At 66.1% G+C, this 57,671-nt stretch carries 42 protein-coding genes, 1 tRNA gene and 1 pseudogene; 37 read left to right on the top strand and 7 right to left on the bottom strand.

The window, feature by feature from the left end; translation table 11 throughout:
- Window positions 1-555 precede the first annotated feature (555 nt).
- The 4 genes from ACFYWM_RS26170 (at window position 556) to ACFYWM_RS26155 (ending at window position 10,388) form a co-directional block, all read left to right on the top strand.
- Window positions 556-879: a transposase gene (locus ACFYWM_RS26170; RefSeq protein WP_389918279.1), complete on the top strand. Its 324-nt coding sequence runs from the start codon at window positions 556-558 to the stop codon at window positions 877-879.
- A gap of 2 nt (window positions 880-881) precedes the next feature.
- On the top strand, window positions 882-1,790 hold the full coding sequence (locus ACFYWM_RS26165; RefSeq protein ID WP_389918277.1) for an IS3 family transposase: 909 nt from the start codon (window positions 882-884) through the stop codon (window positions 1,788-1,790).
- Window positions 1,791-1,919: 129 nt separating this feature from the next.
- Entirely contained in the window at window positions 1,920-9,530 is a 7,611-nt protein-coding gene (locus ACFYWM_RS26160) for a LamG-like jellyroll fold domain-containing protein (protein ID WP_389918275.1), read from the top strand.
- A 114-nt stretch (window positions 9,531-9,644) separates the two neighbouring features.
- Window positions 9,645-10,388: a barstar family protein gene (locus ACFYWM_RS26155; protein WP_389918273.1), complete on the top strand. Its 744-nt coding sequence runs from the start codon at window positions 9,645-9,647 to the stop codon at window positions 10,386-10,388.
- 544 nt (window positions 10,389-10,932) lie between these two features.
- On the opposite strand, the gene ACFYWM_RS26150 is transcribed toward ACFYWM_RS26155, so the two are convergent.
- Window positions 10,933-13,260 (bottom strand): P-loop ATPase, Sll1717 family, encoded by a 2,328-nt coding sequence (locus tag ACFYWM_RS26150; RefSeq protein ID WP_389918272.1) that lies wholly within the window; start codon window positions 13,258-13,260, stop codon window positions 10,933-10,935.
- 22 nt (window positions 13,261-13,282) lie between these two features.
- On the opposite strand from ACFYWM_RS26150, the gene ACFYWM_RS26145 reads away from it, so the two are divergent.
- Together ACFYWM_RS26145 and ACFYWM_RS26140 are read left to right on the top strand one after the other, a co-directional pair.
- Window positions 13,283-13,450 carry a hypothetical protein gene (locus tag ACFYWM_RS26145; protein ID WP_389918271.1) on the top strand — a complete coding sequence of 56 codons (168 nt, stop codon included), beginning with the start codon at window positions 13,283-13,285 and terminating at the stop codon, window positions 13,448-13,450.
- Between the two features lie 156 nt (window positions 13,451-13,606).
- Entirely contained in the window at window positions 13,607-13,942 is a 336-nt protein-coding gene (locus ACFYWM_RS26140; RefSeq protein ID WP_389918269.1) for a hypothetical protein, read from the top strand.
- Between the two features lie 17 nt (window positions 13,943-13,959).
- Here ACFYWM_RS26140 and ACFYWM_RS26135 read toward each other — a convergent pair whose 3' ends face one another.
- Window positions 13,960-14,568 carry a hypothetical protein gene (locus tag ACFYWM_RS26135; protein ID WP_389918268.1) on the bottom strand — a complete coding sequence of 203 codons (609 nt, stop codon included), beginning with the start codon at window positions 14,566-14,568 and terminating at the stop codon, window positions 13,960-13,962.
- A 314-nt stretch (window positions 14,569-14,882) separates the two neighbouring features.
- On the opposite strand from ACFYWM_RS26135, the gene ACFYWM_RS26130 reads away from it, so the two are divergent.
- From ACFYWM_RS26130 to ACFYWM_RS26065, 14 genes and pseudogenes are all read left to right on the top strand, one after another.
- Complete coding sequence (locus ACFYWM_RS26130; RefSeq protein ID WP_389918266.1) at window positions 14,883-15,149, top strand: hypothetical protein; 267 nt, start codon at window positions 14,883-14,885, stop codon at window positions 15,147-15,149.
- A gap of 87 nt (window positions 15,150-15,236) precedes the next feature.
- Window positions 15,237-15,827, top strand: coding sequence for a hypothetical protein (locus ACFYWM_RS26125; RefSeq protein WP_389918264.1), 591 nt, complete (start codon window positions 15,237-15,239; stop codon window positions 15,825-15,827).
- A 345-nt stretch (window positions 15,828-16,172) separates the two neighbouring features.
- The gene (locus tag ACFYWM_RS26120; protein ID WP_389918263.1) at window positions 16,173-16,397 is read left to right on the top strand and encodes a hypothetical protein; all 225 of its coding nucleotides are present in this window, start codon (window positions 16,173-16,175) and stop codon (window positions 16,395-16,397) included.
- Window positions 16,394-17,605: a hypothetical protein gene (locus ACFYWM_RS26115; protein WP_389918261.1), complete on the top strand. Its 1,212-nt coding sequence runs from the start codon at window positions 16,394-16,396 to the stop codon at window positions 17,603-17,605. Before ACFYWM_RS26120 ends, ACFYWM_RS26115 begins: the two co-directional genes overlap by 4 nt.
- A 142-nt stretch (window positions 17,606-17,747) precedes the next feature.
- Window positions 17,748-18,851 (top strand): ParB/RepB/Spo0J family partition protein, encoded by a 1,104-nt coding sequence (locus ACFYWM_RS26110; protein WP_389918259.1) that lies wholly within the window; start codon window positions 17,748-17,750, stop codon window positions 18,849-18,851.
- A 145-nt stretch (window positions 18,852-18,996) separates the two neighbouring features.
- Window positions 18,997-19,455, top strand: coding sequence for a hypothetical protein (locus ACFYWM_RS26105; protein WP_389918257.1), 459 nt, complete (start codon window positions 18,997-18,999; stop codon window positions 19,453-19,455).
- Between the two features lie 13 nt (window positions 19,456-19,468).
- Window positions 19,469-19,558: transfer RNA gene (locus tag ACFYWM_RS26100), tRNA-OTHER, on the top strand.
- 24 nt (window positions 19,559-19,582) lie between these two features.
- A complete protein-coding gene (locus ACFYWM_RS26095) occupies window positions 19,583-21,817 on the top strand; it encodes a Hint domain-containing protein (protein ID WP_389918256.1) in 2,235 nt (744 codons plus the stop codon).
- Window positions 21,784-22,563, top strand: coding sequence for a ParB N-terminal domain-containing protein (locus ACFYWM_RS26090; RefSeq protein ID WP_389918254.1), 780 nt, complete (start codon window positions 21,784-21,786; stop codon window positions 22,561-22,563). Before ACFYWM_RS26095 ends, ACFYWM_RS26090 begins: the two co-directional genes overlap by 34 nt.
- Window positions 22,564-22,682: 119 nt before the next feature.
- Window positions 22,683-23,261: a hypothetical protein gene (locus ACFYWM_RS26085; RefSeq protein ID WP_389918252.1), complete on the top strand. Its 579-nt coding sequence runs from the start codon at window positions 22,683-22,685 to the stop codon at window positions 23,259-23,261.
- A gap of 386 nt (window positions 23,262-23,647) precedes the next feature.
- Window positions 23,648-25,213, top strand: a pseudogene (locus ACFYWM_RS26080) (hypothetical protein); the annotation flags it as partial.
- A gap of 81 nt (window positions 25,214-25,294) precedes the next feature.
- Entirely contained in the window at window positions 25,295-26,314 is a 1,020-nt protein-coding gene (locus ACFYWM_RS26075) for a hypothetical protein (protein WP_389918358.1), read from the top strand.
- Window positions 26,315-26,514: 200 nt separating this feature from the next.
- Window positions 26,515-26,643, top strand: coding sequence for a hypothetical protein (locus ACFYWM_RS26070; RefSeq protein ID WP_389918250.1), 129 nt, complete (start codon window positions 26,515-26,517; stop codon window positions 26,641-26,643).
- 63 nt (window positions 26,644-26,706) lie between these two features.
- Window positions 26,707-26,904, top strand: coding sequence for a hypothetical protein (locus ACFYWM_RS26065; RefSeq protein ID WP_389918248.1), 198 nt, complete (start codon window positions 26,707-26,709; stop codon window positions 26,902-26,904).
- Between the two features lie 78 nt (window positions 26,905-26,982).
- Here the strand turns inward: ACFYWM_RS26065 and ACFYWM_RS26060 are convergent, their stop codons facing one another.
- Window positions 26,983-27,465, bottom strand: coding sequence for a hypothetical protein (locus ACFYWM_RS26060; RefSeq protein WP_389918246.1), 483 nt, complete (start codon window positions 27,463-27,465; stop codon window positions 26,983-26,985).
- 377 nt (window positions 27,466-27,842) lie between these two features.
- Window positions 27,843-29,747: a cellulase family glycosylhydrolase gene (locus tag ACFYWM_RS26055; RefSeq protein ID WP_389918244.1), complete on the bottom strand. Its 1,905-nt coding sequence runs from the start codon at window positions 29,745-29,747 to the stop codon at window positions 27,843-27,845.
- Between the two features lie 976 nt (window positions 29,748-30,723).
- On the opposite strand from ACFYWM_RS26055, the gene ACFYWM_RS26050 reads away from it, so the two are divergent.
- The 15 genes from ACFYWM_RS26050 to ACFYWM_RS25980 all read left to right on the top strand — a co-directional run bounded on the left by ACFYWM_RS26050 (window position 30,724) and on the right by ACFYWM_RS25980 (window position 51,061).
- Complete coding sequence (locus tag ACFYWM_RS26050) at window positions 30,724-32,082, top strand: cellulose binding domain-containing protein (RefSeq protein ID WP_389918242.1); 1,359 nt, start codon at window positions 30,724-30,726, stop codon at window positions 32,080-32,082.
- Window positions 32,083-32,587: 505 nt separating this feature from the next.
- On the top strand, window positions 32,588-34,105 hold the full coding sequence (locus tag ACFYWM_RS26045) for a condensation domain-containing protein (RefSeq protein WP_389918240.1): 1,518 nt from the start codon (window positions 32,588-32,590) through the stop codon (window positions 34,103-34,105).
- Window positions 34,106-34,479: 374 nt separating this feature from the next.
- Complete coding sequence (locus ACFYWM_RS26040) at window positions 34,480-35,559, top strand: LacI family DNA-binding transcriptional regulator (protein ID WP_389918239.1); 1,080 nt, start codon at window positions 34,480-34,482, stop codon at window positions 35,557-35,559.
- Between the two features lie 138 nt (window positions 35,560-35,697).
- Entirely contained in the window at window positions 35,698-37,029 is a 1,332-nt protein-coding gene (locus ACFYWM_RS26035; RefSeq protein ID WP_389918237.1) for an extracellular solute-binding protein, read from the top strand.
- A 103-nt stretch (window positions 37,030-37,132) separates the two neighbouring features.
- A complete protein-coding gene (locus ACFYWM_RS26030; protein ID WP_389918235.1) occupies window positions 37,133-38,068 on the top strand; it encodes a carbohydrate ABC transporter permease in 936 nt (311 codons plus the stop codon).
- A 14-nt stretch (window positions 38,069-38,082) separates the two neighbouring features.
- On the top strand, window positions 38,083-38,952 hold the full coding sequence (locus ACFYWM_RS26025) for a carbohydrate ABC transporter permease (protein WP_389918234.1): 870 nt from the start codon (window positions 38,083-38,085) through the stop codon (window positions 38,950-38,952).
- A 121-nt stretch (window positions 38,953-39,073) separates the two neighbouring features.
- On the top strand, window positions 39,074-40,120 hold the full coding sequence (locus ACFYWM_RS26020) for a LacI family DNA-binding transcriptional regulator (RefSeq protein WP_389918232.1): 1,047 nt from the start codon (window positions 39,074-39,076) through the stop codon (window positions 40,118-40,120).
- A gap of 69 nt (window positions 40,121-40,189) precedes the next feature.
- The gene (locus tag ACFYWM_RS26015) at window positions 40,190-41,212 is read left to right on the top strand and encodes a LacI family DNA-binding transcriptional regulator (RefSeq protein WP_389918230.1); all 1,023 of its coding nucleotides are present in this window, start codon (window positions 40,190-40,192) and stop codon (window positions 41,210-41,212) included.
- A 344-nt stretch (window positions 41,213-41,556) separates the two neighbouring features.
- Complete coding sequence (locus tag ACFYWM_RS26010) at window positions 41,557-43,947, top strand: glycoside hydrolase family 2 protein (RefSeq protein WP_389918229.1); 2,391 nt, start codon at window positions 41,557-41,559, stop codon at window positions 43,945-43,947.
- On the top strand, window positions 43,944-44,894 hold the full coding sequence (locus ACFYWM_RS26005; protein ID WP_389918227.1) for an ROK family protein: 951 nt from the start codon (window positions 43,944-43,946) through the stop codon (window positions 44,892-44,894). The genes ACFYWM_RS26010 and ACFYWM_RS26005 overlap by 4 nt, the downstream gene beginning before the upstream one ends.
- Entirely contained in the window at window positions 44,891-46,852 is a 1,962-nt protein-coding gene (locus ACFYWM_RS26000) for a cellulase family glycosylhydrolase (protein ID WP_389918225.1), read from the top strand. Before ACFYWM_RS26005 ends, ACFYWM_RS26000 begins: the two co-directional genes overlap by 4 nt.
- A 319-nt stretch (window positions 46,853-47,171) precedes the next feature.
- Complete coding sequence (manA, locus tag ACFYWM_RS25995) at window positions 47,172-48,317, top strand: mannose-6-phosphate isomerase, class I (RefSeq protein ID WP_389918223.1); 1,146 nt, start codon at window positions 47,172-47,174, stop codon at window positions 48,315-48,317.
- A gap of 259 nt (window positions 48,318-48,576) precedes the next feature.
- Window positions 48,577-49,050 (top strand): MarR family winged helix-turn-helix transcriptional regulator, encoded by a 474-nt coding sequence (locus ACFYWM_RS25990; protein WP_389918221.1) that lies wholly within the window; start codon window positions 48,577-48,579, stop codon window positions 49,048-49,050.
- Window positions 49,051-49,242: 192 nt separating this feature from the next.
- Entirely contained in the window at window positions 49,243-50,475 is a 1,233-nt protein-coding gene (locus tag ACFYWM_RS25985; RefSeq protein WP_389918219.1) for an amidohydrolase family protein, read from the top strand.
- A gap of 307 nt (window positions 50,476-50,782) precedes the next feature.
- Window positions 50,783-51,061 carry a hypothetical protein gene (locus ACFYWM_RS25980; RefSeq protein WP_389918218.1) on the top strand — a complete coding sequence of 93 codons (279 nt, stop codon included), beginning with the start codon at window positions 50,783-50,785 and terminating at the stop codon, window positions 51,059-51,061.
- A 328-nt stretch (window positions 51,062-51,389) separates the two neighbouring features.
- On the opposite strand, the gene ACFYWM_RS25975 is transcribed toward ACFYWM_RS25980, so the two are convergent.
- Both ACFYWM_RS25975 and ACFYWM_RS25970 read right to left on the bottom strand, forming a co-directional pair.
- Window positions 51,390-52,304: a CPBP family intramembrane glutamic endopeptidase gene (locus tag ACFYWM_RS25975; RefSeq protein ID WP_389918216.1), complete on the bottom strand. Its 915-nt coding sequence runs from the start codon at window positions 52,302-52,304 to the stop codon at window positions 51,390-51,392.
- A gap of 653 nt (window positions 52,305-52,957) precedes the next feature.
- Window positions 52,958-54,172, bottom strand: coding sequence for a serine hydrolase domain-containing protein (locus ACFYWM_RS25970; protein WP_389918214.1), 1,215 nt, complete (start codon window positions 54,170-54,172; stop codon window positions 52,958-52,960).
- A gap of 143 nt (window positions 54,173-54,315) precedes the next feature.
- Here ACFYWM_RS25970 and ACFYWM_RS25965 point away from each other — a divergent pair, with 143 nt between their 5' ends.
- Window positions 54,316-55,464 carry a sensor histidine kinase gene (locus tag ACFYWM_RS25965; protein ID WP_389918357.1) on the top strand — a complete coding sequence of 383 codons (1,149 nt, stop codon included), beginning with the start codon at window positions 54,316-54,318 and terminating at the stop codon, window positions 55,462-55,464.
- Window positions 55,461-56,162 carry a response regulator gene (locus ACFYWM_RS25960; protein WP_389918213.1) on the top strand — a complete coding sequence of 234 codons (702 nt, stop codon included), beginning with the start codon at window positions 55,461-55,463 and terminating at the stop codon, window positions 56,160-56,162. Before ACFYWM_RS25965 ends, ACFYWM_RS25960 begins: the two co-directional genes overlap by 4 nt.
- A 993-nt stretch (window positions 56,163-57,155) precedes the next feature.
- Here ACFYWM_RS25960 and ACFYWM_RS25955 read toward each other — a convergent pair.
- Window positions 57,156-57,671, bottom strand: a 516-nt coding sequence (locus ACFYWM_RS25955) for a hypothetical protein (protein ID WP_389918211.1), incomplete at its 5' end; no start/stop codon positions are given.

Below are 57,671 nucleotides of genomic sequence, written 5' to 3'. Positions count from 1 at the left end.
ATCACCTATGCGCGAGCGCAAAGATCTTCTTTTCAAACCTGCCCGATGAGCGCTTTATTTGTACCTTATGTAGATCTTGCGCACATAGATCCCTTATAGGTAATTTCTGATCGTTTGCTTGTTGCGCTCCGAACCGTCGACCCCGGCCTATGGCTGGATCTGTCGTGGGCTGGGGTAACGCGGGAGCGTGTGCTCTCGCGCTGACTGTTCGGAGGGTGACGGCGTATGCGCCGGAAACTGTCATCGTTGCGTTCAGCCCGCTGGGCGCGCTTGGCGTTACTTGCAGTTGTTCCAGGGTTGCTGCAGATTACGGCGCTGCCTACCCGGGCCGTCGCTGATGTAACGCCTTCCTTCCTGGGGCTGCCGCTGGTGATACCCCAGCAATTAACCGGGTCAGCCACTGGACTGCCAAGCCTGGTCGGCACTGAGGCGACCACCGAGGACTCGGCGGCAGTAGTCGATGGGCAGTGGCGATCCGATATCGAACCTCCCCCCGACGCGGTTCTGGGCTTCCCCTTCTAGCGTGGAGACCTGACCTAAGGAGAAGGTTAGGTCGTGGGAGAGACCAGACGCAGGTTCGATCCGGAGTTTCGCGCGGGCGCGGTGCGTATCGTGCGGGAGACAGGAAAGCCGATCGCGCAGGTCGCCAAGGACCTGGGCATCAATGCGGGCACGCTGGCCAACTGGGTGCAGATGGACCGGCTGGCCCGCGAGCAGGACACCAACGGCGGTGAGCTGGCCGAGTCCGAGCGGGAGGAACTTGCCCGGCTGCGCAGGCAGCGCACCGAGTGGGCCAAGGAACGCGCCGAGCTGGAGATGGAGCGCGATGTCCTCAAACGCTCGGTGGTCTTGTGGGTTCGAGAGGCGATGGGCCGGTAGACGTGGCGGCCTTCATCAGCTCCCAGAAGACCGACTACGGCGTGCCCCACGCGTTGACCTGCCGGGCCTTGAGCGTCTCGCAGTCCTGGTACTACAAGTGGCGCGACCGGGCGCCGACGGCCCGTCAGCAGCGCCGCGCAGACTTGGACGCGGCGATCGAGGCCAGGTTCACCGCCTCGGGCGGCACCTACGGCAGCCCGCGCATCACCCGCGACCTGCACGAGGCCGGATGGCGAGTATCGGACAACACCGTGGCCGGACGCATGGCCGAGCTTGGGTTGGCCGGCCGAGCACCGAAGAGACGCCGGTCGCTGACCCGTCAGGGCAAACGGCCCGCCGCCACCGACCTGGTCCGGCGCACGTTCACCGCGGTCGCGCCGGACGTGTTGTGGTGCGGCGACGTCACCGAGATCGTCACTGATGAGGGCAAGCTCTACCTGGCCACCGTCGAAGATCTGTTCTCCCGCCGGTTGCTCGGCTACGCCATGTCCGAGCATCACGACGCGGCGCTGACCATCGCCTCGCTGCAGATGGCCGCGGTCACCCGTGGCGGGATCGTCGACGGGGTGATTTTCCACACCGACCGCGGCAGCGAATACAGCGCCGCCCGTTTCCAGGCGGCCTGCCGGCACTGGGGCGTTGTGCAGTCGATGGGTCGGGTCGGCTGCGCGCTGGACAACGCCGCAGCCGAATCGTTCAACTCCACCCTCAAGGTCGAATACGTCCACCGACATCGCTTCACAACGCGGGCCGAAGCCCGCCTGAAGATCGCCACCTGGATCGCCGATTTCTACAACACCCGCCGCAGACACAGCGCCGCCGACGGGCTACCCCCGATCGTCTACGAGCAGCAGATCATGACCGCGCGAACAGCCACTAAGGCGAGGTCTCAAAGGACCATCGCCGCATAACCGAGTCTCCACACTTTCAGGGGATGGACAGTTCCGGTCGAGGAACGGTTCGTTGACCAGCGAGAGACAGGTACACAAGCCGAGCCGCTGTCAAAGAAGCCAGCCGCCTCGGCGCAGCAGGACGCGTTGTTGGCGGATGAGCCGTTGTTGCTGGACGCCTTCCCCCGCAGCGGGATGTTGATGGATTCATTGACCCCCACGTTGCGGGCCCAAGGGCGCAGCACCGTGGGTGGTTCGCTGCGGTATGCGTTCAAGATCTGCGACAAAGACACGATGACCGGGACCGGGTGCACCTCTTCGGGCACCCTGGCCGCCGGCGTGCACATCTGGAAGGTCCCGGCGAGCAAGCTGGCGTGGGGCAAGCAGTACTGGTGGACGGTCACCGTCACCGACACCTCCAACTCGCTCAGCACTTTGTCGGAGGTACGGACCTTCGTCACCGGAGTGCGCCAGCCTGTGATGACCTCTCAGCTGTCCACTTCCGGAGTCGGCGGGCAGGAGTTTCATCAGCAGAGCGGCAACTACGCCACCAGCACCACCGATCTGTCGATTCCCACCGCCGGGCCGCCGTTGTCGGTGGAGCGTTCCTACAACAGCATGGACCCGCGTACCGATGGCATTTTCGGGGCGGGGTGGTCGACCCGTTGGGACATGAAGATCGTCAAAGAGGTGCGGGGGGCGGCCGTTGCGGCATTGGTGACCTACCCCGACGGGCGGCAGGTGCGGTTCATGGGTTCGGGCAACGGAGCTTTCCAACCTCCGCCGGGTATGCACGCCACTTTGGCCGAGGACAGCGGAGGCACCTGGCGGCTGATGGACAAGTCGGCCACCACCTACACCTTCGATGCCCAGGGCCGGTTGACTAAGGTCACCGATTCACGAAATCGCAGCGTGGAACTGACCTATGGCGCCGGTGGGAAGCTGGCGACGGTGACGGCTACGAGCGGGCGGTCGCTGACGTTCACCTGGACTGGCGCGCACGTCACCTCGGTCTCCAGTGACCCGGTGAACGGTGCGCCGCTGACGTGGACCTACCACTACGACGGGGATCGATTGACCGGGGTGTGCGCGCCGGTGGCGGCCCCCAACTGCACCCACTACAGCTACGCCACTGGCTCGCAATATCGCAGCGGCGTGCTGGATGCCGACCCGTACGCTTACTGGCGGCTGGGCGAGGCATCGGGGACGGTGGCAGCCGACCAGGGCGCAGGCCAAAGTGATGCGACTTATCAGGGGGTTGGTTATGCCAAGCCCGGCGCGCTGGCTGGCAGCACCGACACCGCGGTGGAGTTCACCACTGGCTCGGCACTGAAATTGCCCGCCAATACGGTGCCGCACCTGGGTGATCAGATCTCGGTGGAGGCGTGGTTCAAGACCAGCCAGTCCGGGGTGTTGATGGCCGCCGGCACCCAGGAAACCTCCGGGATCCCGTGGGGGCCGATGTTGTACGTCGGCACCGACGGTAAGCTGCGCGGCTCGCTGGCCGCGGTCGCCGCGCCGATCACCTCCACGAGCGTGGTCAACGACAACACCTGGCACCATGTGGTATTGACCGTCTCCGGCCAGAACCAGACGTTGTTCCTCGACGGCGCACCGGTCGGTACCTTGAGTGCGGCGGTGAGCGCCTGGCGGCAAAGCGCGACGGTGGGCAACGGCGTGGCTGACCCGGCCACCTCCCCGGCAGTGCCGACCCCGCGGGCGGCGTTCCCGTTCAAGGGGTTCATCGACGAGGTCGCGATCTATGACAAGCCGCTGACCGCGGCCGAAGTGAGCGCCCACCACATCGCTCGAGCCGAGGCGGCGCACAAGCTCACCGGCGTCACCCTGCCCTCGGGACGGGTGTGGGCGGCCAACACCTACGACGCCGCTACCGACCGGCTCAAAACCCATGTCGACCGCAACGGCGGTACCTGGCAGATCGGCGCGCAGAGCTACGACCCGCAAAACGGCGCCGCCCGCGTCACCGTGGTCGACCCGCGCAACGAGGAGCTGAAATACCTCTACGACGCCTGGCGCGGATATCGCATCATTGGCGAGACCGATCAGCTGGGGCACACCTCCTGGCATGAGTACAACTTGTCCGGGTCGCTGGCCAAGCTGATCGACCGCAACAACATCGTCAACGACGTCTACTTCGACGAGCGCGACAACCTCATCGCCCGCAAGTACTGCCGCGCCCCGGGGCAATGCGCGATCGAGACATGGAAGTACTACCTCAACACCAGCAACGCCTTCGATCCGCGTAACGACCAGGTGACCGTGCACCGCGACGGACGTTCGGCCTCTGACACCGACACCACCTACGCCACCACCACCGAATACACCACGCACGGCGAGGTGACGAAGACGACCAGCCCGGCCACCCCGGACTTCCCGGCCGGCCGATCGGTGATCTCCATCTACACCGACGGTACCGAGCCCGCGATCGGCGGCGGCACCACCCCCGCTGGATTGCTGAAGGTGGCCAAGGACCCCAGACTCAACGAGACGACCTACCACTACACCGCCGCCGGGCAGCTGGCCGAGCAGATCAGCCCCTTGGGTGTGAAGAGCACCTTCGCCTATGACGCGGTGGGCCGGTTGACCTCCCGTACCGAGATCTCCCAAGCCCATCCGGCCGGGGTCACTACAACCTTCACCTACGACGGCCTCGGTCGCCTGCTCACCCGGACTGACCCGGGGATAGAAAACGAGGTCACCCAGGTGACCCACACCGCCAAGACCACGCTGACCTACGACGCCGACAATAACCCGCTCACCGTCACGATGACTGACCTGACCGGCGGCGATGCGGCGCGCACCACCACCTACACCTATGACCCGCTTGGACGGGTCGCGACGGTCACCGACCCTGAGGGCGGAGTGACCGCCTCCACCTGGAACGTTATTGGCGCTGCGGCGTCGCAGACCGACGCAGCGGGCACGGTTGTCACCTTCGCCTACACCAAACGCGGTGAGCCGGCCTCTGCCACGTTGAAGAACTGGACCGGCAGCCCGGTCAGCCCTCAGCCCGCTCAAGACGTGGTACTGGATTCCTCCTCCTACGACCCCGGCGGCCGATTGGCGGGCCAGATCGACGCGATGGGCCGCAAGAAGGCTTACACCTACTGGATGGACAACCGGCCAGCGACGGTGGTCGGCGATGATGTCCGGCTCAACAGCCCTACCGCCACCCCAACTGATGTGATCTTGCAAGAAAGCGAGTATGACCCGGCCGGCAACATAACCCGGCAGGTCAGCGGCGGCGGCAAAACCACCGTGGAGTCCGTCTACGACGCCGCCAGCCGGGTGACCTCCACCATGTTCGATCCCGCCGTTCTCAAGCGCAAAACCGCTTTCGAGTACGACGCGGCCAGCAACGTCACTAAGAAGACTTCTACCGGTCCGGGCACCACCCGCACCGAGTCGACCACCTACATCTATAACGCGTTGAACCTGGTGACTCGGCAGACTGTGGAAAATGGCGCCGATGACCTGGTCGCCACCAGCGTCTATGACGACCGCGGACTGGTAATCGCCACCACCGACCCGCGTGGAAACGCCTCCGGCGCTACCGCCGCCGACTTCACCACCACCATGCGCTACGACCTGGCAAACCGGCTGGTGGAGACCAAATCCGCGCAGGTGACGATCGAAAAGAACGGCACCACCACCACTGGGCGTCCCACCCAGAGATACGGCTACAACAGCGCGGGACTACAAACCCACACCGTCGGCGCCGAAGGACGTACCAGCACCTCCGTTTTCGACAAGGTCGGGCGCCTGACCTCGGCCACCGGTGCCTCGTACACCCCGCCCGGCGGCAGCACAATCACCCCTACGGTCAGTTTCGGCTACGACGCGGCCGGCCGTCAGATCACGGCCACCGACCCACGCAACAACGTCACCTCCACCGTCTATGACGCGCTGGGACGCCCGGTCAAGGTCACCGACCCTGGCCCATCTGGACCGGGCGGCATCTGGGTGGCCGAATACGACTTGCTGGGAGAGCAGCGCGCGGTCATCGACCCCACCGGGGCACGCAGTGAGGCCACCTACGACGATCTGGGCCGCACCATCACCACCACGCAGATCGAGCGCACTCCCACCACCGTCGCGCACACCACCGCGCTGACCTACGACACCGCGGGCAACCTCATCAAAACCGTCGCTCCCGGCAACAAGACCACCCACTACACGGTCAACGCCGCCGGAGAAGTCACTGCCACCCTTGACCCGCTCAACCACTCTTCCAGCTTCAGCTACGACCTGCTGGGCCGCACCACCAAGGTGACCGACGCGCTCAACAACTCCACCGAAGCCGAATACGACCTGGCCGGACGCAAGATCGCGTCCAAGGACCTCAGCAGCACCAACGCAGTGGTGCGCACGTTCGGCTTCGGCTATGACCCGGCCGGCAACCCGACCAGCACCACCTCCGGCGAAGGCTACGTCACCCAGCGCACCTTCGACGTGCTAGGTCGTATGACCTCTCTCACCGAGCCGGTCACCGCTAGCACCTCGATCACCTCAACATTCGGCTACGACGCCAACGGTGCCCGCACGCGCACCACCGACGGCCGCGGCAACCCCGTCTGGACCACCTACAACAGCCTGGGCCTAGTCGAATCCATCATCGAACCATCCACCACCGCCTACCCGAACGCCGCCGATCGGACCTGGACCAGCGTCTACGACGCCGCGGGGAACACCGTCTCCACCCTGCAACCGGGCGGGGTGCGCATCGACCGCACCTTCGACCACCTGAACCGGATGACCACAGAGACCGGCAGCGGCGCATCAGTGACCACCCCTGCGCGCACCGTCACCTACGACACCGCGGGCCGGATGACCGCGGTCGGTGACTACACCCTGGAATACAACGACCGCAGCTTGTTGACCAAGGTTTCCAAAGCCACCAACCAGGTCGCCGCCTACACCTACGACGCGCTGGGCAACCCCACCCAGCGCATCGACCCAACCGGCACGGCGACCTACACCTGGGATGACGCTAACCGGCTCAAGACCGCCTCCGACCCAGTGACCGGCCGGACCTGGACCTACGGCTACGACAACGGCGACCGGCTCACCAGCAAGACCTCCGCCTCCCCGGTCGGCACCCAGACCTACGGCTACGACGCTGTGGACCGGCTCACCTCCCAAGCGGTGAAGAACAGCTCCGGCACCGAACTGTCGAAGATCACCTACGGGTGGGACAAGGACGACAACCTCACCACCAAAACCACCAGCGGCACCGCCGGAGCCGGCACCAACACCTACGGCTACGACCGTGCCGGACGGCTGACCTCCTGGACCGCCCCCGGCGGCGCCATCACCGCCTATGAGTGGGACGCTTCCGGCAACCGCACCAAAGCCGGAACCAACACCTTCGTCTACGACCAGCGCAACCGGCTGACCTCCGGCGCTGGAACCGACTACGCCCACACCCCACGCGGCACCACCGCTACCGAAACCAAGGCCGGCATCACCCGCAACCTGACCTTCGACGCCTTCGACCGCATGGTTTCCGATGGAGAGGCCACCTACGGCTACGACGCGCTGGGGCGGATGACCTCCCGCACCGCAGGCAGTACTCAGCAGCGCTTCACCTACTCCGGGCTGAGCAACGACCTCGTCACCATCGCCGACGGCGCCAACACCACTACGGCGAAGTACGGGCGCGACCCGTTCGGCGGCCTGCTCAGCTTGCAAGAGGGCGCAAGCCCCGCGCTCGCCACCATGAGCGACCTGCACGGGGACATGGTCGCCACCTTCTCCGCCACCGCACTGGTCGACTCGGTCGCCTACGACCCCTTCGGCAAGGTCACCCACCGCTCCGGCACCCAGCGCACCCTCGGCTACCAGGGTGAATACACCGACCCCGACACCGGCAAAGTCAACATGCACGCCCGCTGGTACCAGCCCGACACCGGCGCCTTCACCTCCCGAGACACCGCCACCCTCAGCCCCGACCCGTCGGTGCAAGCCAACCGCTCCACCTACGCCAACGCCAGCCCTCTCACCCACACCGACCCCACCGGGCACAGCAGTATGCCCATTTCCGTCGTAGCCGGCAGCATTACTATCCAGGGCGGTGGCTCCCAAGGCGGCGCGAGCGGCGGTTCCGGCTGGCAGTCCTACGACACGAGCAGCTACTGGAACGATTACTTCGACAGGCAATCCTCCTCTGGATGGGACTGGACAGCGCCAGAGGTCATCCCCGGTAAGCCCTACTATGCGTGGCCCGATCAGCAGCCATCGGCCCTGTATCCCCAGTTCACCAATGAAGACGAGATGCTGCAATGGGAAGAGAACTGGGGCGATCTCCACTGGGCGCCGCAGTTCACCGAAGAAGAGGCCAGAAAATGGAAGATTCTTCCCAACGGCAGGCCGATGCCGACAACGCCGGGCTTCGAAGAGGGCTTCTGGGCTGCAGACGAGAAACTGCAAAAGAAATTTCTGCTGCTGTATAACGTCCGGCAGATGTACAGCACGGACTACGACGACACGAGAATGACCTATTCTTGGCTAGAGATAGGCGGAGGCCTGGTGCTAGAGGCGCAGGCCGGCGCCCCGCCAATGGACCGCACTGGAGAAGTGGGGCCATGCAATCGTGACCCTAATTCAAGGGCATGCATAGAGCTACAAACCTCCAACGATCTCATAAACGTCGTTTGTCACAAAATGGGGTGCGCCAACAAGAAGAAGGTGCCGAATTTAACAAAAGCCCAAGAAGAGGCCATTCTCAATTGGATTTCCGATACCGGGTGCGACGTAGTAAACATGCCACTATGTAGCGTCGCCTTCCAGGTTCTGGCGTACGGTGGAAGCATTAGGTCGGCAAACGAGATCCGCAAAAATCCTTGCACGTACCTCGTCTGCCATGATGGAGACCCGGTAGGGGCTGTCCTTTGCAACTGCCTAGTCGAGAAGCCCTGGCCTGACGTCACCGTCTCCGACATGATAGCGGCCGCTTACGGTGCCGGAACCGTAAGATCCGTGAGAAGCGCCGTTAGAGGATGCAGCAGTTTTGTTCCTGGTACTGAAGTCCTCATGGCCGATGGGACACGCAAACCCATCGAAGAAGTCGAGGTCGGGGACTATGTAATCGCGACCGATCCCGAAACAGGCAAAAGCGAGCCTCGGGCTGTCACCGCGCTGATCACAAGCTTTGGCATCAAGCGCCTTGTTCGACTCCGCGTTGATGTCGATGGCGGCAGTGGCCCCAAGGTTGGCACGATCATCGCGACAACCACGCACCCCATCTGGTCAGTTGACAAAGGACGCTGGATCGACGCAGGCAAGTTGACCGCAGGAGCGGATTTACTCTCCGCCAAGGGTTCTAGCTTGGAATTGCTTTCTACCCGCCGATACACCCAAAAAAGCCAACGGGTACACAACCTGACAGTAGAGGGTATTCACACCTACCACGTGTCCGTAGGTAATACCAACGTGCTCGTTCATAATAGCGGCAGCGGCCCCCCCTGTCCGGGCCGCCTATCTGATCCCTTGCCTCCTCAAATGAACAGGCAGATTGCTTTGGCGTACGATGACGTCAAAGCGGGAAGAATTCAATCGCATAATACTTACCAGGGGCACGAACACGCGTGGTGGAAGGGAGCTAAAGAATATGCGGTTCCTGGCCGGCCGCAAAGTGATAGAATTCTGGTAAAAACGCTGCCCAACGGGACCCAGGTATACGGGTGGACAACAACTCACTACCAAAAAATTCAAAAATTTGGCGCACCACATTTTCCCTGATTAGAGCAGCGGTAATAGCCTTGCTCGCCAAGCTGGTGTAACGGTACCTCCGCGGTACCGTTACACCAGTTCTCAAACAGGAACGAATATAGTTGATTGGCGAACTTTCCCATGATGCTTGAGGCAAACTTCCCTCTGTACAGAATCATCGAAGATGAAACTCGGAACGTGCTGGTTGCGGCAGAAGATGTGCAGGGCTTCTTTGTTGAGCAAGAAAATGGCTCATCGGAAGCCACCTTCTTAAGGGTGCATCAGGTCGATAGAAATAGGCGGAGAGCCGAGGATGCAATCTTAGAAGTGATGAATTATCGGCAAGAGAAAATTGGCGAGTATTATATCGGTCGAGTCGCACGTAGAGAGATTGATGTCGAACGTATGGAGGGCGAGCTTCCGAACGTCTCATACCAATTCTTTAGTGGCGTATGTGAATATCCAAGAGCTGGGGAAGTGTGGCGACGCTGGGCATCGGGGGTCCATCTTAAGCAAGATGAGTGGTTTCAGTGGCCGTCGAAATATCACGAAACCTGGCTGCATGTTGTCCAAAATTCTTGGTTCGCTTCTTTCCGCCGAGCTGCTCGCTATGAGACCGGCGAGGTCGTATATCTCGATGGCTCGAAAGTAACTACGAAGTCAGGGTTCTACTGTGCATTGGGGGAGGCAATAAATGGTCCAGGAGGATACTTTGGGTCGAACCTTGACGCCCTTGCGGACTGCCTCTCTTCAGAGAGTGGGGAGGCGCTTCCGCTCAAGATTGTATGGCACAACTTTCAGGCCTCTCGTAATTCGTTAGGAGACAACTTTATGAATTCGATTATAGCTCTTATACGTGAGTTTCATATCGAGGTAGCTACTGACTGAAGTGATCTAAGCAGCAGATGATTCTTCCGTGCAGGCAGGCGGTGCCGCTACGCATGGTGATTCGATGACCACTCGGCTACTGGTGGGAGATCCTGGCGAAGGCCGCCGAACACGGGGTGAAGCTGTGGTCACGCGACGATTTCAAAGAGAAGGGCAACTTCGTGATCACCCGATGGGGGACGGTAGTCGAGGTGATGCGGGCCAACCCCAAGAGCGTGACGATCCCGTGGTCGAACTGCTGGATCACGGGCGGCCCGAGCCCGTGGTTGGTCGCTGACTGCGAGCAGGCGAAGCGGGACAGTGGCTGCCCGCACACCGACACGGTCCTGACAACGAAGTGCGAGGGAAGACGACCCGCGCCGAGCTGGAAGGGCTCGATCCAAGGCAGGTGCAAGAGCTGATCGCCCGGAAGATGCGTGCGGCGCGGGGCGACGCCGCCGACAAGTAGCCAGTCCTCTGGGGCGGCGGGTAAAACTCCTACCCGGGAGTTAAATTCTACCTTAATTCTGTAAGAAAAATTGCATCGGCAAACCTTGTCTGAGGATCAGGCATAGTCCCAGCAGCGGGAGTAAAGCTGCGGAATCCGGAACATTGACCTGGTTTGCGTGCCGTGCTGCTCTACTACACGTTCAAGGAAGCCCAGTCGCTCCAGAAGGCGGACCTGTTCGCCGATCTTGCCCTCCGCGCCGCCGAATAGTTGTTCCACTTCGGACAGCGTGAAGCTGGTGAGCTTACCAGCCCGACAGTTCAGTACGAACGTCGGTGCGACCTTGAAGTCGTTGACCACCTCCGAGAAGCTCAACTCAGACAGTTTCGTCATGGCCCGCCGCACCGCATCAGCGGAAAACAACGGGACAGCGGCGACGACGGCATCGGGTTGTGCCGCGTGCTCCCGGGTCAAGTGCAGCAGTAGTACGGCCAGGCGCGGGGAGATGCCGCCGTTGCCATTCCGTAGCGAGTCGACGAGCCAGCGGTCGATGGGTTGGCCCTCGATCTCGGTCGGGAATAGCACCTCCAGTGCGGCGCGTACCTCGATCTCTTCGTCGGTAACATGCAGTCGGCGGGCGAGCCGGTCGAATGGTTCGTTGGCGAACACCCTGCGGACCAGCACCTGCAGCCAGTCCTCTTCCGACCAGTCGAGTGTGAGGGATCGGGAGACCAGCTTGTTTTTCTCCTGGATGTCGTACAGCTCAAATAGGTCCGTCCGCAGGAACACCACCAACTCGATACTGTCCAGCCGGGATACGCGGGCCTCGGCCTGCAGTAGTGCCTGGACCAGGGTCTCCTGCCGGCCCCGGTCATACTTAAACGTCTCATCGATGCGGTCAAGCAGTACCACGACGCGCCGCCCCGTTTGGTTGAGCAGGTTGTCTGTCTCTTGCAACAGTGACTCGACATCAAGGAATGACCCACCGGTCCGGGTGCCAGTGGGAAGCGTCGCCTCGAAGTTGACCGGCCCCACCCCCAACTTCAGCGTCGTACCGCCCAGAAGTCGGGCAGCCGCGCGCATTGCGCGCTCGATGCGGCCTGGTGGCTCGGTGGGCAGCCCGAGCACGGCCCGCAGATCTTTGGCGTTGCGCCGTAACGCCTTGGGCGCCTCGCCGGGGACGGTCGGGGCCACCACGGCGGCGATGACCACAAGCCACGCCGCGCGCAGCGCGTCAGCGTCAAGCCAGGCGTCCTTGTCGACGATGCGGTGCAGCAGGTCGCCGGTGTTGGCGACCGGGAGGGTCTCGACGGACGCTTCTTCCGCAAGTTTGCGGAAGATAGCGCTCTTGCCTGAGCCGCGGTCGCCGATGACGATGGACCGCTGCCGGCAGAGGATCCGGTCCAGACTGTGCCGCCCTACGAAACTCGCGTCAAGCAGGTCGTCCAGTTCTGCCTCCTCCGCACCGAACTTGAGCTCGGCTAGCCGGAATGGCCGCACGAAGACCCGCTGGGACAGCAGGGTCGCCTGGATGAAGGGATGAGTGAACGCCACAGTCCCGGCCTGATGGTCGATGGTGAGCAAGCTGAGCACCGGTAGGTAACTTAGTAGCCTCCGGACCTGGTCTTCTGTGCCTCGCAGCTTCCCAGCCAGCGCCGAAATGCGGTCCTGGCCACCGGCAAGCGCGAGCTCCTCCAAAAACAGACCTAGCAGGACAGGATCCGGGGAAGCGCTGAGGGCATCATCGACCAGTGATTCAATCACGTCTTTCAGGTGCTCCCCGAACACCAACCCGGATGCCATGCGGTATTGCGGGGAGGAGGCCGCCAAGCGAGCAAAGAGTGGACTTCCATGCGCTAACGTGGCGATAAAACGGATGGCGTCCTCCGCGAGGTTCGGATAAGTTTCCCGCAGCATGGCGACCATGTCCGTCTCGGTAAAGGGCCCGAGCTCAAGCACGTCGAACTGGTCGAACCGGCGGACCTCGATACCGGAGGTGGGGCGCGACGCCACGACGAGCTTCCAGCCGTTCAGGACGTAGCTCAGCTCCTCGACAGCGGCGGCCATCCGCCGTGAATAGGGCGACTCGTCGAGGCCGTCGAGCAGCAGCACGGGTGCCTGCAGCTGCTCGGCAACCCGGTTCAATACTGTTGCGCTCTGCCGGAGAGAGCCGCCCCCCGATGCGCGGATCGTCCGCTTGTCCTCGAAGACGCCCGCCACTCGCATGATTTTGTCCATGATCAAGGCCGGGAGCTCATCCACATCGATGAGCCGCAGGCTGATGAGGAAGGCAGCCCGGCCCTGCCGCTGCAGTTCAGCTTCGAGCTGCTGAAGCAGCACAGTCTTGCCGATCGCCGGGCCGCCAAGAACGAAGACTCCCCGGCGGTCCGGGTTGTCGAGGCGGTGCAAGAAGTCGACGAGTTCAGAGCGCTGGAATGCCTCCACACTATTCACGGTAGCGGTCAGAATGTCCGTGCGGTGGGATACGGATCTGATCAACCAGGCCGAGACGAAGGCCGACGGCGCCAACAGGTTCTGCGGCGACGTGGACGCGGAAAAGTTTGCCGCCTGCACTTACGCGGTCATCGGGGTGGTCACCGCACACTGCACGTTCGTTGCTGTATTAATCAGCTGATTGGGATACACCCCCATGCCTAATCCGCAAAAAGGCTCAGCTGCAGCCTGCGCGTGCTCGCCTTGATGAACGACCTGATGCTGGCGGCCGGCCCTGGCCGCCGACTACCGGCAGGCGGAGATCGAGCTGGGCCAGCGCTTCACCGACCGCCTGTCCATGGAGGAGATCCTCGCCGCCCTCGACATCGCCCGCCTGGAGGTTGCCGGCGACGCCGCGGCGGCGGACGCCACCCTCGCCCTGTACGAGCTGGTCCGCGCCTACCTCGCCACCACGGCGACCGCCAACGGCGAGGGCCTGACCGCATCGGGCCGGCCACGCCAGCCGTGGACCGAGCGGCAGCTGACCGACCGGGCGACCGCCCGCACCGGCGAACTCCTCACCTCCGCACGCCGCGCGGTCGCCCTGGCCGCACAGGCCGACACGACCGTCCTGCTCCTGAACCCGCTCGACGACGCGGCCGAGGCGGTCTTGGCCGGAGCGGCAATCCGATGACCTCCTGCCACGGGCCGCTACTGAAGAGCTTGGTCCTGCACCAGCCGATGTACCTGCACAGGTGTCCGGACTTCGACGGCGTGCGGAGAAACCCCGGCTCTCTGCAGCACCCGCGCGTGAACGGGGTACCCGCCGTCGCCGGGCAGCAACACCCTCGGATGAGAGCCAGCCACCACGTGGATGTTCCAGACGCTGACGCGCAGGCAGATCGAGTCCACCAGCCACAACTCGTAGTCGTCGCGGTTTTCGGCCAGATGCTTCACATACCGGTCGAGCACAGCCCGGACGACCGTCTCCGGGGTGTCGGCCGACAGGTCGATGCCCAGTGCCGCACCGCCGGGAGCCTCATGCCACTTCGCGGTGTGCTCGTCGGTGTACTCCACGACGTAGGCGTAACGGTGTCTGATGCCGCTGAAATCGAGGTGGGAAAGCGTCTCAGCCGCCTGCGCGGAGAGCAGCGCCCACTCGGCGATCTTTCGATACAGGGTCGCCTGCTGCCGCGCCTCCGGTACGCCGTCGTCAAGCCCACCCTCGCCCACGTCCGGCATGTTCAGCAGGGCCACCACCTGGAGGAGCCTCTCCGGGGGGACCAGGCGGTTGCGCGCATCGATCAGGAAGTCCGTCATGGCATCAGTGTGAGACGCGTCAAATGCGCGGTCAGGCGGACGGCGAAATCAGTCCCATCCGTACTGGTCGATTGGCGACCACGGCCGCACAGGCCATGTGAACTCGCGGGGGAGACGTTCCTTCGGCTGGGTCTGCTCGACATCGCGGAGCTGGGCGGCCTGCCGGCCGCTTGAGCCTGTACGTGCGGCCTGGGCGGCACCGCCATGCGGTGACATTTTCCCAGCTCAACCAGCCAAACACTGTTATATCGAAAGTATATATTGCTATGCTATTGATATAAGAACAGGTAGTTGACACCACCAAGGAGCGCCTCATGCCCGTCCTCGCCGAAGAGCTCGCCGAACTGATCGCCGACCGCCTGAAGTGCTACCTGCGCGACACGCAGATCCCGCAGGAGATCGCGGCGGTATCGGACATGGCCGCCCTGCGCCTGCTCCTGGACAAGGTCGGCGAGCTGTACGAGGTCGACGAGGAAATCGCCCAGGAAGTCGTCTCGGCCATCAAGTGCCGGGTCCTTCAGCTGGTCGTCGACGGACACCCCGAGGTCGGCGAGATGGCCGCAGCCCTCCTGGCCTACTGAGCCCGCACCGGCCCCCGAGCCGCCAGGCCCGAGGGCTGCACCACCTCCCGCTCCCGGCTCTACGCCACCCGGAAGGAGAACCCTGAGATGGAGTTCGCATACCGCTACACCGACCTCATCTACGGCACCACCCACACCGTCCGCGCCACCGACGGTCCCGGCATCCTGGCCTGGGCGCAGGCCCAACTGCAGCGGACGATCACCGAGTGGAGCGGCCGCGACATCGGCGGCCGCATCGTCTACCGCGACCAGCCCGGCACCCCGTGGAAGCCGATCACCGCCACGCCCGCCCCGGGCGGCTGCCGCTGGTGCGGCGTCGACAAGCAGCAGCACGTGAGGCGCTACCACTCCGACATGCTCGACGATGACGGCAACCCGGTCGCCGGGCACTTCTGGACGGCCCCGCCCCAGGACGTGATCAAGCAGCGGATGCTGGCCCGCCGCGCCGCCCGCGCCAGCTCGGCCCCGCGCTGGTACCGGGCTGATGTGTGGATGTTCTCCGGAGGCGTCTGGACCCTGTACTGCTTCCCCGTCGCCGCCACCTGCGACGCCACCGCCTACGCCGCCGCGGTCGACCACGTCAACGGCGCCTACCCGGGCTGTTTCCGCTACGTCACCCGCCTCGGCCTGCACGGCTCCCACCTCCCCGCCGAGCCGACCGCGAAGGCCGAGCGGTGACCGGCACCGCGTGCGCGCCCGCCTCCCGGCCGGGAGGCGGTGCCGCATGACCCAGCTCAACCTCTTCGGCGACCCGCCCGAGTCTCATCCGCACCAGAACCAAACGGTGATCGGCATGTCCGGTCTGAACCCGGCAGATAGAACTACGTTCTCTGGCGAATGCCGGAAGGGCAGGAGTCAGCCCATCCCCTTCACCTGCAAGGCAGGGGCGGGCCATCTCGGACGATGCAGTCCCTACACGCTGCGGCCGACGCCGCCAGCCGACGCCGCCGCTCGTGCCGCCCTGATCGCTATGAGCCGGGGATGGCGGACGCTCGCTGTCAACACGGCCGGGGGAGACGTCCCATGACCCAGCTCGCAATTTTCGGCGGCCCGTCCGCACCCCGCCCCCACCAGGGCCGGCCCGTGATCCGCCGCGCCCACGGCCGGGTCCTGATCCTGTGCCCCGCCGGGCATCTCGTCTTCTCCGTCAAGGACACCGACTGGGCCGGTTCCCAGCCAGAGGCCAACGTGCGCACCCCCGGCTACACCGTCACCTGCCACGGCGCCCTGTCCGAGGACCTCCGATGACGGTGGCGGCTCCGGCGGCCACCGGTAGCCGGGTCCGCCGCTGGGTCATCCTCTCCTACGGCCTGGGCGTCGACTCCACCGCCGTCCTGCTGCGCTGGATCCTCGACCCCTCCAGCCGCGACTTCGACCTGCGCGACCTCGTCGTGCTCATCGCCCAGACCGGCAATGAGTGGCCGCAGACCGCCCGCCTGGTCGAACAGTTCGTGTTCCCGCTCCTGCGCCGGTACGGCATCCGCACCGTGCAGGTCGCCCGGGCCGGCCAGTCCGACACCGCGGGCATCGTCGTCCTCGACGACACCCGCCAGCCGTACGTGTGCCACCTCGCCGGCGCGTACACCCTCGGGGAGAAGATGATCGCCGTCGGCACCGTCCCGCAGGTCGGCGGCCCCCGCGACTGCAGCATCCGTTTCAAAGGCTGGGTTCTCGACCGGTGGGTGCTCGACAACGTCGGCGGCCTGCCCTACGAGCACGCGATCGGTTTCGAGCTCGGCGAGCTGAGCCGGATGCGGACCGACCTGAAGGCGTCGAAGATGCCCGGCCGGCTGCCGTTCTACCCGCTGATCGACTGGGGGTGGCACCGCGAGCACGCGCAGGCGTACATCCGCGAGCACCTCGACGTCGAATGGATCAAGAGCGCGTGTACGTTCTGCCCGTTCGCGCTCACGAGCGAGGGCGGCCGTGAGCGCACCATCCCGCGCTACATCGCCGACCCCGACCAGGCGATGCTGCCGCTCCTCATGGAGCACCTGGCCGTCGCGCTCAACCCGCGCCAGGGCCTGGCCGGTGGCGAGCAGCTCGTCGGCATGCTCGCCGCCGAACCCGGCGCCCGCCCGCTGCTGCGCCAGTTCGCCCGCCACCTCGCCGACCAGGAATGGGCGCTGTACGAGGTGAAACGTGCGTTTCGGAAGAAGGATGGTGAGGCCATGAAGATGTCGAACGCCGTCCGCTCCCTCGTCCGTGTCGGCGTGGGCGGCCGCGCCGAGATGCTCGACGAACTCGCCGCCCGCGCTCGCGCGCTGAACAAGCCGGTCGAACGTGACGGCGCGCACCGCCGGATCTGGGCCCACCGCAAGAACATGTACTTCCCGTGCGTGGAGGAGATGCTGACGGTCGCGCCCGCCTTGGCCCCCGACAAGATCGGCCCCGGCTTCGACGATGCGTGGGAGAAAGGGCTGCGAGGGCCGAGGCAGCTGCAACTCGTTGCGTGAGGTGGGCTCGCGCACGGGTTTCGCCGTGCCGGGGTGGGGATTTTTCTCGCTCCAATTCCCGCCCCAGTTAGATATCAAAAGCATAGTGTCATATGATTTAGATATAAGCGAGGCAGTCACCACCACCCCCAAGGAGGGCCAGATGGCCACCAGCACCGCGACCACCACGGCAGCCGAGAAGCCGGCCGACGGCGTCAAGCTCAGCCAGAAGAGCATCCCGATCGACCGGATCGACCGCGACCCCGACCAGCCGCGTCAGCACTTCGACCAGGACTCCCTGAACGAGCTGGCCGCGTCCATGCGGAAGGTCGGCCAGCTCCAGCCGATCAGCGTCCGCTACATTCCCGCGACCAGGCGCTACACCATCGTGATGGGAGAGCGCCGCTGGAGGGCCGCCCAGATCGCCGAACTCACCGAGATGCACTGCCTCGTCATGCACGGCGTCAAGGACAACGACCCCAGCACCTTCGCCCGGGCAGTCGCCGAGAACGTCGGCCGCGTCGACATGACCCCGCTGGAGGAAGGCAAGGCGTTCCGCAGGCTGATGGACCTCGGCTACACCATGGAGGACGTCGCCACCGTCTGCGGCAAGTCCCTCAACTTCGTCGAGCTGCGCCTGGACCTGCTGAAGCTGTCCCCCTCCGCGCAGGAGGCCCTGCTCAAGGGGCACATTCCGGTGGGTCTCGCCTGGTACGTCGCCTGCATCTCCCAGGACAACCAGGACCGGTTCCTGGCCCGCTTCGCCCGCGGCGAGTTCGCCACCATCCGTGACGCCGAGGCGTTCACCCAGGCGTGCCGACGGGCCGAAGAGGCGCAGGCCAGCCAGGGCAGCTTCTTCGTCCTGGCCAAGGACGCCGTCGAAGCGGCCCAAGCCGCGGCCGGTGGCCACCAGGGGGACCTGCTCGGCGAGCTCGACCTGCCGCAGGGCGAGCGCGAGCGGCTCGCCGCCGACCGGCGCCAGCTCCTCGGGAAGATCGAGCGGCTCGGCGCGGCCGGCGCCATCCTGGCCGAGATCGCCACCATGGACCCCGCGGAGCTGGCGATGCTGCTGGCCGGCGCCCCTGGCGGCCTGCCCGCCCAGCGGATGCGCATCGACCACCTCAAGGACCAGGCCGCCAAGGCCGTCACGACGCTGCGGCAGGCCAGCGCGGCGGCCGCCGTACGGGCGGGCGCCCTGCGGATCGCCCCCGACGCCACGGCCGACACCGCAGCCGCCGCCACGGCCGACGCCGTGGCCGTCGCCTGAGACGCGGCCGGGAGCGGGCCCCTCGGCGCCCGCTCCCGGCCGGATCCCCGCCACCGGCGAAAGGACAATAGCCACAGCAAAAACAATTGCCGCAAACTCAGTAAAGAGAATTAATGTCAGTTAAGTGGCAGCTAGAATGGATTTCATGATTGAAGTAGACGGCCAATCAATGCGGTTGGCGACTGGCCGGTGGAAGGACTTCGACCCGGAAACCGGCGTCCCCATCCGCATCACCGTCGGCCACCCACGATTTATCCGCTACCCGTACGAAAGGGCAATGTCTCTCGCCCCCCACGAACTGTTCGCACCCCCCTATAAGGACATCAACGACATCCCCACCGAACGGTGGGTCTACACCAAGCGGCTCGTCGCCCACCAGGCCGACATCCTGAGGGAACTCACCGCAATCGCCGCCAAGCACCCCGGCAAGACCGGCGTTCTCCTCTGCTACGAAAACGTCAACGCAGGGGAGACGTGCCACCGCCGCTGGGCCGCTGAATGGTTCCGCGACAACTACGGCTGGGACGTACCGGAAATCCAATCACGGCCCGATTCAACGAAACCGCGGGAGCCGTCAGGGCCAGCACAACTGCTAGCATTCTGACGCTGCAACTGCACCGCAGATAGCTCAGTGGATAGAGCACCGCCCTTCGGCGTAAGCCGGAGATCTAAGGCGAAGGTCGAAGGTTCGAATCCTTCTCTGCGGTCTACGCACAACGGGAGGAAATCTCATGCCAGGATTCGCCGCCCCCGGAGTGCTCTTCGCGGGTAACTCCGCCGCCCCCGACAGGGCGTTCTACCGGTGCGTGTTCAACGCCCTCCCCAAGGACCACTACACCCGCTACGTCGAGGTCGGCGTCGGCTCGTTCGCCGCGACGCTCGTCGCCGCCAACGCCGGCATCTCCCCGCACGCCATGGAAAGCAGCGACGTCACCCTCTACTCCTCCATCGTCGGCACCCTCCTGTCCGGAGGCGACCTGGAGACGCTCCGCATCACCCTGGACGGCGAACCCGTCGAACTGCCCGACGCCGACCCCGTCGCCCAGGCCGCGCACCTGCTGTACGTCCACTGGCTGGCCCGCATGCAGGCCAAACCCGAGGTCGACTACTGGCAGAGCCTCGTCATCGACCTCGTCGACCGCGCCGACGAACACCGCGCCCACCTGAGCCACTCACTGCAGGGCCTCGTCGACCGCCTGCCCGGCATCACGTTCCGCCCCCAGTGCATGTGGGACCACATCGCGCAGGTCGCCGACGACCCGGCAACGATCATCGTGGCTGCGCCCCCGACCTATAAGTGCTTGGAGCGCTCCGAGCGCATCCTGACGGCCGATCTCCAATGGGTTGCCTGCGGGGAGCTGAAGGTCGGTGACCGCATCCTTGCGTTCGACGAGGAGGCGGCTGGCCCGCGGCGGAACTGGCAATTCGCGACCATCACCCACTCCCAGCCAGCCATGAAGGAGTGCGTGCGGGTCACTCTCGGCAACGGCGATTCGGTGGTCTGCACAACCGATCACCCGTGGCTGGCGTCCACCGGCCCAGGCGCTACACGGCAGTGGATCCGCGCGGATGAGCTGCTGAAGGACAACGGGCGCGGCCCAGCCCGCAACGCCCGGTACGTGCTGCGAGCCATGGACACCTGGGAGCCGCAGCGGTCCTACGAAGCGGGCTGGCTGGCCGGCATGTTCGACGGCGAAGGGAGCCTCCGGCTCGGCAACGCCAACAAGCTCTCCATCACACAGGCCGACGGCCCGATCGCGGAGCTGATCCAGTCCCGGCTCACCGAATGCGGATTCAAGCCCGCCTCCTCCTCGATGCGCACCCTCGGCCCGCTCAGCCGCAAGCCGCTAGCCAACTACTACGTGACCGGCGGATTCGCCGAGATCTGCCGTGTCCTCGGCGAGCTACGCCCCGAGCGACTGATCGTCAAGTTCGGGCAGCAGGCCCTCAAGGAACGAGCCGTCCGCGTCCTGGAGCACGTCGAGGTCGTCTCCATCGAGCCGGTCGGACCCACGCCGGTGCAGTCCATCTCCACCAGCGCTCGCACGTACATCGGCCAGGGCTACCTGATGCACAACAGCGGCTTCGAGAAGTTCTTCGACACCGGCGGCCGCATCGAATGGGCCGAACCGCCGTACAGCATCTTCGACCCCGAGACCGACATGCAGCGCCTGGCCGACGACATGGAAGGCAAGGCCGCGCTGCTGATGTTCCTGCAGGAAGACCGCACCGGCCAGGCCGCCCACCCGCGCCCGGTGTTCGCCCACCCGCTTGGCCCCGGCTCCTGCGCCTACGTCATCTCCAACCGGCCCGACGAGATCTTCACCTACACCGGCGGCCCCAAGGTGGCGCTCGGCGCACCCCGCAGCTACCAGCCCGCCCCGCTGCCGATCATCCCGCCGGACCACGAGGTCACCGACACCTCAACGATCCAGCTGATCTCCGTCAAGGGCAGCGAATGCGACTACTACCGCAGCCTGTGGATGCACCGCCTGTCGGCCACCCCCGGCTCCTACAACCTGCTCGTCGCCCTCGACGGCTACGCCGCCGGCGTCATCGGCTACGGCGCCGAAACCATGACCCGGCCCTTCCCGCACGGCAAGAGCCGCTGGCAGTCCCACCTGCTGCTGCGGTTCGCGTTCGGCGCGCCCACCCTCAACTACCGGCTGACCCGCCTGATCACCATGCTCGCGCTACGCCGCGACACCGCCAAGCAGGTGTTCACCGGCCAGTCCAGCATTCTGCTCGCCGCCTCCCACGGCCTGGTCACCGTCGAGATGACCCGCCACCCCGAGGTCAAAGGACTGCGCGGCCTCATGACCCTGGAAAAGCGCGACAGCCACCCCGACGGATACAAGCTGTCCTACCGCGCCGACTGGACCAACGACAGCATCGACGACATCCGTACCCGCTTCCTCACCAAGGAGAAGACATGGCGAAAGGCACGCCGTCAGCCGACAGCCTGAAAATCGGCGAGGACCTGTGGGTCATGCACGTCGAGATCACCTCTCTGCGCGAGCAGGACATCAACGCGCAGGTGATGCAGCCCCGCCACTTCGAGCGGCTCACCGAGAACATCCGTCACCGCGGAGCGCTGGAAAGCCTGCCGTACTGCCACCAGCCCCGCGGCGAAGGCCCCATCGAGATCATCAGCGGACACCACCGCTGCCGCGCCGCCCGCGCCGCAGGCCACTCCCACATCTGGGCGCTGGTCGACCAGCGCCCCATGCGCCGCTCAGAGATCATCGCCAAGCAGATCGCCCACAACGAACTCCACGGCGAACCCGACCGCGACATCCTCGCCCACCTCATCGCAATGATCGACAACGTGGACGATCTGCTCGCCACCGGCCTCCCCGAAGACGCCCTGCCCACCGTCAACCCCGACGACACGAAGCTGTCCATCCCCCACGGCGAGTTCGACTGGCGCGTCGCCACCCTCATGTTCCTGCCCCACCAGATGACCGAGTTCAAGGACGCCGTCAAGGTCATCGACAACGCCACCGACCTCATCGGCGTCGCCGGCGCCGACCAGTTCGAAGCGTTCTCCGCCGCCGTCTATGAGTTCGGCCGCTGCCGCGACATCCGCAACTTCACCACCATGGTCGCCCTGCTGACCGACCTCGCCCGCCGCGAAGTCGAACTGGCCCGCCTCGAAAGTGAGGAAAGCGCCGACAGCGACACCGGCAGCGAACCCGTCCCCGCCGGCTGAACCCCCACCCCCACCCCCGGCACCACCCCCCGTTCAGACCGCCCCCAGCGCCGCCCAGCACCCCCCGGGGATACGCATCCGAACCGCTCGACCGGAGCCCACTGTTCCCGAGGAGGCACATGACCACGTTCCAGCTCGACCCCACCGTGCAGCCTTGGGACCGGCAGCCCGGCGAAACCGCGAAAAAACACGGACAGTTCATCACCTACCGTGACCTCGGGATCGTTCGCACGCTGACGAAAGCTGCGGAAAAACTGACACTGTCGTACGGCCACACCCGCAACCTCGCCACCACCTACCTGTGGCAGCAACGGGTCGCCGCCTGGGACGCGCACAACACGCAGCAGTACCAGGCCATGCTCGAACAGGAGCGGCGCCGAGCCGCCGAATCCGACGCGACGATCCTGCGCGCCATGACGGGTCTCGTCGGCCAGGCGCTGCCGAACATGCGGCCCGACACCATGACGTGGACCGAGTTCACCCGCCTGGCCGAGACCACCATGCGGCTGCGCCGCCAGCTGTTCGGCGACCCGACCAGCACGATCGCGATCACTGGGCCGGGTGGCGTCGACCCGATGGCTGCGCTGGTCACCCGTTTCTCCGAGCTGACACCTGAGCAGCGGCGGGTTGAGCTCGCAGCTCTGGCTGAACAGGTGGCGCGGCGCGTCGAGGCGGTCAGCGATTTCGACGACGAGTGACCGCCCTGGGGGTGGCGGCGGCTCCAGTACCATGTGCCGCATGCCGCTGGTCGTGGGCCGGGCCCTTCCACAGAGGGGCTACTTGTGTTCACGGTTGGTGCTGGCCTTGCCGACGAGGTAGTTGCGGTGCTGTGCCGACGGCCGCCCTATTTGATCGCACGCTGGCCGATGCCCCGTAGCGGCCATGATCGGCCTGCACGCTGCGCGCGGCCTGAAGTACCCGAGGGCAGCGTTCGCGCTTGAGCGGCCAAGATCTCACCGACCAGCTGGGTCACCTGGACGATATCGACCTGTACCGGCGGCTGGCCGCTGCGTCCCGCGCCACCAGCGGCGACCTGCTGCGTAACCCGGTCGCTCTGGCTCGTGGCCTGGACGCGCATTTCCGGATGCGGCCGCACCTGCGTGTGATCGGCGACGCGATCGCCGGCGTCGAGCGGGGAGACTACGACCGGTTGCTCATTGTGACCCCGCCGCAGGTGGGAAAATCCACGTCTGTTGCAGAATGGGGTCCTTTTTGGTGGTTGTGCCTGCACCCGAAAGACCGGATCGCCGTGGCGTCCTACAGCGACGACCTAGCGATCCGCCGAGGCAAAATCATTCGGGACCTGGTCGAGGCACACGGCACCGAATACGACCTGGTCCTCAAAGCTGGTTCAGGTGCTGCGAAGGACTGGGACCTTGCCACCGGCGGGGGAGTCCGCTCCGTAGGTGTGGGGGCCGGACTTACCGGATTCTCAGTTAACTGTGTGGCCGGTGATGTACACATAAAGACGCGAGAGGGTTCCATGCCCGTCGGCGTCTACGTGGAGTCCGGCTGCACCGACCAGGTGCTCGCCTACGACCACGCCCAAGGCCGGCCAGTGTGGGCCCCTGTCGTTGCCACCAACAGCAGCGAGGGGGAGATCCTTGAGGTTGTCACCCGAAGTGGCCGTGTCGTCCGATGCACCCCCGAGCACCGCTTTTACGTCCCCGGCCGCGGCTACGTCGAGGCGGCCGAACTCCGCCCCGGCGACCCGCTTCTCACAGCCGACTGGCATGATCTCGTTGACCTGCGAGCAGTGCGGGACCACCTTCGAACGGCACTCGGCGGAGATCGCTCGCGCCCAGCGGCAGGGACGATCGGGGACCTTCTGCAGTCGCGGCTGCAGCAACCAAGCGCGCAGAGCCCAGCGGGCTTGCCTCACCTGCAAGGGGCCGGGCGTCGCCAAGGGGGCTACCTACTGTTCGCAGGACTGTCGGCGCGCCGCCTTCCTGGTGACACTGACCTGCGAGCAGTGCGGCAAGCCGTACCGCATCCCGCGCTGCGACCACGACAAGCGGCTCCGCAACGGGCAGAAAAACTGGACCTGTTCCCGGGCCTGCTGGGCGGAGATGCGCGCCTCGTTCCACCGCAAGCCGTGCCGGCAGTGCGGCAAGCCGCTGCACCGCTCGCAGTGGATGCGCTACTGCTCCGCCGAGTGCAAGAAGGCGTACGGCAAGCCGGGGAAGCGGAAGCTGACGGAGACCGGCTGCCAGGAGTGCGGCGTGGTGTTCCGTCCCAGGAGCAGCCGCACGAAGTACTGTTCGCGGGCCTGCGCGAACGGGGCCCACGCCAGCCGGATGATCGGCGCGGGCAACTCCCGATACAAGGACGGCACCTCGTACGCGACCTGCTTCCGAGCGATGCGGCCACTGGTCCTCGAACGGGATCAGCGCTGCTGCGTGGCGTGCAAGACGCCCGAGACGTTCTACAGCTTCATCCGCAGAGGGAAGACCGAGCAGCGAAGCACGTTCCACGTCCACCACATCAACGAGGATCCAGCGGACAACCGGCCGGAGAACCTGGTCAGCCTCTGCAAGACGTGCCACGCCGTGCACCACAAGTCGAATATGACGCCGTGGCCGTGGTTCGCCACGTACGCGGCGAACGCGTCAGCGTCTATGACCTTCAGGTGGAAGGCACGAGCAACTTCTTTGCTGGCTCGGTACTCGTCCACAACTGCCTGATTGTCGATGACCCGCACAAAGACCGTGCGGACGCCGAGTCCACACGCATGCGGCAGGCCGTCCACGACTGGTACTCCAGCACCGCGCTCAAGCGGCTGCAGCCCGACCGCAACGCCGTAGTGATCATCCTGACGAGGTGGCATCCGGACGACCTGGCTGGCCGGCGCCTCGCCGAGGAGGGGCGTCTGGAGGAAGGCGGCCGGTGGAAGGTCGTGCACCTGCCGGCGATCGCCGACCCGAAGTTCGGTATCGACCCGCTCGGCAGGCAGCCCGGAGACCCGCTGCCCCACCCGAAGATCCGCACCCGGGACCGGGCGGCACTGCTGGCCTGGTGGCACGACATGAAACGCACGTCGATCGTGCGGGACTGGCACGCGCTCGGCCAAGGCGACCCGCAGCCATCGGAGGGCGCCCTGGTGTCGGCGGAGCTGCTGCGGCAGCTTCGCGACCGGGGGGAAGGTGCCGAACCGCAGAAGATCGCCGTCGCGGTCGACCCGTCCGGCGGCGGCCGCGACACCGCCGGCGTCGTCGGAGGGTTCCTCGGCGACGACAACCGGGTGTGGATCACCCACGACTGGTCGGGGGTCATGTCGTCGGCGGAGTGGTCGACGGCGGCGTGCCGGCTGGCGCACGAGACGAACGCGGCGATCATCTACGTGGAGACCAACTACGGCGGCGACATGTGCGAGCTGGCCATCAACACCTCCTGGGAAACGTTGCAGCGCGACGGCGAGATCCCGCTGAAGAAGCTGAAGCCGATGGTGCAGACGGTCCGCGCCAAGCAGGGCAAGCTGCTGCGGGCCGAACCGATCGCCCAGCAGATGATTCAGGACCGGGTGCGGCTGCGTGGCGTATTCCCTGACCTCGAACACGAGTGGTCGCACTGGATGCCCACCGACCCGATGTCGCCGGGCCGTATCGACGCGTCGGTGTACCTGGTGTACGGCCTGCTGCCCGAAGCGGGTGGCGCCGCCGTCGTTCACGCGCCGCTCGCCCAGCGCCCCAACCCGGCCGGGCCGGGGGCGGCGATCAGTTACACGCGGAGCTTCGGGTCCGGCGGCCGGTGAACGACCGGGACGGCGCGGCGGGTGAGGCGCTGGCCCGCGGGGGTGAGGCCGTGGCCGGGCGGTGAGCCTGTCGGTGGGCGGGTGCGAGGCGGTGAAAATTCGGGCACTTTCTTACCTAACCCCTCTACTATCTGAATCATAGTATTATATGATAAAGATATAAGAAAAAGCCTTTCCGCCACCTCCGAAAGGACGTCGCCATGACCGCCACCACCACCTTCGAGATCATCGCCGAGGGCTCCACGGTCACCGTCGACATCCCCACCGCCGAGGCGGGCGGCCTCGCCGCGATCCTCCTCACCAACGGCGTCGCCTTCCAGGTGGCCTAACCGGCAGCCAGGGCCGGCTCTCAAGCACAGACCAGAAAATCACCGACACCACCGGAGGCCACCATGGGCGAGATCAGCGACTGCACCAATGTCATGGCCCGCGTCGACCAGCTCTCGACGAGACCGGTACCACCCCCCGACGAGCAGGAGTTCATCGAAAGCCTCGTGCTCGGAGGCCGCGGCGAGCCCGAGATCCTCCTGTCCCTGCTCGCCAAGGCCCGTCAGTCGGGAGAGATCACCGAAGCCCGCAGCGCCTGGTAGGCGCCGACCCGGAAGCCCTGCCCCCGAGGCGGGGCTTCCGCGTGCCGACGCCTACCGGTGTCCAGCTCAGGGGAGCGGCTACGTCCACACGAAGGTCAGGCACTCTTGATCGATCAGACCGTCCTCTTGGCCCGCCGCCGGGGTGACGCACACTCGATCGAGCAGCGTGCCGATCATCGCCTGCCGGTCAGGGAAGGAAGCCGACTCCCACCAGCTCGCTAGCGTACCCGGCGTCACCTGCGCCAGGTCCGCGACGCCCAGCTCGCCCGCCCGCTCCAGTACGCACGGCGTAGCCAGCATGGCCAGCGCCTGGCAGGCGACGTGCGTCTCGAACGGACCAGCCGCGACCCGAACAGCCCCGCAGCCGCCACGCGACGCATCGCACACGTAGTGGCGAGCCCCGGCCCGGGCCTCGCCCGTCAGCGTCGTCCCGCACGCCCCGCACATCGAAAAGCCCGAGTCGAGCACGAAAAACGGGGCGCCGACCGCCGACGGCTCCGCGCTCACCTCGGCGTCGACCAGGCGAAGACGCGGCACCTGGCCGCTCCGCGCATGACCCATCGTGATCACCTCTCTACCGGGGGATTCGTCGCATTCAGCGTAGGCAGCGCCAATCCCAGGCGACGGACGATCTGCAGAGCGGCACGACCGGTTGCGGCCACATGCAGAAGACCTGAGCACGGCGCCGAGTGTCAACAATCGTCAAAGCACGGCGCCGGGTGAACCGCACCGGGTTTCATGGAGACTCTGGCCTGCCCTGGGTTCGGTGGAGTCGCGTTTTTGGATTGTCATGCCACGATGGTCGTGTTTTCGTACTCTGTGGTGCTGCGGCGGGCAGGGAAACCCGGTGATGGCCTTCCTCGACCGGACCTGCGCGAGACATACGACTCCTCCGGCAGACCGGCTCTTCATGGCCGGCCTGCCGGAGGAGTACGTTCTCAGGACGTGGAGCAGGTGTAGGCGCCCGGGACGGAGGTGTCGCCGTCGGGGCGGCTGACCTGGAAGCCGAAGCTGGTCGTGGCGCCCGCGGCGAGGGTGCCGTTGTAGCTCGCGTTCTTGGCGGTCACGGTCTGGCCGCTGGTGGTCAGCGTGGCGTTCCACGAGCCGGTGACGGAGTGCCCGCTGGGCAGGGTGAAGGTGACCGTCCAGCCGCTGATGGACGAGGATCCGCCGTTGGTGACGGTGACCGGCTGGACGACGTATCCGTTGTGCCACTGGTTCTGCGCGGTGCCGGTGGCCGAGCACCCTCCGCCGGTACCGCCGGTGGTGGTGAAGGTGACGCTGGAGGAGGCGCTGGAGAGGTTGCCGGCGCCGTCCCTGGCGCGGACGTAGACCTCGTACTGGGTGGAGGCGCTGAGTCCGGTGAGGGTGGCGGAGTTGGTGGTGGTCTGGGTGAGGAGGGTGTCGGTGCTGCCCTGTTCGCGGTAGACGTTGTATCCGGCCAGGCCGGAGCCGCCGGAGTCGGTGGAGGCCGACCAGTTCAGCGTGGCGCCGCTGGAGGAGACGCTCGACGCGGTGGGCGTCCCCGGCGTCGTGGGCGCCGTGGTGTCACTCGTTCCGCCGGTGGTGGTGAAGGTGACGCTGGAGGAGGCGCTGGAGAGGTTGCCGGCGCCGTCCCTGGCGCGGACGTAGACCTCGTACTGGGTGGAGGCGCTGAGTCCGGTGAGGGTGGCGGAGTTGGTGGTGGTCTGGGTGAGGAGGGTGTCGGTGCTGCCCTGTTCGCGGTAGACGTTGTATCCGGCCAGGCCGGAGCCGCCGGAGTCGGTGGAGGCCGACCAGTTCAGCGTGGCGCCGCTGGAGGAGACGCTCGACGCGGTGGGCGTCCCCGGCGTTGTGGGCGCCGTGGTGTCGTTGCTCGTCCCGCCGAAGTACGTCGCCTCGCGGGAGGTCTGCACCACACCGTTGGAGCCGTTGAAGAAGCGCTGGCCCCAGTTCGTCAGGCTGCTCGCGCTGAAGTTGTTCACCATGTCGAGGTACTCGACCCCGCCGCCGTTGCCGCTCCACGACCAGCCGATGTAGCCGATGCCGCGCGACTGCGCCTGCGCCATGATCGTGTCCTCGTCGGGGTTGCCGTCGGAGTGGTCGTACCCGAACTCCCCGATCACCAGCGGCAGGCCGGCGGACTGGAACGCGCTCAGGTAGCTGTTGATCTCCGAGGAGGTGTCGAAGACGCCGTACATGTGGACGGAGAACACCGTGTTGCGCTGCGAGTCGGCGGCGAAGACGGAGGCCGCGTTGTCGCGCATGGTGAAGCTCCAGTCCTGCCCCCAGTTGGGCGCGTCCACCATGAGCAGGTGCTGGAAGCCCAGCCCGCGCATCCGGCTGATCGCGCTCTTGGTCGCGCTCGTCCAGCCGGAGACGGAGTTGTTGCCGTAGGGCTCGTTGCCGATGTTGATGACGATGTAGTCCTCGTGGCCGACGAGCGCGCTCTTGACGCTGCTCCAGTAGTCCACGGCCTGGTCGAGGGAGTAGGCGCCGCTCTGCTCGCCGTATCCGGTGGTGTCGTGGTTCTCCAGGACGCAGACCAGCTTGTTCGTCTTGCAGAGCGAGACGATGTTGGCCACGTCGGAGGTTCCGTTCGCCGTCCACCTGCCGCCGCTCAGGACCACTCGGACCGTGTTGCCCTTCAGGGATTTGATGCCGGCGAAGGAGCTCGTCTGGCTGGTGTACCAGGTGTGCGCGTGGCTGGCGCCTCGCATCACGAACGTGTTCCCGTTGGCTTCGACGATCTTGGTGCCGCTCACCCGGAGCCCGACCGCGGCGTGCGCGGGGGAGGCGGCGACCAACATCGAGACGAGGAGTGACAGAATCGCCACTCCCACGAGCCCGAGTCGCTTGCTCATGGGTTTCCTTTCTCACAGATTAAAATCAAATACAGGTGGCGTACGGTGCCCAGCCTCATGGAGCGCGGCTCGGGGGTTTTCTCTGGACGGTTCTGACGGTGGGAGGAGGCGCGCTGTCAGGCGGTGTCACCGTCGGCCCACCTCGAAAGCAGGCCTTCCGCTTACGTCCAGGAGCAGGGCCGTGGAGGCTGAAGCGGTGCGTCTCACACGCAACCTCCTTCGAAGGGGATCCGGTTGATCTGACAATCGTGGGCATGGCGAAGCCAGGAACGGTGCTGAATTTCATCGAGAATCGATCAGCGGGTGACTCAATCGCCAAGTCGCTTGAGCGGCCTCGCGGTCGACGTGGGCTTCGTCAACGAAGAACAAGGCGCCGGGCCATCGGCTAAGGGCATGCGGGTGAGTGTTGTGCCTGTTCGACGGCGCGCGAATAGAAGCCTTGCGATACCTGAACTTCTCCGATCGGCCGTCGACCATCAATAGGTTGGATGCTGGGCCCCTCCCCTCTCATTGGGATGACGTCTTCGGGCCGAGAATCCTCATGACAGCACTTAAGCGTTTAAGTGTCAACGACGCTTCGTGTACGTTTCGCACGTGTTGCCCGTGGCTCGTTCCGCACCATTTGTCCACGTTCTGGACTAATTGGCGACACGCGTATGTCCGGGGTGAAAGTTTCCTCGTCCTTGCGTGCGTCGGTGGGCTCGAAGGTTAACCACAGGAGACCTCGACCACCGCCTTGAGTATCCCAGCTGGAGATAACTTCCCCCTTTCACCAGCCAGGAGGCGCCGATAACAGGCGCCGTGAACCTGCGATCGGGGTGTGGCACCTCCCGGTGTCACGGCGGGCGATCTAATTCGGCTGGTCGACTACCTTGACTTAAACGGTTAAGTAAACTTGGCTCATCGAAACCACGCGAATGACCTGCGGTTTCAGGGTGCTCGGCTTCGCTCCGGTGCCCAAGAAGGAGACAAGAGCATGACTTTGCGACAACGACGCCTGGCGATCCTCGGGAGTGCGGTAGGGGTCCTCTGCCTGGCGGCGGGCCTCGTCACGGCACCGGCCTCCGCGGCGGCGGGCTGCCAGGTCACCTACTCGGTGACCTCCCAGTGGAACGACGGGTTCGGCGCGAACATCGCGATCACCAATTTGGGCGATCCGCTCACCGGCTGGCAGCTTAAATGGTCATTTCCGGCGGGACAGGCCGTGACGCAGGGCTGGAACGCGACCTTCTCCCAGAGCAGCGGCGCGGTGACCGCCGCGAACGCCCCCTACAACGGCGACCTGGCGACCGGTGCCACCACCACGATCGGCTTCAACGGGAGCTGGAGCGGATCCAACCCCGCGCCCACCTCCTTCACCCTGAACGGGGTCGCGTGCACAGGCTCGGTCACCGGCTCGCCGTCACCGAGCCCGACCTCCACCCCAACCCCCACTCCGACCCCGACGCCCACTCCGACCACCTCACCTCCGCCGCCCGACACCACCGGCCTCGTCGGCTGGGCGACCCAGGGAGGCGGCACGACCGGCGGCGGCAACGCGGCCACCACCACGGTGACGAACTCCTCGGCCCTGACCAGTGCGGCCTCAGGGACGGGCGCGGCCGTGATCCGGGTGTCGGGCACGATCTCCTGCTCGGGCATGCTGAGGATCGGCTCCAACAAGACGATCATCGGTAATTCCGGCGCGGCGATCGTCGGCTGCGGCCTGAACGTCTCCGGCGCCTCCAACGTGATCATCCGGAACCTGACCTTCAGGAACTGGGACGACGACGCGATCAACGTCCAGTACTCGACCCGGGTCTGGATCGACCACAACACGCTGTCCAACGGCTACGACGGCGCCATCGACATCAAGCGCGCCAGCGACTACGTCACCGTGTCGTGGAACCACCTGTATGACCACGACAAGGCCATGCTGCTCGGGCACAGCGACGACAACGGCTCCGAGGACAGTGGTCACCTGCGCGTGACCTACCACCACAACCGGCTCGACGGCATCACCCAGCGCGGCCCCCGGGTGCGCTTCGGCAATCCGGTGCACGTCTACAACAACTACTACCTTGATGTCAGCGGATACGGCGTCGCCTCCACCGAAGGCGCCGGCGTGCTGGTCGAGGGCAACTACTTCGAGAACGTCGACGACCCTTACCACCTGGGCGAGGCCTCGTCCGGTCCCGGCACCCTGGTGGCCCGCAACAACTACCTGACCGGCTCCGGCAGCGGGCAGCAGGGCGGTTCGGTGGCCTCCATCCCGTATTCCTACAGCCTTGACGGAGCGTCCTCCGTCAAGTCCATCGTCATCTCCGGCGCGGGAGCGGGAAAGATCAGTCTCTGAACGGCCATGGAGCCGATTCTCAGGGTCGTCATGCCCGCCCCGACCGGTTTCCTTACTCCAAGAGGTTGAATCGAAGAAGTGCCTGCCCGAGGACGAAAAAAGAAGAAACTGAACATCGCTCAATGTCTTGACGCCCTCAATGGCACTCCTTAGCCTTCTCCCACCGATATCGGGAGAGGGCCGGTCGCCGACGAATACCAATATGGCACTCGACCGAATATTTTAGTCGAGTGCCATATTGGCGTGCGCCTCGACGGCGATGTGGTGGCGCAAAGGAGTGGGTTTGAACAGGCCATTCGGCTGCGGTGGACGTCGCCGGCATGGCGGTCGGCTCACCAAGCCCATCACCCCGGTGAACCGCACGCCGGTGACCCCCGGGAAATACGAGAAGTACGCGCCGGGTTTTGTGTGGCGCCCATGCGAGGCGAACTGTGATGACCGGTGGTGGTCGGAGGTGAATGACCTGAAGGTCCGCTTCTCGGGTCTCCGGTCGGGGCGGTGGCCCATGACGGTCAGTCAGAAGAACGTGCTGGAGTGGATCAGCCCGGACCTGCCGGGCCCGGCCGACATCCTGTCGACGATGGTGCGCGTGCCCCGGGGAAGCACCATGGACGCGGTCGGTACGGCCCTGGGCGCGCTGATCGGCCGCCAGGAGGCGCTGCGGACCCTTGTGCGGGACGGCGAGCAGTTCGTGCACGCGTCGGGAACGCTCGTCGCCGAGGTGGTCGAGGCCGAGTCCGCGGGCGCCGGCCAGGGCTGGTTCCCGCCCGGCCGGGCCTTCGATCCCGCCGCCGACCTCCCGATCAGGGCGAGGGTGATGACCCGGTCGGGGTCTCCATGCTTAGTCGTCCTGCACGTGTCGCACGTGGCGGCCGACTTGTCGGCGATGACGATCCTGCGCGCCGAACTCGCCGCCCTGCTGGCGGGCCGGCCGCTTCCCGTCGCCGCGTACCATCCCGCCGACCAGGCCACCTACGAACGTACCCCGGCCGGGCGGCGCCGGCTGGAGGGCTCGGTCAGGTACTGGGCCCGCCAGGTGGCCGAGAAGCCGCTGTGCGCGCTCGGCCTGCCCACCCGGTTTCCCGGCGCCCGCGGCCATCATCACGTCCTGCTGGGCTCCCGGCCCGCCGCGGAGGCACTGGCCCACATCGTGGCGAACACGGGCGCGCGGCCGGCGGCGGTCGTGATGGCCGCGTTCGCGGCGCTTTTGACGAACTGGACCGGAGACCCGGAGTGCCAGCTGCACTGCCTGTGCAACAACCGCTTCTCCCCGGAGCTGCGCGACTACGTCGGCACGGTGGCGCAGGAGACGATCATCCCGTTCACCGCGTCGTCCTCGTTCCTGCGGTCGGTCTCCCAGACGAACGCCGCGGCCCTGGCGGCCTACAGGTACGGCCGCTATGACTCGGTACGGCTGTTCGAGGCGAAGGATTCGGTGGAGCGGGCCCGCGGCATGCGCTGTCACCGGGACGTGGTCGTCAACAACACGACCGGCCACGCGCGGGTGATCCTGCCGAGGGCCGGTGTGGAACCCGGCGCGGGCGACCGCGCATTCGACGCTCCCGCGGAGCTCGACATCTACCGGCTGGACGGCACGCTCGGCTGCGGGCTCGGCCTCGACGCCCGCCTGGCCACCGCCGACGAGACCGCCGCCCTCCTCGGCGGGGTCGAGCGGCTCATCGTCGCAGCAGCAGCAGCAGCGGCAGCCGACGGCGGTGACGGCGACGTCGATCCGGCTGGCTTCGGCATCCCCCCGGCGCAGCGAGGGCCGGGCTGGGTGCGTATCCGCTCGTGCTGGGTCGATCTCGCCGGTGTCCAGGCCGCGGCGGACCTCGCCCTCGGCCCCGGCGCCGCGCGGATCGAGGTCGCCGGCGACGAGCTCGTCGCCCGGGTCGGGCACGACACCGACGTCTCCGCGGCCGCCGGGGCGGTGGTCGACACGGTCCTGCGCGAAGGACGCCACGGCGTGGTCGCACCCAGCCATTACGTGCGCGCCGCCGACTGGGAACGATCGGCACGCTGACCTGAGCCTCCCGGTTGGGAGCTCTTCGAGAGCGGGGCACGCTGTGTGGTGGCTGTCACGGGCAGGTGGCCGAGCGTTCACCGAGGGGGCGAACCCGGTGCTTTCCGTCCTCGGGCACGATACGCATGCCCGGCTTTCACCCGCCGAAGCGCATCCGCTCACTAAACGGTGTCAACCCTAGCAAAACCGAGTAAGTTGGCGTTAGCTTGGGACTCGCGTCACCTCGGTGTAACGAGCGTGAAACGCGGATAGCTGATCTACCTGCATGTTTTGGGTAGTTCCGTGGCGAAGTGTGTCGATTCGTTGCGATGAGTGATAAAAACTATGACGGTGAGTAATGGCAGAAGATCGATAGGTGACAGCTCTCCGCTTCCATGGAGATCGTTACTGAACCGAGAAAGTACGCCGAACCGGAGGTGCACGTGAAGCGACCCACGATCTCCGACATCGCCACAGAGGCGGGTGTCTCCAAGGGGGCCGTCTCGTACGCGCTGAACGGCCGGTCGGGCGTGTCCGAGGAGACTCGGCAGCGGATACTCGCGATCGCGGAACAGCTGGGATACCAGGCCAGTGTGGCCGCCAGGGCGTTGGCCGGAGCGCGCGCGAGGGTCATCGGCATGGCGTTGCCGCGTCCGCCCACCACGTTGGGCATCGAACCGTTCTATATGGAGCTGATCAGCGGACTGGAAGCCGAACTCTCCTTGCACGGATACGGCCTGCTTCTTCAGATGGTGGCAGACGAGTCCGAGGAGATCACCTGCTACCGGAGCTGGTGGCGAGAGAGTCGCGTAGGCGGCGTTCTGGTGTGTGACCTGCGAGTACGCGACCGCCGGGTCAAGGCCCTGAGTGAAGTGGGACTTCCCGCCGTCGCGATCGGACCGCCAAGTGCGGCGGGATCGCTCGCGAGCATATGGTCCGACGACGGTGTCTCCATGGTCGAAGCCGTGGAATACCTGGCCGCGTTAGGGCACCGGCGGATAGCCCGCATCGGGGGGATACCTCAGCTCGCGCACACTGCTATTCGAAGCGACACGTTTCTGGCGGTCGGCCGCCGTCTGGGCCTGACCGCCACCATCGCTTCCACGGACTACTCGGCCGAGGACGGAGCGCGGGCGACGATCCGTCTCATGGGACTGGCCGCACCGCCCACCGCACTGATCTACGACAACGACATCATGGCGATCGCCGGTCTTACGGCCATTCAGGAGGCCGGCCTGTCGGTTCCCGGCGATGTGTCGATCGTCGCGTGGGACGACTCGCCCATCTGCCCGCTGCTCGACCCGCCGCTGACCGCACTGACCCGCGACATCGGCGCGTACGGCATGCACGCGGCCCGGCTGCTGCTGACCGCGGTACGGGGCGCCGGAGTCCAGGACGTGCACGATGAGCCCGCGCTCCTGACGCCGCGCGGCAGTACCGCGCCACCGCGGGTGAGCGGCGAAACAACCGTGTAACGGTTCGACATCGTCCGCCCCTCGGACTTTACTTACCGTATTTTAGTGAGCACCATTTCGCTCACTTGGGCTAAAGCGCTTTATAAACGGCGCCAGTCGGCACACCCGAGTGCCCGTTGATCCCCCAAGGACGGAGTCATGGATATGCGCAGTAAGGTCTTGAGCGGCGTTGCGCTGGCCTCGATGCTGCTCGCCGCGGCCTGCGGCGGCGGCACGCCCGCGCCATCAGGTGCTTCAGCACCCCCCGCGTCCGCGGCGTCGGCCGACCCCGCCAAGGTCACCGGCGCCGTCACGGTCCTCACGAACCGGACGGACCTCGTGACCGACGGCACGATGAAGAAGTACGCCGCCGAATTCAATAAGACGTACCCCGATGTAACGGTGAAGTTCGAAGGCGTCACCGACTACGAAGGCGAAGTCAAGATCCGCATGAACACCGAGAACTACGGTGACGTGCTCTTGATTCCCAATACGATCGGTAAGGACGATTACCCCAAGTTCTTCGAACCGCTCGGAAGCGTGACCGATCTGGAAGACAAGTACGTCTACACCAGCAAGAGCCACGTCGGGGGTAACGTCTACGGCATCCCCGCCTTCTCGTCCGTCAACGGCTTCGTCTACAACAAGGACGTCTGGAAGAAGGCCGGGATCACCGACTGGCCCACCACGCCGGATGAGTTCCTCGCCGATCTGCAGGCGGTCAAGGACAAGGGCGGCGCCATCCCCTACTACACCAACTACAAGGACGGATGGCCGCTGACGGCGTGGACCAGCGTTCTCGGTTCACCCTCATGCGACGCCAAGGCGACCGACAAGCTCGCCACCTCGCTGGAGCCGTGGAAGGCGGGCGGTGACCTCAACATCGCTGACACGCTGCTCTACAACATCGTGAATCGGAAACTGTCGGAGCCCGACCCCACGACCACCAACTGGGAGGACTCCAAGAGCCAGCTCGCCACCGGCAAGATCGCGAGTATGTGGCTGGGCTCGTGGGCCATCGTGCAGATGCAGAAAGCCGCCAAGGACGCGGGCCTCGACTCCTCGGTGATCGGGTACATGCCCTTCCCGGCTCAGAGCGGCGGCAAGTTCTGCACCATGGTGACGCCCGACTACCTCTACGCCGTCAACGTCCACTCCCAGAACAAGCCCGCCGCGCGGGCCTGGCTCGAGTGGATGGTGCAGAAGTCCGGTTTCTCCGAGACCAACCAGGCGATATCCAGTGTCGCCGGAGCTCCGCTCCCCAGCGCGCTGCAGCCTTACAAGGACGCCGGTGTCGAGTTCGTCGAGCTCTCGCAGGCCGAGACCGGCAAGTTCAACAAGATCGACAACGAGTCGGAGGTCGGCCTGAACAAGCAGGACTACCGGCAGAAACTGATCGACATCGCGCGCGGCGCCGGATCCGGTGACCTGAACGGGCTGTTCTCCGAGCTGACGACCAAGTGGGCCGACACCGTCAAGCTGAGTGGCTGAGCGGCTCCTCTCCCGTCATTTCGCATCGAACCAACAGCGCCATCATCTCGGACGGGCGTACTCGCCCTACGCCCGTCCGAGATGCGCACCCAAAGGACACTCGATGGCCATCACCTCGTCGACCGCCCGGACCGGGAAGTCGTTCGAGCCACAATACGCGGCTCCGCCTCGGCGAAAGTGGCGGCGTCTCACCCCGTGGCTCTACCTGCTCGTTCCGCTGGCCTTCCTCGTGACCTTCACCTACGTGCCGGTCGCGAACATGATCTCCTACAGTTTCACCGACTGGGACGGATTCAGTCCTGACCAGCAGTACGTGGGGCTGGACAACTACGCCCAGTTGTTCACCAGGCCCGAGCTGTTCCAGGTCTTCTACGTCAGCCTCTTCTACCTTGTGGCCTCGCTGCTGCAGATCGCCCTGGCGCTCTACTTCGCCACGGTGCTGAGTTTCAACATGCGCTTCCGGAACTTCTTCAAGGGAGTGCTGTTCTTCCCCTACCTGCTCAACGGCGTCGCGGTGGCGTTCGTCTTCCTGTACCTCCTGCAGCCCGGCGGAACGCTTGACAGCGTGCTGGCGCTGTTCGGCATCGACAACAAGCTCCTCTGGCTCGGCGACCCGGACATGGTCAACATCTCCCTGTCGGGGGTGTCGGTATGGCGCTTCCTCGGACTGAACTTCGTTCTGTTCCTGGGGGCGATCCAGTCCGTGCCCACCGAGATCCACGAGGCTGCCGAACTGGACGGGGCCACGCGTCCGCAAGTCTTCTGGCACATCATCCTGCCCTCCATCCGCCCCATCATCAGCTTGAGTGTGATCTTGGGAATCACCGGCTCGCTGTCGGTGTTCGAGATCCCCTGGATCATGACGGGGGGCTCGGGGGAGAGCAAGACATTCGTGATCCAGACGATCAAGCTGGCGTTCCAGTTCAACAAGGTGGGCCTGGCGTCGGCGGCGGCGGTCGTGCTGCTCGTCGCGATCCTGCTGGTCACCTGGATTCAGCGCAGGCTGGTTCCCGACGAGGCGCCGGCTGATGCCCGGTGAAAGGACGTTCTGAGATGGCCGTGCCGGCGGTCCGCGCGAACCTGTGGTACCGAACCCCGGCGGCTCGCATGATCGCGACCGCGCTCAAATACCTTTCGCTGGTCGGGGCCTCGGTGGCGGTGGTGCTGCCGCTCCTGACCATGCTCACCACCTCGTTGAAGACGCGGCGGGAGGTGGCGGAGGGGGGAATCCTGTCACTGCCGGGAAACTGGCTCAACTTCGACAACTACGTGACCGCGTTCAACAACGGGAACATGTTGCTGGCCTTCGGCAACACCGCTTTCCTCCTGGCTTTTTCGATCGTCGGAGCCATTCTCATCGGGACGATGGCCGCGTACGCGATCGACCGGTTCGCCTTCCGGCTGCGCGGGCTGGTCATCGCCCTGTTCCTGATCGCGACGCTGGTGCCCGGTGTGACGACTCAGGTCGCCACCTTCAAGGTGATCAACGCGTTCGGGCTGTTCGACACCCGGTGGGGGCCGATCCTGCTGTACATGGGGACGGACATCGTCTCGATCTACATCTTCCTGCAGTTCATCAGGAACATCCCGGTCTCGCTCGACGAGGCGGCCAAGATAGACGGGGCCTCGTCGTTCCGGATCTACCGCACCGTGATCCTGCCGCTGCTCAAGCCGGCGATCGCGACCGTGGTGATCATCAAAGGGATCATGATCTACAACGAGTTCTACATCCCCTTCCTCTACATGCCGTCGGAGGAACTGGGGGTGATCTCGACATCCCTGTTCCGGTTCAAGGGCCCCTTCGGCGCGCAATGGGAGGTCATCTCGGCGGGCGCGGTCCTCGTCATCCTGCCAACACTGATCATCTTCTTGGTCCTGCAACGCTTCATCTACAACGGCTTCACCTCCGGAGCGGTCAAATGACCTAGAACCGGACGCGTGCCGGGCGGCGTTGGCAGGCCCGGGTAATCTCCTCACCAAGCAGTTGTGGCGTACGCGACGATCACGTCGTGGATCGCCGGCATCGGACGAAGGAATCTGGCGCGTGAAGCGACCGACGATCAGCGACATTGCCAAACGCGCGGGTGTTTCGATCGGAGCCGTTTCCTTCGCCCTGAACGGACGCCCCGGCGTGTCATCGGAGACCCGCAGGCGGATCATCGCCATCGCCGACGAGATGGGCTGGCGCCCGAACGCCGCGGCGCGCGGACTGTCGGAGGCGAGGGCGCACACCGTCGGGCTGGTTCTCGCGCGCCCCGCCGACACCTTGGGCATCGAACCGTTCTTCATGAAATTCATCTCCGGCCTGGAGAGTCAGTTGACGCTCTCCAAGACGGCGTTGCTACTCCAGGTCGTCCCCGACCACGCCAGGGCGATCGAAGCCGTGGAGGTCTGGTGGGCCGAGCGGCGCGTCGACGGCCTCATCGTCATGGACCTGTGGTCGGAGGACCGCAGGGTGGCCACGCTGGAGACCATGAAGATCCCAGCGGTACTGGTGGGGCGGCCGCGACCGGATTCGTCCATGCCCGCCGTCTGGAGCGATGACGCCGCCGCCGTAGCCGAGACCGTCGACTACCTGGTCAGTCTGGGCCATACGCGAATCGCGCGCGTCGCCGGGCTGCCCGCCCTGGAGCACACGCGGGTGCGTGGCGAGGCGTTCCGGGCGGCGCTGGCACGTCACGGACTCGAGCCGTCCGCCATCATCGACACCGATTACACATGGAAGGCCGGTGCCGAGGCGACCACGTCCCTCCTGACGAACGGGCGGCGGTGGCCCACGGCCGTCACCTTCGACAACGATGTGATGGCCACCGCCGGGCTGAGCGTGGCGCGCAAGCTCGGTGTGAGCGTGCCGGCGGAGCTGTCGATCGTCGCGGGAGACGACTCGCAACTTTGCGAGATGGTCTATCCGCCGCTGACGGCCCTGTCGCGAGACGTCCAGGCGTACGGCATGAACACCGCCCGCACGCTCCTGGCTCTGCTCGACGGCAGGCAACCGCAGTCCTACCAGGACGCGACGGCCCGGCTACGGATTCGCGGCAGCTCGGCACCCGTCTTCGCGGGGCAGGGCGAAGAACATCCAGTGGCGTGATGATCCGGATCCGATCATCCGGTCTAGCATGGTGATTCCGAGCCGGGATCGATGTCCGCTGGAGGGCCGATGGGGGACCAGGTGACGATGAGCGACATCGCTCGTCGCGCCGGCGTCTCCCGTGCGACGGTGTCCTACGCGCTCAACGGCCGGCCGGGCGTGTCCGAGGAGGTCAGGGAGCGCATCCTGCGCATCGCCACCGAGGTCGATTTCCGGTCCAGCGTCCCGGCCAGAGCCCTGCGCGGAGCCGGTACGCACGCGATCGGCATGACGCTGCGACGGCGCGGAGCCAGGGGCGTCATCGAAGCGGTTCGACGACGCCTGATCAGTGGAATCCAGGGCGAGCTCGCCACTCACGGCTTCGGACTGGTGCTCCAGTTCGTCGACGAAGGCGCACAGGAGATGGAGGTCTACCGCCTGTGGCGCGCCGAGGGGCGCGTGGACGGTGTGATCGTGTGCGATCCGCAGATCGGCGACCCGCGGCCGGACGCGCTCACCGAGATGGAGATGCCGGCCGTGGTGCTCGGGCAACCCGAACACCACGAAGGGCCCCCTCACGTGTGGACCGACCCTGTGCGAGCGAGCGAGGCGGTGATCTCGCATCTCGCGGCGCTCGGGCATCGGCACATCGCCCGGATCGGCGGTCCTGAGACGCGCTCGGACCCCTTCTACGCCATCGAGGCCTTCTCCGCCGCGTGCGACCGCAACGGAATCACGGCATCGATCGTCATGGCCGCGCGGACGGCCCGTGAGGGGGCCCACCCCACCCGCCGCCTGCTCATCACGCGCCCGCGGCCCACGGCCATCGTGTACGACAACGACATCATGGCGGTCGCCGGGCTTGGCGTGGCCAAGGAACTCGGCCTGCGGGTTCCGGCCGATCTGTCGATCCTCGCCTGGGACGACTCGGTTCTCTGCGGGCTCGTCCGGCCGGCCATCACCGCGCTGAGCCGGGATGCCGTTCTCGATGGAGGACGCGCGGTGCAACTCCTTTTGCGCGCCATAGCGGGCGAACGGCCCGCGCATGTCGAGGTGCCGGTACCGCGGCTGGTGGTCCGAGACAGTACGGGCCATCTGGACGAGGTTTCCTGAGCCGTCTCGCGACACCTGGACGACCACCTGACATGGTGGGGAACAGCTCATTGACACCACCATGATTCAAGCCGTACTTTCAAGATGCTTACTCGGTTAAGCGCTGGAGTGTGGAAGGGATCGGGCGAGAGCGGGCGCTCTTCGTGGAAGTCCCCCTACGTGCCTGGGCGAGAGCACGTGAACGCACTCATATGGCCAGTTCGGCCGGGACGGATTCCGTCCACGGCATCCCTTGTCGTGCGCGACACGCATGACCGCCAACGGCGGTACCGGTTCAGTCCACCCTGTCCCGGGGGCGAATCTCGGTGCCCCGGACGGCGCGACCTAATCTTTGAGGAGTCTTCGTGACCACCACCCATCTGCTGAACACTGGCTGGACGCTCACAGCGGTGTCGGACGAGGTCGCCATCGCCGACGTGCCGGCGGTCGTGCCCGGGTGCGTTCATACCGATCTCTTGGCCGCCGGCCTCATCCCCGACCCCTACCTGGACGACAACGAGGTCAGGCTCGCCTGGATCGGTCGCACCACCTGGGCCTACGAGACGATCTTTCAGTGGTCGGCTGACGAGCACGCCAACACCGACCTTGTCTGCGAGGGTCTCGACACGGTGGCCACGCTGCTCCTCAACGGGGTGGAGGTCGCGCGAACCGCCAACCAGCACCGCTCGTACCGGTTCCCGGTGCGTCACCTCCTCGAAGAGGGGGACAACCGCCTCACTGTGATCTTCGATTCCGCCTACGAGTACGCCGAGCGTCTCAGGGAGGCGCTGGGCGACCGGCCGGGAGCGTACAAGGAGCCGTATCAGTTCATCCGCAAGATGGCGAGCAACTTCGGGTGGGACTGGGGCCCGACACTGGTCACCGCGGGAATCTGGAAGCCCATCGCCCTGGAGAGCTGGACGGGGGCGCGCCTCGCGCAGGTGCGGCCGTTGATCACCACGCGGCCGGCCCTGGGCGGCGTGGACGGGCGGGTCGAGGTGCACGTCACGATCGACGGTTGCGTCGACGAGCCGACGACCGTCACCGCCGAGATCGACGGCGTGTCCGCTCACATCGTCCTGGCCGCCGGAGAGCAGGAGGGAGTGCTGTCGCTCGACGTGCCCTCACCCGCCCTGTGGTGGCCTCGTGGCCACGGCCCCCAGGCCCGCTACACGCTGGAGGTGCGGCTGGGCGACCAGGTCTGGACCCGCATGGTCGGCTTCCGGTCCGTCGAGCTGGACGGCGACGCCTTCACCATCGCGGTGAATCAGGCGCCGGTCTTCGTCCGGGGCGTCAACTGGATTCCGGCCGACTGTTTTCCCACGCGGGTGACCCGCGAGCTCCTGGCCGATCGGTTCGGGCAGGCGATCGACGCGAACGTCAACTTGCTGCGCGTGTGGGGGGGAGGCCTCTACGAGAGCGAGGACTTCTACGACTTGGCCGACGAACTGGGCCTGATGGTCTGGCAGGACTTCCCGTTCGCCTGCGCCGCATACCCGGAGGAGGAGCCCATCAGGAGCGAGGTGGAGGCCGAGGCCCGGCAGAACATCGTCCGCCTGAGCCCGCACCCCAGCCTCGTGCTCTGGTGCGGCAACAACGAGAACATCGAGGGCCACGCCGACTGGGGATGGCAGGACGCCCTGGCCGGCCGGTCCTGGGGCGGCGGCTTCTACTTCGACCTGCTCCCGGGTCTCGTCGCCGAACTCGATCCGTCACGTCCGTACTGGCCGGGGTCGCCGTACTCGGGAGCACCGGACCTGCCGCCCAACGACCCGGCCAGGGGCACCATCCACATCTGGGACGTGTGGAACCGCGAGGACTACCTTCACTACGGCACGTTCCGGCCGCGCTTCGTCGCCGAGTTCGGCTTTCAGGGGCCGCCCTCCTACGCCGTCATGCGCCAGGCGATCAGCGGCGAACTCAGCGCGGACGCGTCACTCGTCCTTCACCACCAGAAGGCCGAGGACGGCAACGCCAAGCTGCTGCGAGGCCTGCGCCCGCACCTGCCCGAACCTCGGACGTTCGACGACTGGCACTATCTGACGCAGCTCAACCAGGCGCGCGCCATCACCTACGGCATCGAACACTTCCGAGCGCAGATGCCCGACTGCATGGGCACGATCCTGTGGCAGCTCAACGACTGCTGGCCGGTGACGTCGTGGGCGGTCATCGACAGCGCAGGGCACCGCAAGCCCCTGTGGCATGCCCTGCGGCGGATATACGCCGACCGCCTGCTGACCGTTCGCGACGGTGTCGTGACAGTGATCAACGACAGCCCCGATCCATGGCAGGGCGAGATCACCGCGATCCGCTCCAGGCTGGACGGCGACCTCCTCGCCAAGGAGATCCTGACGCTTTCCGCGGACGCCAGAAGTGTTCAGCGCATCCCCCTTCCCGAAACGGTCTCCGTACCGGACGATCCGGCGACAGAACTGATCACCGCCTCCGTCAGGGAACACCGTGCCTTCGGCTTCTTCGCCGAGGACATCGGGATCGACTGGCCGGCCGCGCGGTACGACACCCGCGTGGACCGGGTCGCCGACGGCTACAGAATTTCCGTGAGCGCCCACACCATCCTCCGCGACCTGGCGATCTTCCCCGACCGCCTCGACCCGCACGCGACGGTGGACGACATGCTGCTGACCCTGCTCCCCGGTGAGGTCGCGCAGATCACCGTCAACACCGACCGAGACCTGGACGTCGCGGCACTGGTCCGCTCGCCCGTGCTGCGCGTCCTGAACGAGGGCCTTCGATGAGCGTGCTGGCCATCGACATCGGTGGCACGAAGTTCGCCGCGGCCGCGGTGGACCCGGCCGGCAGGATCCTCGTGCGCTACGAAGTGCCGCTGGCGGTGGCCGGATCGCCTGACCACGCCCTCCGCGCGGTCATCGACGCGGTCCTCGCCCATGTCCCGGCGAGCGAACTGCACGGCATCGGCATCGGGAGCGCGGGCCCCATCGACATCGACAGCGGAACGGTCAGCCCGGTCAACATCCCCGGATGGCGTGATCACCCCGTGGTCGACGCCGTGACCGCCGTACTGCCCGATCGGCCGGTGCGCCTGGCCGGAGACGCCCAGTGCATGGCCTTGGGAGAGTGGTGGCGCGGAGCCGGCCTGGGCCGACGCTCGGAGACCCTGCTCGGCGTCGTGGTGTCGACCGGCATCGGCGGTGGCTGGGTGTTGAACGGCGTCCCCTACCTCGGGTCCACCGGAAACGCCGGTCACATCGGTCACATCGTCGTCGATCCAGACGGTAATCAATGTCCTTGCGGTTCGTTCGGCTGCGTCGAGACGATCGCGAGCGGCCCGAGCATGACGGCGTGGGCGCGGCGCCGGGGCTGGGACGGGCATGACGCGCATGCCCTTGCCCTGGCCGCGGCGAACGAGCATCCCATCGCGGAGGCCGCCTTCCACCGGGCGGCAGACGCGCTCGCCACCGCGCTCCTCACCTCGGCGGTTCTCATGGACCTTGACCGCGTCGTCATCGGCGGCGGCGTCGCCGCCGCCGGATCGGTTCTGTTCGGCCCTCTCGGCCAGGCGGTCACGGATCGCTCCTGCCTTCCCTACACCCGCCGGCTGCGCATCGGTCCCACCACCTTGGGGCGCGACGCAGGCCTCCTGGGAGCCGCGGCCCTGGTCCTGGCCCCCTCCAGCCCAGCCCCGGTCACCCACCCCCCAACCCCCCAAGGAGCACCCTTATGAGATGGACCCGGTGGCTCGTCGCCGCGATGGTCGTCGCTTCCGGCTTGACGGTGACGGCGCCCACCCCGGCCGCCGCATCCCCGTCGGACTTCGTCGCTCGCCACGGATCGCAGTTCACGCTCAAGGGTGAACCTTTCCGCTATGCGGGCACCAACAACTACTACCTGATGTACCGCTCACCGGCGGAAGTCGACGACGTCTTCGCCAGGGCGAAGGCGGCCAAGCTCTCGGTGATCCGCACCTGGGGTTCGCTCGACATCGGCAACCAGGATGGAAGCGACTCGATCCACCACAAGGAGGACGGCGTCTACTTCCAATACTGGGACGGCGCCAAGCCCGCCTACAACGATGGCGCCGACGGCCTGGAGCACCTGGACTACGTCCTATGGAAAGCGCGCCAGTCGGGAATCAAGCTGATCATCCCCTTCGTCAACAACTGGAGCGCGTTCGGCGGCATCGACCAGTACGTTCGCTGGGCCAAGGGCACCTACCACGACGACTTCTACACCAATCCCACCATCAAGAAGTGGTACGCCGACTGGATCAGCCACCTGCTGAACCGCGTCAACACCATCACCGGGATCAAGTACAAGGACGATCCCACCGTCATGGCCTGGGAACTCGCCAACGAGCCGCGCTGCAAAGGTTCGGGCAACTACCCCACGTCCCCCGCCTGCTCCACCACCACGCTCAACACATGGGTGGCGCAGATGTCCAAGCACGTGAAATCGATCGATCGGCGCCACCTGGTGAGCGTCGGCGACGAGGGCTTCTACTGCAGCGCCTCGGGAACCGACTTCACGGACGACTGCTCCGAAGGCGTGGACACCCTCGCCTTCGCCTCGCTTCCCAGTATCGACTTCATGTCGCTTCACCTGTACCCCGACCACTGGACCAAGGACGCGGCCTGGGGCACCAAGTGGATCACGCGGCACACAACGGATGCGCGCAGGCTGGGCAAACCCGTCGTCCTCGGCGAGTTCGGCCTCCTCGACAAGGCCACCCGCAACCCGGCGTACCGCGCCTGGCTGGATGCCTTCATCCTCGGCGGTGGTGATGGCTTCAACTACTGGATGATCGCCGGAACGCAGGATGACGGCACTCTGTACCCGGACTACGACGGTTTCACCGTCTACTGCCCCAGCCCGGTGTGCCAGACCATCACCAACGCCGGTGCCATGATGGGCGGCAAGCCGCCGATCTTCCAGCCGGTGGCGGACAACGACACCGGCGTCACCACCTTCGACACGCCGGTCACCGTCGGCGTCACGGCGAACGACATCGCCTACCTGGCCAAGATCCGCGACGACAGCATCGATCTCGATCCGGGCCGGCCGGGGCGGCAGAGTTCGCGAGTCACCCCATCGGGCACCTTCTCGGCGGCACCAGGAAAGATCACTTTCACCCCGGCCGCCGGTTTCAGTGGAAAGGCCGACGCGAACTACACGGTCCGTGACACGCTGCTGCGCCTTTCCAACACGGCCATCGTGTCGATCGTCGTGAAACCCGACCCCGGCGCCGCCGTGGTCATCGCCTCGTTCGAGGACGGTGTCCAGGGGTGGGCGTCCGCGAACTGGCAGACCGACGCCGGAACGGTCGCGGCGTCGGACCAGCACGCGACCGACGGCACGGGCAGCCTGCGCATCGACGCCACCGGAGGTGGCTGGTTCGGCGTCACGCTGCCCGAACCGCTGGACCTGTCGGCCAAGGGCAGTGTGAAGTTCGACCTGCGCAGCACGACGACGGGGACCTCGACCAGCGTCGCCTTCCAGACCGGGCCGGACTTCACCTGGTGCCAGTCGACGTGGGGTTACCAGAATCCGGACACCGCCGGCACGGTGGAGGCCGACCTGCTTTCCGGGTTGTCGTGCTCCGCCCAGGATCTGGCCGATATCCGCGGCATCTACCTCTGGGCCGGTTCGGGCACGTTCTACATCGACAACGTACGCGCTGAATGACAACCCCTCGTGCGGACGCCTGAAGCCGGCGTCCGCACGAGGCCTCAAACGACCGGTGACGACGGCACCGGCTTTTGGGGGACCAGAACCGCACCATCGACGAGACGTCTCGACCTCCGAAAGTGCGCCCGCACCGGCGGCGTCTCGTACCCACTCCGTCCACATCACATTCGGTGGCGGATGTGCCACCAGAGATGTTCTCGCATCTCCCGTGGGCCTGCCCAAGCCGCGCTCGGCAGGCACACCTGGGGTGCTTGGCATCGGAGCTCTACGCCACTCACTCGGCCTCCCCTCACGAACACAGGGACATAAGACGATCATGAACGACTCCCGTACCCCCGCCGCCCGCGCGACGGTCGGCACGATCGGCCGTCTGCGTAACCCCGTGAAGAACTACGACTGGGGCTCGCACACGGCCATCGCCACGCTGACCGGACGCCACTCCTCCGCGAAGCTGCCCGAGGCGGAGATGTGGTTCGGCACCCACCCGTCGGGGTCCTCGTCGGTGCTGCGGGGCGGGACCTGGCACTCCCTCGCCGAAACGGTCGCCGCCGACCCGGTGGCCGAGCTGGGCCCGGAGACCGTCGAGCGATTCGGCTCGCGGCTGCCGTACCTGCTGAAGCTGATCGCGGTGGACCTGCCGCTCTCGCTGCAGGTGCACCCCTCGCGCGAGCAGGCCGAAGAGGGCTTCGTCCGGGGCACCTACGTCGATCCGTTCCCCAAGCCCGAGCTGATCTGCGCGCTGACCCCCTTCACCGCGCTGGCCGGGTTCCGGCCGGCCGAGGAGGCCGCCGCGCTCATCGACGGGCTGGGCCTGCCGGCGCTGGAGCCGATCGTCGCCCCGCTGGCGGCCGGTGACCCCTCCGCCGCGCTGCGCGCACTGGTGGAGTGGCCCAAGGAGGGCAGGGCCGAGCTGCTGGACGCGATCGCGCGGGCCGCCTCGGCCGCCGGCGGCCCAGACAACGAGCTGGTCGTCCGCCTGGCGGAGATCCACCCCGAAGACCCCGCGTGCCTGGCCCCGCTGTTCCTGCGGCGCCACGAGCTGCGGCCCGGCGAGGCGCTCTTCCTGGGCGCCGGGGTCCTGCACTGCTACCTGAGCGGGTTCGGCGTGGAGATCATGGGCGGCTCCGACAACGTGCTGCGCGCCGGGCTGACCGGCAAGCCGATGGACGTGGAGGAACTGCTGCGGGTCACCGACCCCTCGGTCCCGGCCCTGCGGATCGAGCCGTCCGGCAACCTCTACCGGACCCCGGCACCCGAGTTCCGCCTCGGTACGGCCGTCCTCGGTCCCGGCCTCACCCTCCAGGGCGGGGTGCCGCGCATCCTGCTGTGCACCGAGGGGGAGATCGCGACCGGCGGGCACACCCTGCGCCCCGGCGAGTCCGCCTTCGTCCCCGGCGCCCATGGGCCCGTCGAGGTGCGCGGCTCGGGAACGGTCTTCTGGGCCGAGCCGGGCACCGACTGACAGATGATGTTCATAGTGACGCTGCGGCGGGTCTGCCCCACCGGCTGGCTGACGTCTCGGCTGTCCTGCCGGCGATTTGTCGACACCCACGGTCTGACGCACCACGCGGCGGTATCGATCCCACTCACTCCGCCCGTGTCACACTCGATGACAGATATGCAGCCAGAGATGTTCTCGCACTCCCCGTAAGCCTGCCCAAGTGGCGCTCAGCAGGCGAACCTCACCGAAACACTCCGTACATCGGGACTAGGCTGAGACCGTGGTAGATGGATCTCGGTCGGCTGACGACGAACTGCTTGACTCGGTCGGTGCGGCGTTCGCACGACTTCGACGGCGTACGCATCTGGTGAAGACCAGGGAACAACAGTTCGACCGCAAGGATCTGTCCCGAAACCTGATCATCAACGTCATCGATGAGGCGGCTGGTGAGATGACGGTCGGCGGTATCGCCGAGCAGCTCGGCTTCGACGCGTCGGTCGCCAGCCGGATCGTCTCGGACATGATCTCCAATGGCTACCTGGAGCGGGCGGCTTCCCAGCACGACGGCCGGCGGACCGTCTTGCGCCTCACCGAGGAGGGTGTCGTCCTGCGCGATCGCTATCGCAGCCAGCACCGGCAGGCGTTTGAGCACATCACCAAGGACTGGCCGACCGGGGAAAGGCTGGAGTTCGCCCGCCTGCTGCTCAAGTACGCCGATGCGACCAGTGCCCTGAGCAGGGACGATGCATCGTGATCGTCGGTTTCGCCCCCGTTCTCAGCATGTTCTCAGCTCGAGTATCTATGCTGTAGGTCATACATGTGCAGTACATCATGCATATGGCCGCGCGGGACTCGCCCGCGCGGCTCGCCTTAGGGGGACCTCATGGCTACCGCCATCACGAATGCGCGGATCTTCGACGGTGAACGCGTGCTGGGCACGGGGACCGTGGTCATCGACGGGACGACGATCCTGGCTGTCGACGCCTCACGCGATCACGGCGCCGGTCCGTCGCGGCCGCTTCCGGAGTGTTCCGAGACCGTCGACGCGCGCGGCATGACGCTACTGCCGGGTTTGTTCGACGCGCATGTGCACACCTCCATCGAGTCTCTGGCGCTGGCTCTGACGTTCGGGGTCACGACGGAGCTGGAGATGCAGGGAGGATCGACCGCCGGTCATCGAGCGGACATCACCGACAACGACGCCGTGGCGGACGTCCGTTCGGCGGGGTTCGGCATCACGCCTCCCGGCGGCCATCCCGAGGAGCTCTTCCCCGAGGGTGAGGGCCCCGGCGACGGCCCCCCCGGCGGCGGCCCCCCTGGTGGCGGCCCCCCTGGTGGCGGGGACGACCAGGGGGATATGGCGGACCTCGTCATGCCGTTCTGCACCACGCCTGAGGAGGCGGTCGCCTTCATCCCGAAACTCATCGCGGGCGGCTCCGACTACATCAAATTCATGATCGACGATGGGACGGTCCTGGGGGAACCGGGGCTGCCGATGCTCGATCAGGCGACCCTCAACGCCGGGGTCGCCGAAGCCCACCGTCTCGGCAAGCTGACCGTCGCGCACACCCTGACCGTCGACGCCACTCGGATGGCGATCGAGGCCGGCATCGACGGTCTCGTGCACCTGTTCATGGACAAGCCCCACACTCCCGAGATCATCGACCTGATCGCGAAGTCCGGCGCGTTCGTCGTACCCTGCGTGGTCCTGGACGCCTCCATGATCGGTATCACCGGCAAGGAATTCTCGGCCGATCCCCGGGTGCGCTCCAGGTTGAGCAAGGAATGGCTCGCCACTTTGAACAGCAGCTTCAACCGCTACCCCAAAGGCAAACTCTCTGACGTCCTGGCCTCGGTCAAAGCCCTGCGGGACGCCGGAGTGGACATCCTCGTCGGCACCGACGCCTCCGTGGCGGTGCCGTACCTTGGCGGGCTCGCTCACGGTGCGAGCGTCCATCACGAACTGCAGATGCTTGTGAAGGCCGGATTGAGTCCCGTCGAGACGCTGTCCGCCGCCACCTCCGTGCCCGCCCGGCGATTCGACCTCCGCGACCGCGGACGCATCGCCGAGGGCCTGCGCGCCGACCTGCTCCTGGTTCAGGGCGACCCCACCACCACCATCTCCGACACCCTGAACATCCAGGCCGTATGGCGCCGCGGCACGCGCGCCAAGCTCTGACCAAGGCCGGTCGAGCAAAAGCGTCCCCACCCGCGGCGCGGCCGTCGAGACCCGGCCGCCCCGCCCGGAGGAGACAGCGATCATTCCCGGAACGCGGATGATCACGCTGAACGAACCGGCCCGCGGGCCGACCCAATTCCCGGCACAAGAACTTCACCGCCATATTCCAGACCGATCCCGGAGGATACTCATGCCCGACCACGACCGACCAGGCTCCGCCCCGGCCGGACCTTCCCCTGAGGCCGGCGCCGGAACACCGGCCGAAGCGACCGCCTCCCCGCGAACGGGCGTTTCACGCCGTGGCGCCTTGACCGCGCTGGGCGTGCTGGGCGCACTGGGCGTCACCGGGTTGACCGGCGGAATCCTCGCCGCTCGCTCCGGCTCCACCGCTCCGGCCGCCGTCGCCTGCGCGCCAACGGGCACCGTCAGCGTTCGCCCCGCCGCCGTGACGCGGAGCATCGCCTTCCCCTGCCACGTGAGGAAACCGACGATGCAGCACATCAACCTCGTGAACGCGAACCCAGCAGGCGATGCTGAAGGCGAACATGGCCGGAATCGCACCCGGCTCACCGCGATGAGCCGCTAGAAACGATTCGCCCGCGCAGCCGGACACGCGAGACACCCTTGCTGCGATATCAGCGAGTGCACCGTGCGTCGCGACGTGGACAGGTTTCGCGAGCTTGGGTATCCGATCCATGCCGTCAAGTCTGACTGAGCACCGCCTTGAGGCCGGCACACCCTGACCCGGGCGATCCTCGGTCTGTGCGAGAGTCTGGGTCTGCCCGCGGTCGCCGAGAAGGTCGAGACCGACGAGCAGCAGGCGTTCCCGCGCGGCATGCGCCGCTCGATAGGCGAGGGCTACCTGTTCAGTCGGCGCTTGTCCGTGCGGAAACTGACGCACTGCGACATGTCGTTCAGTTCTGATGTGTGATCTCCGAGGCGGGTTCCTCCTCCGGACGGTAGCCAAGGCGGCCGCGGGTCGCGACGATCACCACGATCGCCGCCACGGTGCCCGCGAGCAGGGTGACCCGGGACGCCTGCTCGGCGTCGGCGATCGAGGGGAACATGTCCGAGTAGGCGAGCGACATGAAGTTGTTGACGCCGACGTGCAGCAGTATGACGAGCGGCAGGCTCTGGCCGGTCCTGTTGAACACCCAGGTGACGACCACGCTGAAGACGCAGCAGAAGGCGATGAACTCACCGACCCTCATCCACGTGACAGCCGGCCAGCCGCCCCACTCGCTCAGGAAGAGCGGCAGGTGCCACAGGCCCCACAGCGGGCCGAGGATGAAGGTGCCGCCCAGTGGACCGAACCTGCGCTGCATGCGAGGCAGGGCGAAGTCACGCCAGCCGGGCTCTTCCGCCAGACCGGTGGTGACCATCTGGATCAGTAGGCTCGGTAGGTAGGCCACCAGTACGACGACGGGTGGCAGATGGATGTCCCCGCCGGACAGCGCGAGACCGGAGACGATGATGGTGGCGGGAACACCGAGTAGGGTCCCGAGGTACCAGATCCAGCTGACCCGCCACTTCGTCATCCGCCTGGCCCATTGACGGACGCCTTCCCTGCCGTCCGCGACCGCGGTCACGATGAACGCGGCGAGGATGGGGCCGAGGTAGGCCCCGGGGAGAACCCCGAGGAGCTGCGAGGAGAACGTGAAATCCCAGACCCCCAGGCCGGTCGCCGAAAGGATGTAGGGAACCCAGGCGATCCAGCTCATCAGGTTGGCCAGCACGAAGAAACTGATCAGCGGACTACGACGGATGAGGCCTCGAAGCCCGGTCTGGCTCGGATATCGCTCGACATCCGGCCGGCTGTTGACTGCCATTTCACCTTCTCCTCTGGGGAACTCGACTGACAGTGATGAGCACACCAGGCACGGACCCCCCAGTCATTCCCGCGTACACCCGAATGGGAGTACAGCCAGAGAGCTGTTCAGAGTTCGGATCATGTGGTTGAGGTGGGGAGCTTCGACCATATGATCGAGCCTCAGGGGCGGAGTCCGGCCTTGTGGCTTTCCGGGGCTTGGTCATAGCGGGTAGCCAGACCACGCCAGGTCTTAATCTTTTGGAAACAGCGTTCGACGGTGTCGCGCCGCCGGTAGCGCTCCGGATCGAAGACGACGGGCCGCCCGTTGAACCAGCCACAACCGGTCCGCGCGCGTCGGGCTGGGAATGCCGTCGTCGGCCCGCGGCAAGGACTACGGCACTGACGTGGTTGCGGTGCTGTGCAACTACGGTCTCGTCGTACGCGGTCTGCAGCGGCTGCAGACTGAAGCGCTGTCGGACGACGCCGCGGCGCCGCGCTCCGTCGAGCGGAACGGTTTTGTCCGCGCGGGCGTTCTGCGCTCCTCGGCCTGCGTGATGGGCGAACTCCCGGACGAGGTGCCGCTCGGATTCCTCGTCCAGCACCGGAAGCTGGACTCGTGGGCTGGACTGCCGCCCGGTGGTCAAAGGAGAGTCGCGGTGCCCTCCCGTCCGGCTACCGGCCGCCGCACAGGGCGTGGTCGACCAGATCCAGGGTGACGTCCTTCCTCGGATACGGGATGCCCGGATCGGGTTTCAGCGAGTCGGTGTTGATCGACACAACCACGCTGCGGGAACCGTCGTGGTTGACGCCGTTGCGGGTCATGAAGCCGAAGATGTCGCCACCGTGGGACCAGTGACCGCCGCAGGAGTTCGGGATGAGCATGATGCCCAGCCCGTAGCGGGCGCCTGGAAGGAATCCCTGGAAGGCCTTGCTGGTGGGTATGGTCTTCTTCATCTCGGCCAGCTGGGCCGGCTTCAGCACCCGGCCGCTCAGCAGTGCCCGCAGGAACCGGTTCGCGTCGTCCGTGGTGCTGATCATCGCGCCGGCCGCGCCGGCGAGGGATGGATTGAACCTGGTCACGTCGAGGAACTCGCCGTACTTGGGATCCTCCTGTGAGGCGCCTTCTCCCGGGAAGCGTTCGTACCCGACGGCGTGCGGCTGGGGGATGGCCGGGCTGGTCTTCGGTATGGAGGTGCCGCGCAGGCGCAGCGGCCGGATGATGCGGTCGCGCACCTCTTCCTGCCAGGTGTTCCCGGTGACCCGGGAGATGATCATTCCGAGCAGTATGTAGTTGGTGTTCGAGTATTCCCACTGTCCCTTGGACAGGTCCCGCGGCGGGAGGGTCATCGCCAGCCGGACGAGTTGCCTCTCCGTCAGCGTCTTGTACCGGTCCCGCTCGAACACTTCCTGGCTCATGATCATTGGTAGCTTGCCCGTGTAGTCGGGCACCGGGCTGGTGTGTTGCAGCAGTTGCCGCACGGTGACGGTGCGGCCGTCGTTGCCGTTACCGGTCAGCAGTCCGGGAAGCCACCGGTGCACGGTGTCGTCGAGCGACAGCCGGCGTTCGCCGACCAGTTGCAGCACGGTCGCCGAGACGTACGTCTTCGTGAAGCTGCCGACGCGGAACTTCGCGTCCCACGGCACGGGTGTCCGCTTGGCCGTGTCGCCGAGCCCGCTGCGCACCGTGATGTCGCCGCGTGCCCGGTCGAGGCCGACCAGCACGCCCGGCGCGCCGTACTTCAGCAGTCTGTCGGCGTCGTGCTGCAAGGTGGACCGGAGGTCGTGGCGGGGGCTTGCGCCGGCGTCGGCGGTGCCGACCCCGAGCGCCATCCCGCCCGCCAGGACGATGGCGGTGCATGTGGTCGCCCTGATTCGTCGTTTTGTCACGCCGCTGAACCTACGGATCACATCGGCGCGGGTCGTCACCCGACGACGGCAACTTCGGCTACCCCTCCGGGGGTAACCACGAGTACCCCGATCGGCCGGTTACGGGCCGGTGATCGGCGGATATCGTGGGACCGGTGCGGACAATGCTGCGATCCATCCTGGTGGACGTGCTGTTGGCCGTCGCGTTCACCGGGCTGACCATGGTGACACTCAACGAACAGCACGGCGGCCAAATTCCGTGGGCCGAGGGTGTCGTCGCCGTACTCACCGTCGTGCCCATCGCAATGCGGCAGCGGGCACCTGTGCTCACCATGGCGGTGATCGTCGGCGCGCTCACCGCATACGCGTTGCTCGGTTACGGCGACTTCCCCAATGGTGGCGTCGGCATCCTGGTCGGCATGTTCACTGTCGCCATGCTGCGCCCACCCGGCGTCGCGGCCGTGATGTTCCTGGCGACGATCGCCACGACGATGATCGCCTACTTCACCGGTGACGCGCCCGCCGGTGCCGCCGCCTGGTCGCAGGTCGTCCAGGTGGGCCTCATCATGGCGGGCGTCTGGGCACTGGGCGACAGCACGAAGAACTGGGCGCTGCGGGCCGAGCGGCTGGCGGCGCAGGCGGCGCGCGCGGCCGCCGACGAACGTGTGAGCATCGCCCGGGAATTGCACGACATCGTCTCGCACCACATGTCGGTCGTCTCATTGCAGTCGGGACTGGCGGAGTACGTGCTGGACAGCGACCCGGGCACGGCGCGAACGGCGATCGTCACCGCAGGCGAGGCCAGCCGAGAGGCGCTGCTGGACATGCGTCGCCTGCTCGACGTGCTGCGGATCGAACCCGGCGACGAGCTGGACGTGGCGGCCGACACCGAATCCGTCTCAGGTTCCGGGTACCGTCCACAACCGGGGCTCGCCCAACTGGAGGAACTGGTGAACCGTACGCGTAACGCCGGAGTCGAGGTCGATCTGTCGGTGACCGGCCGTCGGCTCCCGCTTCCACCAGGGCTGGATCTGTGCGCCTACCGGGTCGTGCAGGAGTCGTTGACCAACATCCTCAAACATGCCGGCCCGGCCTGCGCACGGGTCGAGGTCGACTACGGTCCGCACACTCTCATGGTCCGGATCAGCGACGACGGGAACGGAGGGAACCGCGTCCACGCATCGCCGGCGTCACACGGCATCCGAGGCATGCGTGAGCGCGCGGAACTCTACGGTGGCATGTTCAGCGCCGGACCCGCGAAGGAGGGCGGCTTCACCGTGACCCTGCGCCTGCCGCTCGACGCGGCGCGATGACCGTCCACGTTCTCGTCGCCGACGACCAGGCCCTGATCCGGGCCGGCCTCGTCGCCCTACTTCGAGCCGCACCCGGAATAGAGGTTGTCGGGGAGGCCGGCGACGGCGCAGAGGCCGTGGCCCTCGCCGCCGAGACCAGGCCGGACCTCGTGCTGATGGACATCCGGATGCCGGTGATGGACGGCATCGCGGCCACCCGCCGCATCCTCGCCGACGATGGCGAACACCACCCTCGCGTCGTCGTCCTCACCACCTTCGATCTCGATGAGTACGTGTACACCGCGCTCGGCGCCGGGGCCTCCGGCTTCCTGCTCAAGGACACGCCGCCACAGCGGATCATCGCGGCCGTGAACACCGTCGCGGCCGGCGACATCCTCATCGCGCCGCGAATCACGCACCGGCTCATCGAGGCGTACGCCAAACTGCACCGGGCTACGAGCGCCTACGGGAGGCTGGGCGATCTGACCCCGCGCGAGACGGAAGTGTTGCGCATGGTCGGCACCGGCCTGAGCAATGCTGACATCGCCGACCGCCTGGTGCTCAGCGAAGCGACGATCAAAACTCATGTCAAACGGACGATGAGCAAGCTCGGCCTCAACAGCCGGGCCCAGGCCGTGGTGGTGGCATACGAGACCGGCCTGGTCGTGCCGTCATCGGCGAACACCGGCCCTGATCGCCCACCCGATCGGCATCGCTGACCGCCGGCCGGGCTCGAAGCCTGGTCGACGACGCATTGGGGCTGGTACTGCTCGCCTGGCCACGCCTGCCATGGAGAGATTGACGGACAGGCCAGTGCTAGAGCCGCCGCCCACTCCGGCAGGGATGCCACTGATGGCATCCACGGCCGGACACATCGATGCCGCCGGTGATTGCGCGCCACGCCAGCCGAACCGCTGAAACCGTCGGCCCCGCCGCCGCCATGGAGGTCGGCCTGCTGTCCGGGCTATCAGGCACGACCGAGGGCCTCAACAATGTCTGAATTTCTTTCATTCACCTGGGTCGGCCCTGGGAGTATGCGTTAGGGGCAATATCCCAGCCGGGTAAGTTCACGATGTGAGGCACTGTCATCCCCGGCGTACACCCACCGAGAAAGACGTGGGCGACTTCGGCGGCTCATCCGAGAGGTCCTCGCCTTCGGATCCCTCAACGTCCCAGAAAGTGCTCGGAATAACCGGTTGAAGGCCGCTTTCCGAAGAGAGAGCTTAAGTAAGCACCTCCATGAGCCGCGCCGTATCAGAGCCGTTCCATGGCGCGATAGAAACGAGATGTCGAACTACAAAAGATCTTAATTAGTTTACTGGTTAAGTTTCGCTCACAGGCGTCGGAGGCGCTATCGTCCGATGTCGCTGAACATGTCGGTTAAGGCCTGCGCCTGTTGGGATCACGCGGTAGGTCGTGGTCGACGGCAGGTATCGCGCCTGTGACTGCGCCCATGAGAGGCAGGTCACCTGCCTGAGTCGAACGATCGAGATGCTGAGAGTGGAGCAGGGCGATGGCCGGTCATCGTGAGCAGCCGACGATTGGTGGCGGAGAGGTCGCGGCGGGTGTCGAAGGAACTGGCATCGCACCCCGACCACCTCAACGCTCTGGTGGAGTCACGCGGCTGACCGGTCGTTGCGGCGAGAGGACGGTACCCCTGAATGGGCCAGGGGTACCGTCCTCAACGGTGTCGGCCTCGAGATCGCGTCCTGTTAGATCGGCTGGACCTGGACCCAGAAGCGGGTGTCGTTGCTGAGGTTCGACGAGCTCTTGCTGATCTGGTCGCGGATCCAGTAGATGGCCGCCTTGTAGCCGTTGATGTCAGAGGTGTTGGGGTTGTTGAGCCCGGTCTCCCCGTTGCGGTGTCCGGCGAACCAGGTGTTGATGCCGTAGTGACTCTGGCTCTGGTGCAGGCAGGAGATGTCGGCGCTGAGGTTGCTGTTGAGCGCCGCGCCGTTGTTCCAGCTGCTACTGCCCTGCCCCTTGAACCTGCTGCACGCTGTACGCAGCATCAGCCAGTTCTGCTTGAAGATGCCGAAGTTGGCGGCGTCGTAGGACTTGTTGTCGCCATAGGCGTAGTTGGTCGACATGTTGTCGGTCTCCAGCATGGCGACGGCCAGGTCGAGCGTATTGCCGCCGGCGTTGAGGACCTGCTGCTTTCGATTACCGAGCCCGCTGACGCTGTAGGAGCCGCACGACATCCCGGAAGGGCAGCTCAGGCTGCCGCT

This window comes from Streptosporangium sp. NPDC002721, assembly GCF_042888905.1.
GTDB lineage: Bacteria > Actinomycetota > Actinomycetes > Streptosporangiales > Streptosporangiaceae > Streptosporangium.
This window is presented reverse-complemented; position numbering and strand designations above follow the sequence as displayed.

Excerpts from the sequence above, each read along its gene's own strand:
- ACFYWM_RS26105 (WP_389918257.1), top strand. The coding sequence starts at position 18,997 with ATGATTGAAGTAGACGGCCAATCAATGCGGTTGGCGACTGGCCGGTGG.
- ACFYWM_RS26045 (WP_389918240.1), top strand. The coding sequence starts at position 32,588 with ATGACGGTCAGTCAGAAGAACGTGCTGGAGTGGATCAGCCCGGACCTG.
- ACFYWM_RS25960 (WP_389918213.1), top strand. The coding sequence starts at position 55,461 with ATGACCGTCCACGTTCTCGTCGCCGACGACCAGGCCCTGATCCGGGCC.
- ACFYWM_RS26090 (WP_389918254.1), top strand. The coding sequence starts at position 21,784 with ATGGCGAAAGGCACGCCGTCAGCCGACAGCCTGAAAATCGGCGAGGAC.
- ACFYWM_RS26060 (WP_389918246.1), bottom strand. The coding sequence starts at position 27,465 with ATGGGTCATGCGCGGAGCGGCCAGGTGCCGCGTCTTCGCCTGGTCGAC.
- ACFYWM_RS26155 (WP_389918273.1), top strand. The coding sequence starts at position 9,645 with ATGCTTGAGGCAAACTTCCCTCTGTACAGAATCATCGAAGATGAAACT.
- ACFYWM_RS26025 (WP_389918234.1), top strand. The coding sequence starts at position 38,083 with ATGGCCGTGCCGGCGGTCCGCGCGAACCTGTGGTACCGAACCCCGGCG.
- ACFYWM_RS26040 (WP_389918239.1), top strand. The coding sequence starts at position 34,480 with ATGGAGATCGTTACTGAACCGAGAAAGTACGCCGAACCGGAGGTGCAC.
- ACFYWM_RS26000 (WP_389918225.1), top strand. The coding sequence starts at position 44,891 with ATGAGATGGACCCGGTGGCTCGTCGCCGCGATGGTCGTCGCTTCCGGC.
- ACFYWM_RS26140 (WP_389918269.1), top strand. The coding sequence starts at position 13,607 with ATGGAGGAGATCCTCGCCGCCCTCGACATCGCCCGCCTGGAGGTTGCC.
- ACFYWM_RS26120 (WP_389918263.1), top strand. The coding sequence starts at position 16,173 with ATGACCCAGCTCGCAATTTTCGGCGGCCCGTCCGCACCCCGCCCCCAC.
- ACFYWM_RS25975 (WP_389918216.1), bottom strand. The coding sequence starts at position 52,304 with ATGGCAGTCAACAGCCGGCCGGATGTCGAGCGATATCCGAGCCAGACC.
- ACFYWM_RS26050 (WP_389918242.1), top strand. The coding sequence starts at position 30,724 with ATGACTTTGCGACAACGACGCCTGGCGATCCTCGGGAGTGCGGTAGGG.
- ACFYWM_RS26015 (WP_389918230.1), top strand. The coding sequence starts at position 40,190 with ATGGGGGACCAGGTGACGATGAGCGACATCGCTCGTCGCGCCGGCGTC.
- ACFYWM_RS26005 (WP_389918227.1), top strand. The coding sequence starts at position 43,944 with ATGAGCGTGCTGGCCATCGACATCGGTGGCACGAAGTTCGCCGCGGCC.
- ACFYWM_RS26130 (WP_389918266.1), top strand. The coding sequence starts at position 14,883 with ATGCCCGTCCTCGCCGAAGAGCTCGCCGAACTGATCGCCGACCGCCTG.
- ACFYWM_RS26035 (WP_389918237.1), top strand. The coding sequence starts at position 35,698 with ATGGATATGCGCAGTAAGGTCTTGAGCGGCGTTGCGCTGGCCTCGATG.
- ACFYWM_RS26030 (WP_389918235.1), top strand. The coding sequence starts at position 37,133 with ATGGCCATCACCTCGTCGACCGCCCGGACCGGGAAGTCGTTCGAGCCA.
- ACFYWM_RS26125 (WP_389918264.1), top strand. The coding sequence starts at position 15,237 with ATGGAGTTCGCATACCGCTACACCGACCTCATCTACGGCACCACCCAC.
- ACFYWM_RS26085 (WP_389918252.1), top strand. The coding sequence starts at position 22,683 with ATGACCACGTTCCAGCTCGACCCCACCGTGCAGCCTTGGGACCGGCAG.
- manA (WP_389918223.1), top strand. The coding sequence starts at position 47,172 with ATGAACGACTCCCGTACCCCCGCCGCCCGCGCGACGGTCGGCACGATC.
- ACFYWM_RS26095 (WP_389918256.1), top strand. The coding sequence starts at position 19,583 with ATGCCAGGATTCGCCGCCCCCGGAGTGCTCTTCGCGGGTAACTCCGCC.
- ACFYWM_RS26115 (WP_389918261.1), top strand. The coding sequence starts at position 16,394 with ATGACGGTGGCGGCTCCGGCGGCCACCGGTAGCCGGGTCCGCCGCTGG.
- ACFYWM_RS26065 (WP_389918248.1), top strand. The coding sequence starts at position 26,707 with ATGGGCGAGATCAGCGACTGCACCAATGTCATGGCCCGCGTCGACCAG.
- ACFYWM_RS26110 (WP_389918259.1), top strand. The coding sequence starts at position 17,748 with ATGGCCACCAGCACCGCGACCACCACGGCAGCCGAGAAGCCGGCCGAC.
- ACFYWM_RS26075 (WP_389918358.1), top strand. The coding sequence starts at position 25,295 with ATGCGGCAGGCCGTCCACGACTGGTACTCCAGCACCGCGCTCAAGCGG.
- ACFYWM_RS26070 (WP_389918250.1), top strand. The coding sequence starts at position 26,515 with ATGACCGCCACCACCACCTTCGAGATCATCGCCGAGGGCTCCACGGTC.
- ACFYWM_RS25965 (WP_389918357.1), top strand. The coding sequence starts at position 54,316 with ATGCTGCGATCCATCCTGGTGGACGTGCTGTTGGCCGTCGCGTTCACC.
- ACFYWM_RS26055 (WP_389918244.1), bottom strand. The coding sequence starts at position 29,747 with ATGAGCAAGCGACTCGGGCTCGTGGGAGTGGCGATTCTGTCACTCCTC.
- ACFYWM_RS26135 (WP_389918268.1), bottom strand. The coding sequence starts at position 14,568 with ATGACGGACTTCCTGATCGATGCGCGCAACCGCCTGGTCCCCCCGGAG.
- ACFYWM_RS26145 (WP_389918271.1), top strand. The coding sequence starts at position 13,283 with ATGTCCGTGCGGTGGGATACGGATCTGATCAACCAGGCCGAGACGAAG.